General features: G+C 64.4%; 59 protein-coding genes (2 of these 59 cut by a window edge). 35 read left to right on the top strand and 24 right to left on the bottom strand.

What is annotated here, in order from left to right; genetic code table 11:
* On the bottom strand, window positions 1-24 hold the 5' portion of the coding sequence (locus CH293_RS02120) for a Gfo/Idh/MocA family protein (RefSeq protein WP_094719203.1). The gene continues 1,152 nt to the left of window position 1, outside the view; the window shows 24 of its 1,176 coding nt (coding positions 1-24); it begins with the start codon at window positions 22-24; its stop codon lies off the left edge, out of view.
* Between the two features lie 155 nt (window positions 25-179).
* Here CH293_RS02120 and CH293_RS02115 point away from each other — a divergent pair, with 155 nt between their 5' ends.
* The 5 genes from CH293_RS02115 (at window position 180) to CH293_RS02095 (ending at window position 6,582) form a co-directional block, all read left to right on the top strand.
* Window positions 180-1,181 carry a LacI family DNA-binding transcriptional regulator gene (locus CH293_RS02115; RefSeq protein ID WP_037113573.1) on the top strand — a complete coding sequence of 334 codons (1,002 nt, stop codon included), beginning with the start codon at window positions 180-182 and terminating at the stop codon, window positions 1,179-1,181.
* Window positions 1,182-1,185: 4 nt separating this feature from the next.
* A complete protein-coding gene (locus CH293_RS02110) occupies window positions 1,186-2,100 on the top strand; it encodes a LysR family transcriptional regulator (protein ID WP_094719202.1) in 915 nt (304 codons plus the stop codon).
* A 29-nt stretch (window positions 2,101-2,129) separates the two neighbouring features.
* The gene (locus CH293_RS02105; RefSeq protein WP_094719201.1) at window positions 2,130-4,454 is read left to right on the top strand and encodes an FdhF/YdeP family oxidoreductase; all 2,325 of its coding nucleotides are present in this window, start codon (window positions 2,130-2,132) and stop codon (window positions 4,452-4,454) included.
* Window positions 4,455-4,463: 9 nt separating this feature from the next.
* Window positions 4,464-5,096: a TetR/AcrR family transcriptional regulator gene (locus tag CH293_RS02100; protein WP_094719200.1), complete on the top strand. Its 633-nt coding sequence runs from the start codon at window positions 4,464-4,466 to the stop codon at window positions 5,094-5,096.
* A 124-nt stretch (window positions 5,097-5,220) separates the two neighbouring features.
* The gene (locus CH293_RS02095; RefSeq protein ID WP_176459874.1) at window positions 5,221-6,582 is read left to right on the top strand and encodes a lipase family protein; all 1,362 of its coding nucleotides are present in this window, start codon (window positions 5,221-5,223) and stop codon (window positions 6,580-6,582) included.
* A 26-nt stretch (window positions 6,583-6,608) separates the two neighbouring features.
* On the opposite strand, the gene CH293_RS02090 is transcribed toward CH293_RS02095, so the two are convergent.
* Together CH293_RS02090 and CH293_RS02085 are read right to left on the bottom strand one after the other, a co-directional pair.
* Entirely contained in the window at window positions 6,609-7,574 is a 966-nt protein-coding gene (locus tag CH293_RS02090) for a DICT sensory domain-containing protein (RefSeq protein WP_255122664.1), read from the bottom strand.
* Window positions 7,575-7,608: 34 nt separating this feature from the next.
* Window positions 7,609-7,938: an STAS domain-containing protein gene (locus CH293_RS02085; RefSeq protein ID WP_094719197.1), complete on the bottom strand. Its 330-nt coding sequence runs from the start codon at window positions 7,936-7,938 to the stop codon at window positions 7,609-7,611.
* 257 nt (window positions 7,939-8,195) lie between these two features.
* On the opposite strand from CH293_RS02085, the gene CH293_RS02080 reads away from it, so the two are divergent.
* Window positions 8,196-8,780, top strand: a complete 585-nt coding sequence (locus CH293_RS02080) for a DinB family protein (protein ID WP_094719327.1) — start codon at window positions 8,196-8,198, stop codon at window positions 8,778-8,780.
* 21 nt (window positions 8,781-8,801) lie between these two features.
* Window positions 8,802-9,554, top strand: a complete 753-nt coding sequence (locus CH293_RS02075) for an NAD-dependent deacylase (RefSeq protein ID WP_094719196.1) — start codon at window positions 8,802-8,804, stop codon at window positions 9,552-9,554.
* Window positions 9,555-9,564: 10 nt separating this feature from the next.
* Here the strand turns inward: CH293_RS02075 and CH293_RS02070 are convergent, their stop codons facing one another.
* Window positions 9,565-10,149: a giguanylate cyclase gene (locus tag CH293_RS02070; RefSeq protein WP_094719195.1), complete on the bottom strand. Its 585-nt coding sequence runs from the start codon at window positions 10,147-10,149 to the stop codon at window positions 9,565-9,567.
* Window positions 10,150-10,381: 232 nt separating this feature from the next.
* On the opposite strand from CH293_RS02070, the gene CH293_RS02065 reads away from it, so the two are divergent.
* From CH293_RS02065 to CH293_RS02055, 3 genes are all read left to right on the top strand, one after another.
* Entirely contained in the window at window positions 10,382-11,404 is a 1,023-nt protein-coding gene (locus CH293_RS02065; RefSeq protein WP_094719194.1) for a Gfo/Idh/MocA family protein, read from the top strand.
* Window positions 11,405-11,414: 10 nt separating this feature from the next.
* Window positions 11,415-12,437, top strand: coding sequence for an LLM class flavin-dependent oxidoreductase (locus CH293_RS02060; protein WP_094719193.1), 1,023 nt, complete (start codon window positions 11,415-11,417; stop codon window positions 12,435-12,437).
* A gap of 76 nt (window positions 12,438-12,513) precedes the next feature.
* A complete protein-coding gene (locus CH293_RS02055; protein WP_176459873.1) occupies window positions 12,514-12,948 on the top strand; it encodes an SRPBCC family protein in 435 nt (144 codons plus the stop codon).
* Window positions 12,949-13,012: 64 nt separating this feature from the next.
* Here CH293_RS02055 and CH293_RS28075 read toward each other — a convergent pair whose 3' ends face one another.
* The 6 genes from CH293_RS28075 to speB all read right to left on the bottom strand — a co-directional run bounded on the left by CH293_RS28075 (window position 13,013) and on the right by speB (window position 17,660).
* A complete protein-coding gene (locus CH293_RS28075; RefSeq protein WP_094653298.1) occupies window positions 13,013-13,168 on the bottom strand; it encodes a DUF6131 family protein in 156 nt (51 codons plus the stop codon).
* A 279-nt stretch (window positions 13,169-13,447) separates the two neighbouring features.
* Window positions 13,448-13,996 carry a Dps family protein gene (locus tag CH293_RS02045; RefSeq protein ID WP_037113559.1) on the bottom strand — a complete coding sequence of 183 codons (549 nt, stop codon included), beginning with the start codon at window positions 13,994-13,996 and terminating at the stop codon, window positions 13,448-13,450.
* A 60-nt stretch (window positions 13,997-14,056) separates the two neighbouring features.
* On the bottom strand, window positions 14,057-15,127 hold the full coding sequence (locus CH293_RS02040; RefSeq protein ID WP_094719191.1) for a TerC family protein: 1,071 nt from the start codon (window positions 15,125-15,127) through the stop codon (window positions 14,057-14,059).
* On the bottom strand, window positions 15,124-15,279 hold the full coding sequence (locus tag CH293_RS28070) for a hypothetical protein (protein ID WP_170945134.1): 156 nt from the start codon (window positions 15,277-15,279) through the stop codon (window positions 15,124-15,126). The genes CH293_RS02040 and CH293_RS28070 overlap by 4 nt, the downstream gene beginning before the upstream one ends.
* A 176-nt stretch (window positions 15,280-15,455) precedes the next feature.
* A complete protein-coding gene (locus CH293_RS02035; protein ID WP_037113556.1) occupies window positions 15,456-16,640 on the bottom strand; it encodes a CdaR family transcriptional regulator in 1,185 nt (394 codons plus the stop codon).
* Between the two features lie 60 nt (window positions 16,641-16,700).
* Window positions 16,701-17,660 carry an agmatinase gene (gene speB, locus CH293_RS02030; protein WP_037113554.1) on the bottom strand — a complete coding sequence of 320 codons (960 nt, stop codon included), beginning with the start codon at window positions 17,658-17,660 and terminating at the stop codon, window positions 16,701-16,703.
* 108 nt (window positions 17,661-17,768) lie between these two features.
* On the opposite strand from speB, the gene CH293_RS02025 reads away from it, so the two are divergent.
* Window positions 17,769-18,584, top strand: a complete 816-nt coding sequence (locus tag CH293_RS02025) for a carbon-nitrogen hydrolase family protein (protein ID WP_037113553.1) — start codon at window positions 17,769-17,771, stop codon at window positions 18,582-18,584.
* Window positions 18,581-20,266 (top strand): NAD(P)/FAD-dependent oxidoreductase, encoded by a 1,686-nt coding sequence (locus CH293_RS02020; protein ID WP_094719190.1) that lies wholly within the window; start codon window positions 18,581-18,583, stop codon window positions 20,264-20,266. Before CH293_RS02025 ends, CH293_RS02020 begins: the two co-directional genes overlap by 4 nt.
* 41 nt (window positions 20,267-20,307) lie before the next feature.
* Here CH293_RS02020 and CH293_RS02015 read toward each other — a convergent pair whose 3' ends face one another.
* Window positions 20,308-20,871, bottom strand: coding sequence for an Lrp/AsnC family transcriptional regulator (locus CH293_RS02015; protein WP_037113550.1), 564 nt, complete (start codon window positions 20,869-20,871; stop codon window positions 20,308-20,310).
* 89 nt (window positions 20,872-20,960) lie between these two features.
* On the opposite strand from CH293_RS02015, the gene CH293_RS02010 reads away from it, so the two are divergent.
* From CH293_RS02010 to CH293_RS02000, 3 genes are all read left to right on the top strand, one after another.
* Window positions 20,961-21,770 (top strand): tyrosine-protein phosphatase, encoded by an 810-nt coding sequence (locus CH293_RS02010; protein ID WP_094719189.1) that lies wholly within the window; start codon window positions 20,961-20,963, stop codon window positions 21,768-21,770.
* A gap of 23 nt (window positions 21,771-21,793) precedes the next feature.
* On the top strand, window positions 21,794-22,318 hold the full coding sequence (locus CH293_RS02005) for a peroxiredoxin (protein WP_037113547.1): 525 nt from the start codon (window positions 21,794-21,796) through the stop codon (window positions 22,316-22,318).
* Window positions 22,319-22,560: 242 nt separating this feature from the next.
* A complete protein-coding gene (locus CH293_RS02000; RefSeq protein WP_094719188.1) occupies window positions 22,561-23,682 on the top strand; it encodes a class I SAM-dependent methyltransferase in 1,122 nt (373 codons plus the stop codon).
* Between the two features lie 9 nt (window positions 23,683-23,691).
* Here CH293_RS02000 and CH293_RS01995 read toward each other — a convergent pair whose 3' ends face one another.
* Window positions 23,692-24,114, bottom strand: a complete 423-nt coding sequence (locus CH293_RS01995; RefSeq protein WP_037113845.1) for a hypothetical protein — start codon at window positions 24,112-24,114, stop codon at window positions 23,692-23,694.
* Between the two features lie 232 nt (window positions 24,115-24,346).
* Here CH293_RS01995 and CH293_RS01990 point away from each other — a divergent pair, with 232 nt between their 5' ends.
* On the top strand, window positions 24,347-25,192 hold the full coding sequence (locus CH293_RS01990; protein WP_094719187.1) for a Bax inhibitor-1/YccA family protein: 846 nt from the start codon (window positions 24,347-24,349) through the stop codon (window positions 25,190-25,192).
* A gap of 76 nt (window positions 25,193-25,268) precedes the next feature.
* Here the strand turns inward: CH293_RS01990 and CH293_RS01985 are convergent, their stop codons facing one another.
* On the bottom strand, window positions 25,269-26,489 hold the full coding sequence (locus CH293_RS01985) for an acetyl-CoA C-acetyltransferase (RefSeq protein ID WP_037113543.1): 1,221 nt from the start codon (window positions 26,487-26,489) through the stop codon (window positions 25,269-25,271).
* A 30-nt stretch (window positions 26,490-26,519) separates the two neighbouring features.
* Window positions 26,520-27,500 (bottom strand): SGNH/GDSL hydrolase family protein, encoded by a 981-nt coding sequence (locus CH293_RS01980; RefSeq protein ID WP_037113540.1) that lies wholly within the window; start codon window positions 27,498-27,500, stop codon window positions 26,520-26,522.
* A 140-nt stretch (window positions 27,501-27,640) separates the two neighbouring features.
* Between CH293_RS01980 and CH293_RS01975 the strand changes: the two genes are divergently transcribed.
* Window positions 27,641-29,026, top strand: a complete 1,386-nt coding sequence (locus tag CH293_RS01975) for a cystathionine beta-synthase (RefSeq protein ID WP_037113842.1) — start codon at window positions 27,641-27,643, stop codon at window positions 29,024-29,026.
* Window positions 29,027-29,077: 51 nt separating this feature from the next.
* On the opposite strand, the gene CH293_RS01970 is transcribed toward CH293_RS01975, so the two are convergent.
* Entirely contained in the window at window positions 29,078-30,250 is a 1,173-nt protein-coding gene (locus tag CH293_RS01970) for an acyl-CoA dehydrogenase family protein (protein WP_037113841.1), read from the bottom strand.
* 143 nt (window positions 30,251-30,393) lie between these two features.
* On the opposite strand from CH293_RS01970, the gene CH293_RS01965 reads away from it, so the two are divergent.
* Both CH293_RS01965 and CH293_RS01960 read left to right on the top strand, forming a co-directional pair.
* Window positions 30,394-31,566, top strand: coding sequence for a cystathionine gamma-synthase (locus CH293_RS01965; protein ID WP_037113539.1), 1,173 nt, complete (start codon window positions 30,394-30,396; stop codon window positions 31,564-31,566).
* 5 nt (window positions 31,567-31,571) lie between these two features.
* Complete coding sequence (locus CH293_RS01960) at window positions 31,572-32,342, top strand: glutamate racemase (protein ID WP_037113537.1); 771 nt, start codon at window positions 31,572-31,574, stop codon at window positions 32,340-32,342.
* Here CH293_RS01960 and CH293_RS01955 read toward each other — a convergent pair.
* Window positions 32,274-32,873: a TetR-like C-terminal domain-containing protein gene (locus tag CH293_RS01955; protein WP_094719186.1), complete on the bottom strand. Its 600-nt coding sequence runs from the start codon at window positions 32,871-32,873 to the stop codon at window positions 32,274-32,276. The two genes, CH293_RS01960 and CH293_RS01955, sit on opposite strands and share 69 nt — an antisense overlap.
* Before the next feature lie 99 nt (window positions 32,874-32,972).
* Here CH293_RS01955 and CH293_RS01950 point away from each other — a divergent pair, with 99 nt between their 5' ends.
* From CH293_RS01950 to CH293_RS01935, 4 genes are all read left to right on the top strand, one after another.
* Entirely contained in the window at window positions 32,973-34,223 is a 1,251-nt protein-coding gene (locus CH293_RS01950) for an MFS transporter (protein ID WP_037113533.1), read from the top strand.
* A 178-nt stretch (window positions 34,224-34,401) separates the two neighbouring features.
* Window positions 34,402-35,619, top strand: coding sequence for an iron-containing alcohol dehydrogenase (locus tag CH293_RS01945; protein WP_037113532.1), 1,218 nt, complete (start codon window positions 34,402-34,404; stop codon window positions 35,617-35,619).
* Window positions 35,616-36,962 carry a histidine kinase gene (locus CH293_RS01940; RefSeq protein WP_037113530.1) on the top strand — a complete coding sequence of 449 codons (1,347 nt, stop codon included), beginning with the start codon at window positions 35,616-35,618 and terminating at the stop codon, window positions 36,960-36,962. The genes CH293_RS01945 and CH293_RS01940 overlap by 4 nt, the downstream gene beginning before the upstream one ends.
* Window positions 36,959-37,609 carry a response regulator transcription factor gene (locus CH293_RS01935; RefSeq protein ID WP_026347503.1) on the top strand — a complete coding sequence of 217 codons (651 nt, stop codon included), beginning with the start codon at window positions 36,959-36,961 and terminating at the stop codon, window positions 37,607-37,609. Before CH293_RS01940 ends, CH293_RS01935 begins: the two co-directional genes overlap by 4 nt.
* Here the strand turns inward: CH293_RS01935 and mftM are convergent.
* Window positions 37,602-38,435, bottom strand: a complete 834-nt coding sequence (gene mftM, locus CH293_RS01930; RefSeq protein WP_094719185.1) for a mycofactocin oligosaccharide methyltransferase MftM — start codon at window positions 38,433-38,435, stop codon at window positions 37,602-37,604. The genes CH293_RS01935 and mftM overlap by 8 nt on opposite strands.
* A 12-nt stretch (window positions 38,436-38,447) precedes the next feature.
* Window positions 38,448-39,077 (bottom strand): mycofactocin system transcriptional regulator, encoded by a 630-nt coding sequence (mftR, locus tag CH293_RS01925; RefSeq protein WP_037113526.1) that lies wholly within the window; start codon window positions 39,075-39,077, stop codon window positions 38,448-38,450.
* 115 nt (window positions 39,078-39,192) lie between these two features.
* Here mftR and mftA point away from each other — a divergent pair, with 115 nt between their 5' ends.
* From mftA to mftD (CH293_RS01900), 5 genes are read left to right on the top strand one after another with little or no spacing between them, the layout of a single operon-like run.
* On the top strand, window positions 39,193-39,306 hold the full coding sequence (gene mftA, locus CH293_RS01920) for a mycofactocin precursor MftA (protein WP_080733121.1): 114 nt from the start codon (window positions 39,193-39,195) through the stop codon (window positions 39,304-39,306).
* 1 nt (window position 39,307) lies between these two features.
* The gene (gene mftB, locus CH293_RS01915; RefSeq protein ID WP_037113524.1) at window positions 39,308-39,598 is read left to right on the top strand and encodes a mycofactocin biosynthesis chaperone MftB; all 291 of its coding nucleotides are present in this window, start codon (window positions 39,308-39,310) and stop codon (window positions 39,596-39,598) included.
* A gap of 55 nt (window positions 39,599-39,653) precedes the next feature.
* Window positions 39,654-40,886, top strand: coding sequence for a mycofactocin radical SAM maturase (gene mftC / locus CH293_RS01910; RefSeq protein WP_094719184.1), 1,233 nt, complete (start codon window positions 39,654-39,656; stop codon window positions 40,884-40,886).
* 13 nt (window positions 40,887-40,899) lie between these two features.
* Complete coding sequence (mftD, locus tag CH293_RS01905; RefSeq protein WP_020111190.1) at window positions 40,900-42,078, top strand: pre-mycofactocin synthase MftD; 1,179 nt, start codon at window positions 40,900-40,902, stop codon at window positions 42,076-42,078.
* 12 nt (window positions 42,079-42,090) lie between these two features.
* Complete coding sequence (gene mftD / locus CH293_RS01900; RefSeq protein ID WP_176459889.1) at window positions 42,091-43,242, top strand: pre-mycofactocin synthase MftD; 1,152 nt, start codon at window positions 42,091-42,093, stop codon at window positions 43,240-43,242.
* Here mftD (CH293_RS01900) and CH293_RS01895 read toward each other — a convergent pair.
* Both CH293_RS01895 and CH293_RS01890 read right to left on the bottom strand, forming a co-directional pair.
* Window positions 43,232-43,972 (bottom strand): IclR family transcriptional regulator, encoded by a 741-nt coding sequence (locus CH293_RS01895; protein WP_037113521.1) that lies wholly within the window; start codon window positions 43,970-43,972, stop codon window positions 43,232-43,234. The two genes, mftD (CH293_RS01900) and CH293_RS01895, sit on opposite strands and share 11 nt — an antisense overlap.
* Window positions 43,972-45,495, bottom strand: coding sequence for an APC family permease (locus tag CH293_RS01890; RefSeq protein ID WP_094719182.1), 1,524 nt, complete (start codon window positions 45,493-45,495; stop codon window positions 43,972-43,974). The genes CH293_RS01895 and CH293_RS01890 overlap by 1 nt, the downstream gene beginning before the upstream one ends.
* A 259-nt stretch (window positions 45,496-45,754) precedes the next feature.
* On the opposite strand from CH293_RS01890, the gene CH293_RS01885 reads away from it, so the two are divergent.
* Together CH293_RS01885 and CH293_RS01880 are read left to right on the top strand one after the other, a co-directional pair.
* The gene (locus CH293_RS01885; RefSeq protein ID WP_037113519.1) at window positions 45,755-47,332 is read left to right on the top strand and encodes an FAD-dependent oxidoreductase; all 1,578 of its coding nucleotides are present in this window, start codon (window positions 45,755-45,757) and stop codon (window positions 47,330-47,332) included.
* A 27-nt stretch (window positions 47,333-47,359) separates the two neighbouring features.
* A complete protein-coding gene (locus CH293_RS01880; protein ID WP_094719181.1) occupies window positions 47,360-48,010 on the top strand; it encodes a Rid family hydrolase in 651 nt (216 codons plus the stop codon).
* Window positions 48,011-48,013: 3 nt separating this feature from the next.
* Here the strand turns inward: CH293_RS01880 and CH293_RS01875 are convergent, their stop codons facing one another.
* From CH293_RS01875 to CH293_RS01860, 4 genes are all read right to left on the bottom strand, one after another.
* On the bottom strand, window positions 48,014-48,625 hold the full coding sequence (locus CH293_RS01875; protein ID WP_094719326.1) for a nucleoside/nucleotide kinase family protein: 612 nt from the start codon (window positions 48,623-48,625) through the stop codon (window positions 48,014-48,016).
* Window positions 48,626-48,694: 69 nt separating this feature from the next.
* Window positions 48,695-49,426 carry an aspartate/glutamate racemase family protein gene (locus CH293_RS01870; RefSeq protein ID WP_094719180.1) on the bottom strand — a complete coding sequence of 244 codons (732 nt, stop codon included), beginning with the start codon at window positions 49,424-49,426 and terminating at the stop codon, window positions 48,695-48,697.
* Window positions 49,427-49,436: 10 nt separating this feature from the next.
* Window positions 49,437-50,954: an NCS1 family nucleobase:cation symporter-1 gene (locus tag CH293_RS01865; RefSeq protein WP_033189883.1), complete on the bottom strand. Its 1,518-nt coding sequence runs from the start codon at window positions 50,952-50,954 to the stop codon at window positions 49,437-49,439.
* Window positions 50,955-51,134: 180 nt separating this feature from the next.
* A complete protein-coding gene (locus CH293_RS01860) occupies window positions 51,135-51,851 on the bottom strand; it encodes a GntR family transcriptional regulator (protein ID WP_094719179.1) in 717 nt (238 codons plus the stop codon).
* A 142-nt stretch (window positions 51,852-51,993) separates the two neighbouring features.
* On the opposite strand from CH293_RS01860, the gene mftE reads away from it, so the two are divergent.
* The 5 genes from mftE to CH293_RS01840 all read left to right on the top strand — a co-directional run.
* Window positions 51,994-52,665, top strand: coding sequence for a mycofactocin biosynthesis peptidyl-dipeptidase MftE (mftE, locus tag CH293_RS01855; RefSeq protein WP_255122680.1), 672 nt, complete (start codon window positions 51,994-51,996; stop codon window positions 52,663-52,665).
* 103 nt (window positions 52,666-52,768) lie between these two features.
* The gene (gene mftF, locus CH293_RS01850; RefSeq protein ID WP_176459887.1) at window positions 52,769-54,166 is read left to right on the top strand and encodes a mycofactocin biosynthesis glycosyltransferase MftF; all 1,398 of its coding nucleotides are present in this window, start codon (window positions 52,769-52,771) and stop codon (window positions 54,164-54,166) included.
* Window positions 54,163-55,611 carry a mycofactocin system GMC family oxidoreductase MftG gene (gene mftG / locus CH293_RS01845; protein WP_094719176.1) on the top strand — a complete coding sequence of 483 codons (1,449 nt, stop codon included), beginning with the start codon at window positions 54,163-54,165 and terminating at the stop codon, window positions 55,609-55,611. The genes mftF and mftG overlap by 4 nt, the downstream gene beginning before the upstream one ends.
* 52 nt (window positions 55,612-55,663) lie before the next feature.
* On the top strand, window positions 55,664-55,798 hold the full coding sequence (locus CH293_RS28450) for a hypothetical protein (protein WP_019663518.1): 135 nt from the start codon (window positions 55,664-55,666) through the stop codon (window positions 55,796-55,798).
* A gap of 179 nt (window positions 55,799-55,977) precedes the next feature.
* Window positions 55,978-56,441, top strand: partial view of a transcriptional regulator gene (locus CH293_RS01840; protein WP_037113504.1) — the 5' end (the start) only. It continues 829 nt past the right edge of the window; the window shows 464 of its 1,293 coding nt (coding positions 1-464); it begins with the start codon at window positions 55,978-55,980; its stop codon lies off the right edge, out of view.

The raw sequence follows: 56,441 nt of genomic DNA, 5'->3' as shown, positions 1-56,441 counted from the left end.
TACACCGAGCGAGTTCTCTGTCATGAACGTGCTGCTTTCTTTCGGAGTGTCGCGGGATTAGTTCGGTCTATTTGACCGGTCTAGTAGAGATACTATGGGTCACCGATCGCGCGGATGTCAAGGACGGCGTTGCCGCAGTTTCGACACGCTCTCACGGGCAGGAACGGAGACGAGAAGACATGAACGCCGGAAGATCGGTGACCATGCAGGACATCGCCGACAAGGTAGGGGTGTCCAAGGCCTTGGTGTCCATGATCTTTCGTGGAGTTCCGGGGCCCAGTGCGGAGACGAAGGCCAGGGTCCTCGCCGTCGCAGAGGAGATGGACTACCGACCGAACCGAACTGCAGCTCTGCTGTCCCTCCGGCGCACTCACCTCATCGGCGTCATGACCGACATCAGGAATGCGTTCCACGCGGAGATGGTCGAGCACATGGTGGCCGAGGCGGACAAGGTCGGTTACGAGGTGGTACTCGGTGCCGTCACCCCGACACACGCCGAAGCTGCCGTCATGGAGACACTGCTCGACTTCCGCTGTGAGGCAGTGGTTCTGCTCGGGCCCGCCGCGTCGGATGTCGACCTCAGAGCGTGGGCAGGGCGGGTGCCGATCGTCGCGGTGGGTCGACGAATCGGCGGAGTCGACGCCGTGCGGGCGGGCGACTCGCGGGGGATGAGCGACGTCGTCGATCACCTGGTGTCACTGGGGCATCGCAGAATCGCGCATTTCACGGGGTACGGGTCGATCGGCAAGGACCGCCAAGCCGGCTACCGCCGCGCGATGCATCGCCACGGGCTGGACGAGCACATGGCCGTCGTCGAGGGCGACTTCACCGAGAACTTCGCGCCCGCGGCCGTCGATGCGTTCCTCGACGGAGACATCGAGCCCCCCACCGCGATCGTCGCTGCCAACGACCGCAGTGCAGTCGGCCTGCTCGACGCGCTGCAGAGGCGAGGAGTCTCCGTTCCCGGCGACATCTCGGTGACCGGGTACGACGACAGCACGTTGGCGAGAATGGCCCACATCGACCTGACCACCGTCAGTCAGGAACCCAAGGAGCAGGCGCGCCGCGCGATCACTGCAGCAACCTCACGTCTCGACGACGAACGCACCGAGGTGTCGTCGAGCGTTCTCCGGCCGCGCCTGGTGGTCCGAGGGACGACCGGTCCCACCGATCGGAGGTGACGGTGTGCTCTTCCGGCAACTGGAATACCTCGTGGCGCTGTCGCGTGAACGTCACTTCACACGCGCGGCTCAGGCATGCCACGTTTCGCAACCGGCGCTGTCCGAAGCGATCCGGAAGCTCGAAGTCGAGCTCGACCTTCCCCTGATCGTCCGGGGCCACAAGTTCGAAGGACTCACCCCCGAAGGCGAACAGATCGTCCGGTGGGCGCGCCGTATCGTCGCCGATCAGAAGTCGCTGCAGGAGGAAGCGGCAACTCTGCGGTCCGGCGTCACCGGCGCGGTACGTCTGGGCGTGGTGCCCACGGCGTCGGCGACAGTGGCCGACCTGACCGGACCACTGTGTCTGCACCACCCCTTGGTGACGGTCTCCCTGTCGGAGGACCTGCCGTCCGACGAGATCACCGGCCGCATCGACCGTTTCGAGCTCGACGGGGGAATCACCTACTTGGACGACGGAGTCGACGAGCGATACCGGACGTTTCCGCTCTACCGCGAGTACTACGACCTGTTGACCGCGACCGACTTCGGTCCGTTTCGGGAGGACAGTGTCACCTGGCGCGACGCCGCAGAGTTTCCGATGTGCACGCTGCCGTCGATGATGCGTGGACGCAGAATCCTCGACGAGTTCTTCGCCTACGACGGTGCCGCCAGTACGCCGCAGATCGAGACCGACTCCATCGCCTCGTTGTACGCGCACGTGAAGACCGGGCAGTGGGCGTCCGTCGTTCCGCGCGTGTGGCGGCAGGTGTTCGGAGAACCGCCGGGGCTTCGGTGCACCCCGTTGACGAGTGAACTGGACGCTCCGATCATCGGACTGGTGACGGCCAGGGAGAGTCAGGGATCCAGTCTGATCCGGGCGTTGGAGAACACTGCTCGCGGGCTCGACCGGACTTCATCGGCGTCGCCTATCGGTCGGTAGGAGCCACGTCTTGGACGTGTGCGGTCACGATGGTGCACCGTCGTAGCGTGTCAGCCGACGAGTACGCGTACGACGAGAAGTCCATCGTCGTCACCGAAGCCAAGTCCTACGCAGCAGGCGTCCCGGCCGTGCTCGTGTCCCTGCAGCGAGGCGTCGAGCAGATGGGGCCCGGCCGCACCGCGTACTCGCTGGCAAAACTCAATCAGCGCAAGGGTTTCGATTGCCCGGGGTGCGCATGGCCGGAGACGCCCGGGCACCGCAAGCACGCTGAGTTCTGCGAGAACGGTGCGAAAGCGGTCGCCGAAGAAGCGACCAGGAGAACGGTCGGACCGGACTTTTTCGCGACGCACTCGATCGACGACCTGCTCGGGCGGACCGAGTACTGGCTCGGCCAGCAAGGCCGCATCACGCACCCGATGGTGCTGCGGCCGGGTGCGACCCACTACGAGCAGATCGACTGGGACAGCGCCGAGCGCATGATCGCCGACGAGCTCAGGCAACTCTCCGGCCCGGAGCAGGCGATCTTCTACACCTCCGGACGCACGTCGAACGAGGCTGCATTCCTGTACCAACTACTGATCAGGTCCTACGGCACCAACAACATGCCGGACTGCTCCAACATGTGCCACGAATCCTCGGGGAGTGCGCTCAGCGCGTCGATCGGAATCGGCAAAGGCTCGGTATCGGTTCCGGACATCGAGAACGCAGACCTCATCCTCATCGCAGGCCAGAATCCTGGAACGAACCATCCCCGCATGCTGTCCACCCTGGAGAAAGCAAAAGGCAACGGAGCCAGGGTCATCGCGATCAATCCGTTGGTCGAGGCCGGGCTGCGACGGTTCAAGGATCCGCAGAAGGTCGGCGGAGTCGTCGGGGACGGCGTCGCCATCGCCGACGAGTACCTGCAGATCCGGCTGGGCGGGGACATGGCGCTGTTCCAGGGCCTGGGAAAGATGCTCGTCGACGCGGACGACAAGGCGCCGGGTACCGTGATCGACCGGGCCTTCGTCGAGGCCTACACCGCGGGCTTCGAAGAGTGGATCGACCACATCCGCGGTGTGGACATGGACGTCGTGCTGGAGGCGACAGGCCTGTCGATGCGCGAGATTCGAGAGACCGCCGAGGCACTCATCCGGTCGGAGAAGACGATCGTCTGCTGGGCGATGGGGCTGACACAGCAGACCCACGGCGTCGCGACCATCGAGGAAGCAGTGAACCTGCTGCTACTGCGCGGGATGATCGGAAAGCCGGGCGCCGGTGTCTGCCCCGTGCGGGGACATTCGAACGTCCAGGGTGATCGCACGATGGGAATCTGGGAGAAGATGCCCGAGTCGTTTCTCGCGGCACTCGATGTCGAGTTCGGCATCCACTCTCCCCGCGACCACGGACTCGACGCCGTCGACTCGATACGAGCCATGCGCGACGGCCGCGGCGCGTTCTTCATGGGCATGGGCGGCAACTTCGTCTCGGCGACACCGGACACCGCCGTCACCGAGGCGGCGCTACGCAACTGCACCATGACCGTTCAGGTCTCGACCAAGCTGAACCGCAGCCACCTGGTCCACGGCCGCAGCGCTCTGATCCTGCCGTCGCTCGGACGAACCGATCGCGACGTGCAGGCGTCGGGCAAGCAGTTCGTGACCGTCGAGGACTCGATGTCGATGGTGCATGCCTCGCGCGGTGGCCTTCGGCCGTCGAGCGCGTTCATGCGATCCGAGGTGGCCATCGTGTGCGGGATCGCCGAAAAGCTGTTCGGCAGGGAACATTCGGTGCCGTGGGCGAGCTTCCGCGACGACTACGACACGATTCGGGACTCCATCTCCCGCGTCGTCCCTGGCTTCGAGGACTTCAACCGCAAGGTCCGGCAGAAGGAAGGGTTCGGGCTTCCGCATCCTCCCCGCGACAGTCGTACCTTCCACACCTCCACCGGCAAGGCCAACTTCGCGGTCAACGAGTTGACGTGGTTGCCGGTCCCCGAGGGGCGGCTGATGCTGCAGACGATGCGCAGCCATGACCAGTACAACACCACCATCTACGGCCTCGACGATCGCTATCGCGGCGTGAAAGGTGGCAGAAGGGTGGTGTTCGTCCATCCCGACGACATCGTGTCGATGGGATTTGCCGACGGGGACGTGGTGGACCTCGTCTCCGAGTGGCCACTTCCCGACGGTACCGTCGCCGAACGCCGTGCCGACCAGTTCAGAATCGTCGCTTATTCCACGCCTCGTGGAAACGCGGCAGCCTACTACCCGGAGACAAACCCGTTGATTCCGCTCGACCACGTCGCGCGGAAATCCAACACTCCGGTGTCCAAGGCCGTCGTCGTCCGGTTGGAACGCCGCCGTCACGGCTAAACTCGTCCGGTGAGCATCGCGGACGGCGACAATCGAACCTATGGCGGCATCGCCGTCGAGGATCGTCGTTCCCGGAGGCGGTCGCAGTTTCTCGCCGCCGCGCTCGACGTGTTCTCCGAGAAGGGATACACATCCAGTTCCGTTGCAGACCTGTGTCGTTCGGCCGGGTTGGCGCGCAGGCAGTTCTACGACGAGTTCGCGAGCCGCGAAGACGCGCTCATCGCGCTGTACGACTCGATCCAGGCAGACGCCAAGACAGCAACGACCGAAGCGGTCGCGCGGTGTGCGGCCTCCGATACGCACGAGCTGGCGACGGCGGCGATGGGGGCGTACGTCGAGTCGATCGGCAAAGATCCACGGAGGGCACGTATCTCGTTCGTGGACAGTGTCGGTGTCAGTCGACGCATGGACGAGCATCGGTTGGCCGAGCGGGCGGTGTGGCGCGAGTTCTTCGCGCTGACCGTCCGGTCGGCGGTGGGTGAGGATTACGTGCCGCCGGGCGGTTACGAGATGGCGTCGACGGCGTTCATCGGGGCTCTCATCGCGCTCGTGCAGCAATGGAGCACGGCGGATCCGCGACCCGATGTCGAGGACCTCACGAACATCATGGTCGGGTTCCTCGACTCGCTGCTCCTGCACTGACGGCACGAGCGGGCCATGCGGAGCGGCCACGGGATCAGGTGGTTGTAATCCACGTCACTTCTGATCTACTCTCCACGGAGTCGAAGTTAGACAAATACATCTAACTTGTTTTCGGGGAGGCTGAATGTCCGTTCGAAGAGTGGTTCTCGGTGTGGTTGCGGCTGCGAGCGTCGCCGTCGCGGTGGCCGCGACCGCGCCGCCAGTGGTAGCGCAGCCGGCGTTCCCGGCGATTCCGGAGTTCGACACGGGGTTCTACTCGCCGGAGCAGTCGATCGTCTCCGCTGCCGAGCCCGGCCAGATCATCGCGTCTCGGCCGGTGAACGTGGCGAACCTCGGTGTCCTCCCGGTCAACGTCGACGCCTGGCAGCTGTCGTACCGGTCCAACGACAGTCGCGACGACGCGATCCCGGCGGTGGCCACCGTGCTCAAGCCTCGCGGATACGTTCCGGGCAGGCCACTGCTGTCCTTTCAGATCGCCGAGGACTCACTGGGCGCCTACTGTGCATCGTCGTACGTGCTGCAGCAGGGCTCCATTCCCTGGCCGCTGACCGGAGCGATCACCGGGGGAGCGCAGTTCCTGGAAATCCAGGCCGCCCTGGCTCAGGGCTGGGCTGTCGTGGTGCCCGACCACCAAGGGCCGAACTCGGCCTTCGCGGCAGGCCCTCTCGCCGGGCGGATCACGCTCGATGGAATCCGTGCCGCCGAGAACTTCGACCCGCTCGGGTTGGACGGTCGTGAGACGAAGGTCGGAATGATGGGGTACTCCGGCGGATCCATCGCGACAGGTCACGCCGCCGAGCTGCACGAAAGCTACGCCCCCGACCTGAACATCGTCGGGGCCGCCGAAGGCGGAATCGCAGCCGACGTGGGTGCGCTCGTCGACAACTCCAACAGTGCGCTCGGTGCAGGAATCGTGGCATCCGGCATCATCGGAGTCTCCCGTGAAGATCCCGAGCTCGCGCAGTTCATCGACCAGAAGCTCAACCCGCTGGGCAAGGCGATGTTCGGCGCGAAACAGAACCTGTGCATCGGATGGAACTCGGCCATCGCACCGTTCGTCAACCTCAAGGGGCTCTTCGACACTCCCGGCGATCCGCTTCGCGAGCCGGTAGCGCAGAGCGCACTCGACAAGTTGCGGATGGGCAAATCCGTACCCCGATTCCCCATGTACATGTACCAATCCAACCCGGACTGGCTGGTACCCGTCGGGCCGGTGAACACGCTCGTCGACACGTACTGCGCCGACCCGAACGCGAGCGTCACCTACACGCGTGACCATTTCAGCGAACACCTCACCCTCGAAGTGGTTGCTGCGCCGAGTGCGCTGCTGTGGCTTCGCGACCGGTTCGCCGGAGTGCCGGCCGAGCCGGGCTGCCGCACCACCGACGTCGGCTCGATGGCTCTGGACTCGCGGACCTGGCCGGTGTGGCAGGACGTCGTCGGCGATCTGGTTGCCGGCCTCTTCGGTCAGCCGATCGGATCCTGACCGGCCGGCCGGCCGAACCACGTGAATCAGCGGGGCTCGGACCGTGACAACACGGTCCGAGCGCACCGCACGACCGTCGCCCGGTCGTGCGTGATGGCGTACTCGAACTCGCGGTCGGGATCGTCCTCGCCTCGGTGCAGGTCCCGGGCCGACAGTACGCAGCAGAAGAACTGCCCGAGCACCACGACGTTCCATTCGTCGACCAGGTCGTCCGAGGCGTCGAGAGACGACCCGACGATGCCGGGCACTGCCAGCTCTCCGAGCCCGATGCCGTAGACGCCGGTGTACGCGGTCCGGCCCGCGAGGGTGCGCCATCTGCGCCTCGTGCGCGCAGTGAAGTGCCGCGAATGCTGAAATGTCCCCAGCACCAGGGTGTCCGGACCTGCGTCGGAGGCCTGTGCCTCGATGTGCATGCTCATCTGCACGAGCAGTTTCTTCGTGCTGACCGTCGTCGTCTGGTCGGTCGACGCGATGACGAACGCGGACGTGTGATCGCTGGACGGGGTGTTCCACGTCGGTGGTGTCACCGCGTCCGGGCGCGCGTCGCCACCGTCGGTACGGAAGAGATCGCCCAGGCCGAACGTGGCTCCGAGCGCCAGTGCTCTGTCCCGGTCTCGATCGGAATCCACGCCCCGTGCCACGACGACAGCTCCGGTGCGCTCGGCCTGCGCAGCAAGGACGTGCAGTGCTCTGGCCGCGGCGACGTCGGTCGCGCTACCGGTCATCTCGGGCGCGAGGATGATGACATCCGGCTCGATCAGCGGAAGCAGGGCAAGTGACTCCGGTCCCGTGCCGACACCGTCGAGCGCGACCGGCCGCGCTTGCGCACGCGCCGATTCGACCGTGCTCAGTACCGATGCCGGATTGCGCGAGAACGCGACGTGGTCGATCACGACTGCGTCGGCGAGAACCCCCGTCGAGCGAGAGGTGGTGTGCCCCGGGTCGAGCTCGACCGGAATCACGTCACCAGGAGCGAACCGAGGGGAACTCACCGGGTACCTGTTGTTCTCGTGTGGGGCGAAAGGATCACGTGTGTGATGCGCTCGCGAGGAGACGAAGATGAGACGGCCATCCGAGCACGTCCAGCGTTCGCCCGACCGCGAGGGGGCAGGAGGTGATCGTCAGCGTCCGGCCCCCAGCGGTGTCGACCGACGCGAGCACGTCGACGCCTGCGCTGCTGAAGAACGTGACACCGGACATGTCCAGCATGACGTGTGGGTTCTGCTCGAGGGCCTCGTTCAGACGACGAGCGAAGGACGGTGCAGTGATCAGATCGATGTCACCGGACACGACCAGCGTCGATGCCGACGCCGAGCTCTGTACCTCGGTCTCCTGGTCGAGCAGAACGTGCGTCATCTGTTCCTCCCGAGTCGATACTTGTTCTCCGCAATCATCGTGACGGACCAAGGTATCCGTAGGGATGCACGAACAATAACGAATTTATAACAAACATCACGATAATGTAACGTCCGTTCTCGAAAATCGTTGTGATCCATTGTGGTGCAAGAGGATTCGATCGAGTCCGTAGTGTCCGTTTCGGGTCACCGGGTCTCGAAACGGTAATGAAACGCGACGATCTGTACGTGTCGGACGAGTCTGCAAGGCTGGGGTACATGACGGAATCGGCCAAGGAAGATCTGCAGAGGTACCTGCAGACAGGACGCGACGCACTGCTCTGGAAACTGGACGGCTTGTCCGAGTACGACATGCGTCGTCCGATGACACCCACCGGCACCAACCTGCTCGGTCTGGTCAAGCATCTCACCGCCGTCGAACTCGGATACTTCGGCTGGACGTTCGACCGGCCCTTCCGTGAAGCGGTGCCGTGGGCAGAGGAGGGCGAGGACCCGCACGCGGACCTGTGGGCCACGGCCGACGAATCCACGGAGTACATCGTCGGGCTGTACCGACAGATCTGGGAACACTCGGACCGCACCATCGCCGAGCTTCCGCTCGACGCCACCGGTGTGGTCCCGCATTGGCCTCGTGAACGGGCCACCGTCACCTTGCACCGCATCGTCGTACACGTCATCGCGGACATGGACCGACATGCAGGGCATGCCGACATCCTTCGAGAGTTGATCGACGGATCGGTCGGCCTCACGCTCGGCAACGAGAACATGCCGTCGGAGGAAGCTGCGTTCTGGGCCGATCACCGCGCACGCGTCGAGGAGCACGCACGTCGGTTCCAATCCTGATCTCGTGCGAGACTGGCTCGCGTGAACGCGGAGCTTCCCGGTGCAGTGATCGACCTCGCGCGCACGGCAACCCGTGTCGCTGTTCTGACGGGCGCAGGAATGTCGGCGGAGTCGGGAATCGCGACGTTCCGTGACGCCCACACCGGACTGTGGTCGCAGTTCGATCCCGCCGATCTCGCCAGCCCCGAGGGCTGGGCGCGCGACAGCGACCTCGTGTGGGGGTGGTACCGCTGGCGGGCCGAACTGGTCCGGCGGTCGGCGCCCAATGCGGGGCACCTGGCCCTGACGGAGTGGCAACGACGCACACATCTCGACATTGCCACGCAGAACGTGGACGACCTGCACGAGCGAGCCGGCTCGCACGTGATCGCTCACGTACACGGAAGTCTGTTCGATCCCCGGTGCTCGGAGTGCGGAGTGCACTCGCAGCCGGAGGCGGACGTGGTCGACGAGGAGATCGAACGCGTCGTACCTCCCGAGTGCCCGTTCTGCGGTGGGCCGATGAGGCCGGGGGCGGTCTGGTTCGGAGAACCGCTCCCTCAGGATCAGTGGACGGCAGCGGTCTCCGCGGTCGAGCACGCGGACCTCGTGCTCGTCGTCGGCACGTCCGGTGTCGTGTTTCCGTTCGCCGGCCTGCCTGCGATGGCTCGCAGCACGGGTGCCGTCGTCGTCGAGATCAATCCGGTGGAAACCGAGATTTCCGACATGGCCGACCACCGCCTACGCACGACGGCGGCACTCGGCCTGCCTGCGTTGGTCGCGGCGCTCTACTGAGCTGCTGGGCTCACTCGAATTCGAGCCGCATCGATCGTGCTGCGAAGTGCAGTAGAAGTACGAAGCCGCCGATGGAGACCACCACGGGAGACCAGACGACAAAGGACATCAAGACCGCCACATCCTTGTAGGCGACGACGTACACGGCGATGAAGGTGGTGGCGGCAACGCACAACAGAATGTGCGCGGCGAGCATCCACTTCTCGAAGAAGAATCCGACGAACATCCCGATCTCGATGAAGAATGCTGTCTTTCCGAGGGTGATCTCCGGCGGAAAGTCGGCAACGATCGTCGCGGAGAAGATGGCGATGTTGGCGATCGTGACGAACGCGAATGCCTGGTTCAGGGTTGGCCACGGGCCGAACAGCCAGAACAGTCCCATCGCATACGCCGTCATCATCGATATCCACTGGACTGCAGAGGGAATGGGTGTCGTGGCGCCGTAGCCGAACACCATTTCCAGCGTGACGACGATTGCCATGGCAAGTGTCGCGAACGCGATCACGACCTTGACGATGCCTTTGACGGCGAGTGATTCCATCGCGTCGACGGCCCACTCGTAGTGCACCTCGGACGACCTCAGCGCACTGGTCATCGTGTTCAACCCCTCCAATCGAAACCGCGAGTCGATTGAAACACATACTTTGCGACCGCAGAGTGGATATTGCCCGCAACAACCAGCGCGATGCCCAGGCTGCGCACGGCTTGTTCATCACCGCCGCGACTCGTGTGACGGGTTCACCGCTCGGGCGGTCGGAAGCAGACTCTGTGGTTACGCAGTTCGCTAGCGAGTAATGTGTGCGGTTGTCCTAACAAAAGGAGATCTCATGCGTTTGGGAGTCGTCGGATACGGCGTCGGAGGACGGTACTTTCATGTGCCGTTCGTGCAGGCAGCGGAGGGGGTCGAACTCGTCGGCATCGTCACGCGTTCTCCCGAACGTGCGGCTCAGGTCGAACTCGATGCGCCGGGCACCCCGGTGTACGGAAGCCTGACCGAGTTGATCGACGCGGGCGTCGACGCCGTGACCATCACGACCCCACCCGAGACGCGTCGGGAGCTGGTTCTCGAGGCCGTCGCGCGTGGTGTGCACGTCGTCGCCGACAAGCCTTTCGCGCCCGACCCCCAGGGCGGTCAGGTCCTCGTGGATGCCGCGGCCGACGCCGGGGTACTGCTCAGTGTCTTCCAGAACAGGCGGTGGGATGCAGACATCCTCACCCTGCGCGGGGTGATCGACAGCGGCAAGCTCGGCCGGATCTGGCGAGTGGAGTCGAGGTTCGATCTCGACGAACCCGCCACGCTCGAACTCGGACCGACCGGTGGATTGCTCCGCGACCTGGGATCGCATCTGGTGGATCAGGCGCTGTGGCTGTTCGGTCCCGCCACCAGCGTGTATGCACGCATGGATTGGGCAGGCGAGGGCGACGACCGAACCGACAGCGCGTTCGTCGTCGATCTCGATCACGTGGGCGGTGTGCATTCGACCTTGTCGGCCACCAAGGTGAACCACTTCCAGGCACGTCAGCTGCGGGTGTACGGCACGGACGGCAGTTACTACTCCGACGGCACCGACGTTCAGGCGCAGGCCGTCTTCGCGGGTCGTCGCCCGATGGATGAGCCGGATACATTCGGGTATGAGCTGGAAAATCGCTGGGGCACACTGCATACGGACGCGGGTGCAGAGAAGGTTCCGTCCGCGCAGGGGAGCTACAAGAACTACTACCGCGACTTCGCCGCTGCTGTACGCGGCGACGGCCCGCAACCGGTCCCTGCGTCCGAGGTCATCCACACCCTCGAGGTGCTCGACGCAGCACGCCGCGCCGCGGAAACAGGTGAGGTCGTCCGGTTGTAGGCTTTTTCTCATGCCTGCACGCTCGGTCGAACTGCGAAAACTCGGATTTCTGACGATCGGATTGTTCGACGAGCACAATCCCGCGCTCGGCCACGAATCGACACTGCAGATCATCGAACTCGGTGAGCAACTGGGATTCGACAGTGCCTGGCTGCGTCACCGCCACCTGCAGTACGGGATCTCGTCCCCGATCGCGATCATGGCTGCGGCGTCGCAGCGCACCAGCAGAATCGAGCTGGGGACGGCGGTGACTCCTCTCGGGTGGGAAAACCCGCTTCGACTGGCCGAGGACCTCGCGACGGTCGACGTGCTCTCCGGCGGTCGTATCAACCCGGGCGTCAGTGTCGGGCCACCCATGCAGTTCGACCGGGTCAAGGACGCGTTGTATCCGGACACCGCCGACGTCGAGGATTTCAGCTACGCGAGAGTGAACCGACTTCTGTCGCTGGTGTCCGGTGAGCCTGCGTCGAATTGGAGTGGCACGGTCGGGATCGAGCAGTACTCCGACCGTGTTCAACCCCATTCACCTGGCCTGCGAGACCGAATGTGGTACGGCGGCGCCAGTCTTCGGTCCGCTCGGTGGGCAGGCGAGACAGGAATGAATCTGCTCGTCAGCAGTGTGGTGAAGGCCGAGGAGTCGGAGAACTTCGACGAGATCCAGCTCTCCCACATCAAGGCGTTCCGCGAGCACCATCCGCAGAAGCACGCGGCGCGTGTGTCTCAAGGACTCGTGGTCATCCCGACCGATTCCGCGTCCGCCGACCAAGCGGAGAAATACCGTGCGTACGCGGAGTCCAGACGGGCACGTACGGCAACTCCGCAGGGGCCTGCCAGGATGATGTTCGCAGCCGACCTGGTCGGAACCTCACGCGAGATCGCCGATCGGTTGTACGACAACGAAGCCTTCCGCGAGGTGGACGAAGTCGCGTTCGCACTGCCGTTCAGCTTCGATCACGCGGATTACGTCCAGATTCTGACCGACATGGCGACCGTCCTCGGTCCCGAACTGGGATGGCGACCGTCACACGAGTGAACCTGACGAGACAGCGTGTGGGATGTCGTGAGCATGGGTAGCCGAATCTCACGCTCTCGGCATTGGAGGAAACACCATGGTTCACGTGGAACGCACATTCACCGTCCGGCGCCCACGCGAGGTCGTCGTCGAGTATCTCCGCGATTTTGCACACGCCGAAGCATGGGACCCGGGCACCCAACGGTGCGTCCGATCGACACCTGGACCGATCGGCGTCGGTACCGAATGGCACAACGAGTCCAAGCTCGCCGGCATCAGTACCGAATTGACGTACCGGCTGGTCGAGGACAGTCACGACGTTGTCGAATTCGAAGGTAAGAACAAGACGGCGACGACAGTGGACCACATCGCGTTCGAGGATGCAGACGATGGCTCCACTCGAATCACCTACGCCGCGACGATCACGTTCAACGGAGTGGCGAAACTGTCGGACCCGGTGTTCAAGTTGATTTTCGAACGTATCGGGGACAAAACCGTCGATGCCATGACACGCACCCTCGAAGGGTTGTGATGACAGACGAGCGAGGCCCGAACCGATCCGGTTCGGGCCTCGCTCGTTCGAGTGGGGGTGAGAATCAATAGAAGGTCTTGCGCCCACCGACTGCGCGGCCGGTGGCACCGAGAATGGTCAGGACTGCACCGACGACGACAAGGATGATGCCGATCGTGGTCAGAATGCTGATCTTGGCGAAAATGCCGATCAGCGCGAGGATGATTCCCAGGACGATCACTGTCTTACCTTCTTTCAAGTTCGGTGCCGCTCGTGCGACAACCGCCGACCTTCGTTCGTTGATCGTCGAACAGACACGGAGTACCCGAATTCTTACCGAATATGCAGGCGTGCGGATGTTTCGAACATGTCACAGGCGACCGTCTCCTGACTCCGCGTTTCACGTGCTGCATCGATCCGAACGCGCGGTCCGTTTTTGTGATCGGTGCCGGTTCGGGGCCGGGAGACGGCAAACGCCCCGACCGAAGTCGAGGCGTGTGCCGTGTGCAGTGCGTTGTCGTCAGCCTGCGTTCGAGGCCGCTTCGGTCTCGCTGGAAGCGCCTGCAGTCGACAGCTGACCACCGGAGTTCTCCAGGTGTGCACGAACGAACCAGTGGAAGAGTTCGAGTTGACCGCTCTGCCCGATCAGCAGATCCTCGGTGACCGGATCGATGTCACCGATCTCCGCGATGGCTTTCCGAGTGTCACCGATGACGCCGACGTAGACCAGATCGAGGGCGCCGAGGTGCTCGATGGCCGTTGCGCGGCCGATCGAGTAGTCGTCCCACGAACGCTCCTTGACGATGGTGCCGGGCGTTCCGAGTGCAGCCGAACCCAGCGTCGCAATACGCTCCGCCACGTCGTCGGCGAATCCGCGTACGGCTTCGACCTGAGGGTCGAGCATCTCGTGCACGGAGATGAAGTTCGGTCCCACGACATTCCAGTGAATGTGCTTGAGAGTGAGATGGAGGTCGTTGTAGGCGTTGAGGCGGTCCTGCAGCAGTGCAGCGACGCGCGCGCCCTGGTCGGTGCTCAATCCGGGAACTGTGTAGGAATTCGAATTGCTCATGAAACGCACGTACCCGGGGTGCTTCGCGTCGAAACACCCCGGGTGCGTATGTGCGGAAGACTACTTCGGTTCCGACCCTCCACCGAGCTCGGAATCGGACTTCAGGTCCGCCGACCGATCCTTGGTCAGGCTCGCCGACGTGCTGTCCGCGGTGCCGGCCGGGTCGTCCGACCCGATGGAATCGGCTGAATCTGCCGACTCCTTCGGCGGGTTCTTCAGGCTCAGGACGATCGAACCTGCGAGGACCACGATGATGACCACCAGGCTCACCATGGACGGGATCTCCGGGATCGACGTGCTGATCACCTTGTGGCTTGCCTGCAGAACCAGCTTGATGCCGATGAATCCGAGGATGATCGCGAGACCCTTGGACAGGTAGTGGAACTTCTCCAGCAGACCCGAGAGCAGGAAGTACAGGGCGCGCAGGCCGAGGATCGCAAATGCGTTGGACGAGTACACGATGAACGGGTCGTCACTGACCGCGAGGACAGCGGGCACACTGTCGACGGCGAACACGAGGTCGGCCGCCTCGATGGCGACGACGACGGCCAGCAACGGAGTGGCAACGCGCTTGCCGGCTTCCTTGACGAAGAACTTCGTACCGTCGTACTCGTCGCGAACCGGGATGACCTTACGCAGCAACCTCACTGCGATGGACTGGCTCGGATCGTACGAGTCCTCCTCGTCCTTCATCAGCTTCCATGCGCTGTAGAGCAGGATGGCGGCGAAGACGAACAGAACGACGGTGAACTTGCTGACGATCGCGACACCTGCGGCAAGGAAGATACCGCGGAACACCAGGGCGCCGATGACGCCGAAGAAGAGAACGCGGTGCTGGTACTCACGGGGGACCTTGAAGTATCCGAAGATCAGCGCGAAGACGAAGAGGTTGTCCACCGACAAACTCTTCTCCAACAACCAGGCCGTTGTGTACTCGACGCCTGCCGTTGTACCGAGAGTGGCGAACACGACGCCACCGAAAACGAGAGCAACACCGACCCAGAGCGCACTCCACCAGGCTGCTTCACGGAAGCCGATGATGTGTGCGCCGCGATGGGCAAGTAGGTCGATGGCCAAGAGAATGACGACAACGGCTGCGAAAGCCGCCCACGCCCATACGGGGACGTTCATCGGCGAGTGTCCTTACTGGTGAATCGAGATCCGAGGCGCTTCAGCTTGGCCTGGTTCTCGGGTTTGGTGGCGAAAGCGCGCCCTTGCGCAATCAGCTTCTTACCCTGAGGGCTACGGGCGAACACCTGCAGTTTCTGAATCAGTGATGCCATGAAACGGTGCTCCTTTTCGATAGAAGGTTCTCGGCGGCCGCCAGCGACCGCGACTCTTCAAGTGTGCCTGTATCGATTGCGGCAGTCATCGTCGGAAGACGGACATGTTTGACCGATTTCTATTGCCGTATCCCGGCAACAAGAAGGGGTGACTCAGAAGAAACGTGACCCTGAGCTCAGCTGCCGGTCGGCCACCCGAGCAATCTGGCGCCGTAGACGGCCGTCTGCAGGGTGAATCGTTCGGCCGGATCGCCCACGTCGTGGCCGGTCAGTTCGGCCACTCGGGCCAGACGATAGGTGACGGCGCGAACGGACAAATGCATCGCTCGGGCCGTCGAGGCAGAATTTCCACCTGTTCCGAAGAACGCGAACAACGTATCGAGCAAGGGGCCTGCACCACCGCGTGCACTCAGCAACGGAGTCAGAACCGTGTGCACCAGATCGGTGATCGCGGCTTTGTCGTCGAGCAGAACCCGGTACACCAGCAGGTCCCGCGCATCCACCACCACAGTGCCCAGGCCCAGCTTCGCGCCGAGGTCGAGCGAATCGACGGCCTCACGATACGACGACACGACACCGGCCACGCTGGGTCCCGTCCGCCCCACCCCGATCCGCCGGGTCCACGTCCCCGACACATCGACCCTCTCGGTGGCCTCGCGAACACGGTCGACGACGTATTCCACCGCCGCGTGATCCGGGGCTGCGAACACCACGACGAGGCGCCCTTCCTTGCTCGCGACGAGAACCTCCGAGTCTGCTTTGCTACCTTCCACCGCGCGTTCCACTTCGGTGATGACCCGGCCTCCGTCGGTGAACGGTGTACTGGCCGCGACGACCACGACCGCATGAGGCCCGGTCAGATCCAACCCGAAGGTCTCCGCCCGGCCCATTACTCCCGCGATGTCCGCGCTACCGGACAGCAGATCGTCGACGAATTCACGCCGCGCCGACTCCTCCGCACGCATCAGCACTCGCCTGGCGAGTTGGAACCCTTCGGCGAGCTCGGCCACCGCGTCGTCGACGGCGTGCAGCATCACCTCACCAGCCGTCACGACGGCCTGCGGGTCTCGGTCGGCGTCGACGATCGCAGGGAGTTCCCGCCACAATCGCCAGGCGGAGGACAGGTACAAATCGAGTAGGGCCCGAAGGGCGACGCCCTGCCGCGCCGCCGTGTCCCCGTGTGTTCGCAGTGTCCGCAGTTGTCGACGGGACAACGTGCGGCCCTCGGACACGGCAGAGGTCAGGACCTCCAGAAAATCTCCGAGCAACTCCGTGGACAGCCCGCCGGCGTCCTCGGCCGCGAGGTCGGCGACGCTGCGTCGTCGGTCTTCGCTCGTCGGGATCGCGCGATCGTGTGCCACCCTGTCATCGTATTGGTCGAGGTGGCACCGCAGCCCGCACCGACTGTCCGGGTGATCCGATCACGCGTTCGACGCGAGGACCGACAACAGCTCGTACGCGACGTGGGCTGCGGCGATTCCGGTGATCTCGGCGTGGTCGTATGCGGGTGCCACCTCGACGATGTCCGCACCGACCACGTCTATCCCGACCAGTCCACGCAGGGTGTTCAGCAACTCGCGCGACGTGAGCCCGCCCGCCTCCGGGGTACCGGTCCCCGGCGCGTGGGCGGGATCGAGCACGTCGATGTCCACGGACACGTAGACCGGGCCGGTGTCCAGCCGAGCGCGCATCCGTTCGACGATGCTCGCGACGCCGTCGGTTTCGTAGTCGTCGGATCGGATGACCTGAAATCCGAGGACTCGGTCGTTCTCCAGATCCTGTTCGCTGTAGAGCGGCCCACGGATCCCGATGTGTTGTGAGCGTTCGAGATCGATCAGGCCCTCCTCGCTCGCTCTACGGAACGGGGTCCCGTGCGTGAACGGCGCTCCGAAGTACGTGTCCCACGTGTCGAGATGTGCGTCGAAATGCAGCACGGCGACCGGGCCGTGATCGCGCGCGAGCGAACGCAGGATCGGTAGCGCAATCGTGTGGTCCCCGCCGATCGTCAGCACCGACGAACCGTCCTGACGCAGCCCGGTCACTGCGGACTCGACGGTGGCCAGCGCCTCGGCGATGTCGAACGGATTGACCCCGATGTCACCGAAATCGGCGACCTGACGATCTGCGAACGGGGAGACATTCAAGGCAGGGTTGTAGGGACGAAGCAACTTCGACGACGCTCGAATGTGACCGGGACCGAACCGAGCGCCCGGCCGATAACTGACCCCGGAATCGAACGGCACACCGAGAATCGTGACGTCGGCGCGCGACACCTCGTCGAGCCGCGGTAACCGGGCGAACGTCGTCGGCTCGGCATACCGGGGTACCGCGGTTGCATCGACCGGACCGATGGGACCGACAGGTGGTCGTTCGGGGCTCATGATGCTGACGATGCCAGACTTCGGATCGTCCCACCGGATGTTTCCCGGGGGGCGCCGGACTTCCGTACGCTCTCGGACAAGAAGACAGCAGCTCGGGGAGGAGAATTCATGAGCAAGCCCGCCCTGCGCGCCTCGCTCTACCAGGGCCCCGAGTTCTCGGGTGACGTCGAAGCGAACCTCGCTGCCCTCGGCCGGGCAGCGGCCGACGCGTCGCGTGCGGGGGCCGACATCCTCGTCACGCCCGAGATGTCGGTCAGCGGTTACGACATCGGCGAGCTCGTCGCGGCCCGCGCCGAACCTGCCGACGGCCCGATCTTCGACGTCGTCGCCCGCATCGCGTCCGAGACAGGCGTGGCCGTCGTCTACGGATATCCCGAACGAGACGGATCTGTCGTGTACAACTCCGTTCAAGTGGTCGGCGCCGACGGTTTTCCCGTGGCGCGCTACCGCAAGACCCATCTCTTCGGGGACCTGGACCGCGGCCACTTCGTCCCCGGCGATCGACTCGTCGCGCAGTTCGACCTGGGCGGGGTGAGGTGCGGCCTACTGATCTGCTACGACGTCGAGTTCCCGGAAGCCGTTCGAGCACATGCCGATTCCGGCACCGAATTCCTGATCGTGCCGACTGGGCTCATGACGCCGTTCGACGTCGTCGCCACCCACGTCGTCCCCGCGCGGGCGTACGAGAGTCAGATGTTCCTGGCCTACGTGAACCGGTGCGGCCGTGAAAGCGAGCTGCAGTACTGCGGTCTGACGTGTGCCATCGCTCCCGATGGCACCGAACTCGCCCGCGCGGGCCGCGGCGAGGAATCCCTCGCCGTCGACATCGACACGGTGATGCTCGCCCGGTCCCGGTCGATCAACACTCATCTCGCGGACCGTCGACCGGACCTGTATCTACATGCCAGAAAGGGAATTTCATGACTACGCCGGTGACGCCGGACAGTACGTCCGCCGACTCGGCCGAGCGTCCGCTGACGATGTTCGGACCCGACTTTCCCTTCGCCTACGACGACTACGTCGCGCATGCGGACGGGCTGGGAGAGGTGCCCGCGTCGGCGCTCGGCAGCGAGGTCGCCGTCATCGGCGGGGGACTGGCCGGAATGGTGGCGGCGTACGAGCTCACGAAGCTGGGTTTGAAACCGGTTGTCTACGAATCGGATCGAATCGGCGGACGGATGCGGTCCATCCCGTTCGACGGCCATCCCGGGGTGGTGGCCGAGATGGGCGCCATGAGATTCCCGCCGTCGTCGACGACGCTGTTCCACTACCTCGACGTACTCGGACTGCAAACCGAGCCGTTTCCCAACCCGCTCGCCGAGGCGACGCCGAGTACGGTCATCGACCTCAAGGGCACCAGTCACTACGCGCAGAGCCTCGACGATCTACCCGATGTCTTCGGCGAGGTGGCCCGGGCATGGCAACGCACGCTCGAGGACCACGCGGATCTCGTTCCGTTGCAACGGGCGATCCGAGCTCGCGACACCGGTGAGATAAAGACGTTGTGGAACGAGTTGGTGCAGCGTTTCGACGACCGGACGTTCTATGGATTCCTCGCCTCGTCCGAACATTTCAAGTCCTTCGAATTGCGAGAAGTGTTCGGGCAAGTCGGCTTCGGGACGGGTGGGTGGGACACCGACTACCCCAATTCGATTCTCGAGATACTGAGAGTCGTGGTCACCGCGGCCGACGATCACCACCGAGGCATCGTCGGTGGATCGCAACAACTCCCGGAGGGTCTGTGGCGCGCGTCGACGACGTCCGATCACTGGCCGGAGGGAACGTCGGTGGAGTCGCTCAACGACGGCAGCACCGCACCTCGCGTGGTGCGGTTACGTCGCGCGGAATCCGGAATAGTCGTCGGAGACGCGGACGGCGGCGAGCGCACCTACCCTGCGGCCATCGTGACCGCACAGAGCTGGATGTTGCTCTCCACCATCGAATGCGACGACGACCTGCTACCGATCGACCACTGGACCGCGATCGAACGCACCCATTACATGGGGTCGACCAAGGTGTTCGTGCTCGTCGACCGACCCTTCTGGAAAGACAAGGACCCGAACACCGGGCGCGACGTCGTCAGCATGACGCTGACCGACCGGATGAGCCGAGGTACGTACCTGCTCGATCAAGGAGAGGGAAAACCCGGTCTGATCTGCCTGTCCTACACCTGGTCCGACGATTCCCTCAAGCTACTGGCGCTCGGCCCGACCGAGCGGATGAACCTCGTGCTCCGATCGCTGGAAGGGATCTATCCGGGCGTCGACTTCCGCTCCCACATCGTCGGCGAACCGGTAACCGTGTCGTGGGAAACCGAACGCGACTTCCTGGGTGCGTTCAAAGCGAACCTCCCCGGTCACTACCGATACCAGGAGCGACTGTTCAGCCATTTCGTGCAGGATTCCTTCGACGATCGCCATCGCGGACTGTTCCTCGCCGGCGACGACATCTCGTGGACGGCGGGCTGGGCGGAAGGCGCGATCCAGACGGCCCTCAACGCAGTGTGGGGCGTCGTGCACCATCTCGGCGGATCTTCCCGGGCCACCAACCCCGGTCCGGGCGACGTCTTCGAGCAGCTTGCCCCTCTACGGCTCGGTGACCACTGAGGTTGCGGGGTTCGTCGCTACCTGACGGTGCCCGCGATGAGCTACGGTCGAGGTCGGTCGGCGTCGCGTCGGGGGCGGCGCCGGTTCCGACTGTCCGGGGCCTCGGCGTCCCGGCTGCGAGCGCCTGCAGCGGGTTCGAGCCCGGATGCCCGCTCGAGCAGCGGCTTGGTCCGGTAGGGGATGAGCTCGCTCATCGCGATCGACATGTTGGTTCGTTCCACGCCCGGGATCTTCAGGATCAAGCCCGCCACCCGGTACAGGTCGTCGGCGTCGATTGCCGCGATTCGGATGTGCATGTCGGAGGCACCGGAGAGCCCGAACACCTCGAGCACCTCCGGAATGGTTCCCAGATGGTCGGTGACCTCTGCGAGTCGATGCTGATCCACCCTCGTGGTGACGAAGGCCTGCAGGGCGTAGCCGAGACTGCGCGGACGAACTCGATGGTCGATGGGCGTCAAGGCCTCCTTGTCCTCCCACCGCGTGAGTCGAGCTTGAACAGTGTTGCGGGAAAGACCGAGATCTCCGGCGAGTTCGACGCCGGTGGCACGCGGTTTCGCGCACAGGGCGAGCAGAAGGCGGGCGTCGGTGCGGTCGAAATCGGTCATGTGTTTCACGGTAGTGGCGACGACCGTTCCGTGCGTGCGACGGCGCCCCGGCAGGCCGCGGATTCTCGCCTCATGGTTAGTGTGCGTTCATGGCCAGTATCGAGTCGACCGATCAGTTCCGACTGTCGGGAGCGTGGAACTTTCGCGATGTCGGGGGCGCTCGGACAGCCGACGGTCGTGAGGTCATGCGAGGCCGGTTGTTTCGGTCCTCGGAGCTGAGTCGGCTCGATGCCGAGGGTGCGGAAACGCTCGTCCGTACCGGAGTGCGCCACGTGGTCGATCTTCGTGGGCAGTCCGAGATCGATCGCGCCGGTCGTGATCGCGTGCCGTCCTCGGTCCAGGTGCACAGCACTCCGTACGAGAACCACAAGGGCGAACGAGCGCCGCACGAACTCGGCACAGTCGTCGACGCCGAAGCACAGTTGCAGTACATGATGCGCGCATACACCTCGTTTCCCTCGCTCGCCGGGGCAAAGGTAGCCATTCGTCGCGTCGTCGACGCTGTCTCGGACGGCACCGGTGAGGGCGTTCTCGTGCATTGCGCTGCGGGCAAGGATCGCGCGGGATGGACGATAGCGACGGTCCTGCGCGCAGCCGGGGTGCTCGAGCAGGACATCCTGGCCGATTACATGGCCAGCAATGCGGCAATCGCTCCGCTGCGTGCGCACCTGTCCGACATCTGGTCGGATGGTGACGGGAAGGGGGGCGAGAGCACGAGCGGTGATAGACCGGTGTATCTGTCCGACGCCGTTCTCGGTGTCACCGAGGAGTACTACCGACACGGGCTGAGCGTCGTCGACGAGCTCTACGGGTCGTTCGACGGATACTTGAACGAGCTCGGCATAGGTCTCGACCAGGTCGAACGATTGAAATCTGCGCTGCTCGTCCCGACGGACTGAACCGAGCACGTACCCTGTCCAGCATGCGTACCGGACAAACGGCGCCGGATTTTCGGCTACCGGATCACGAGGGGAATGTGCGGTCCCTCGGTGAGTTGCTGGCCAGGGGCCCTGTAGTGCTGTTCTTCTATCCCGCGGCGTCCAGTCCGGTCTGCACGGCCGAAGCGTGCCACTTCCGGGATCTGGGCCGGTCGTTCGAGGCGCTGGGGGCGCAACGGGTCGGGATCAGCACCGACACCACCGACAAACAGTCGCACTTCGCGTTGCAGCGCTCCTTCGACTATCCGCTCCTTGCCGACTCGGACGCCTCGGTAGCAGGCCAGTTCGGCGTCAGGCGTGGCGGGTGGCTGACGCGCCGCAGACGCCGACAAGAAATTTCCAACCGATCATCCCATGCGGTGAAGCGTGGGTTTCTCCGTCAGCTCCTGTCGGTGAAACGAACGACCTTCGTCATCGATCGCGACAGGGTGGTGCGGTTGGTGGTGACGAGCGAGCGTGCGCACGTGCACGCCGACAAGGCGCTGGATTACCTACGCTATCTGGCCTGACCCGGCTTCTCCGCTGAACAGCGGCGTGTACACGGCGGGCTTGCTGTTCTCGGACGTGGATTCGGCGGCAGTCTTGTCAGCGTGGCTGAAAAGAGCCTCGATCTTGGTATTCGGTTCCATCTTATGAAGCATGCCCCCGTTCGAGGGAAAACGCCACCTGGACGCGCTGAGCAGCACACGAGAAAAATATTGACCGACAACGTTTTTGGAAAGCGACGTTGCGGGGTGGGAGACTGGGCGTCGTGCCCGATCTCGAAACTGTCCTCTCCGGACTCCGTCGTCGCCCCGACGCAGAGGCCGTCAACCTCTTCGCCGTCGACGCCGCAGACCGTCTTCTGCTCGACACGGCAGGCGAATCGGTTCCGAACGTGTCCGCCCGCCGGGTCACCGTGATCGGTGATCGCTACGGCGCGCTCACGCTCGGACTTCAAGTGCAGTACGGCGCGACCGGCATTCGCGTCCACCAGGATTCGTACACGGGTGAACTCGCACTCGATCGCAATGCGAGCTCGGTAGGCATGTCCGGCGCGCACACTCACCACGCGTTGGACCGATCGCTGCTGAGTGGCGCGGACCTGGTGCTGCTGCAGTTGCCGCGCAGCCTCGCCGAGCTCACCGAGATCGCCGAGGCAATCGCCGCTCACGCCGATCCCGGGGTTGTCGTGCTCGCGGGCGGACGGGACAAGCACATGGCGCCGGCGATGAACACCGTTCTCCGATCGTCGTTCGAGACGGTCACCGCAGGCCGGGGTAGACAGAAGGCTCGCGTCTTGACAGCGTCGAAACCTGTTCCTTCCGAGACTCGAAGCTATCCCGTGACCGCGGTGCTCGAAGACCTGGATCTCACCGTCGTCGCGCACGGCGCGGTGTTCGCCGGGGCGAAGCTCGACGTCGGAACACGATTCCTGACCGAATTCACGGACCGCATGTTGCCCGGTGCACGCCAGATCGTCGACCTCGGCTGCGGAACCGGGATACTCGCCTGCCTGCTGGCCCGTGCGCGCGACGACGCTCGGGTCCACGCAACCGACAGATCCGCCGCGGCGGTGGCGTCGGCGACAGCGACCGCGCGGGCGAACGGTCTGGACATCGACGTCGTGCGGGACGACGCGCTTTCCACGTTCCCCGACTCCTCCGTCGACCTGGTCGTGTGCAACCCACCGTTCCACGAAGGGGCGTCCTTGCACACCGGCAGTGCCCAGAAGTTGTTCGAGGCGGCCGGGCGGGTGTTGCGTCCGAACGGCGAGATGTGGACCGTCTACAACACCCACCTCAACTACCGGCGTGCGCTGGCCGCCGCGGTGGGACCGACCGCGGTGGCGGGAAAGAATGCCAAGTTCACCGTCACCCGGTCGATCGCCTGACCAGCTCGTCTACTCGACCGGGCCGCCGTCTTCCGGGGTGCCGTCGATCTGGCCGCGATCGCGGCCCCGGTCCTCGACGAGTGTCCCCTCGACGATCTCGGCCTGACGCTGCCCGTCCGCGTAATCGATGTCCGGGTCCTCGTCCGAACCGACGATCTCGTGGTCGACGATCTCCTCGGTCAGCTCGTCGTCCGGAGTCTCCGTCACCGATCGTTCCTCTTCCTCGAGGGCGGTGTCCGGTTCTTCCTCGCTCAATTTCTCGTCCAGGCTCTCGCCTTCGAGCGCTTCGTTCGGTGTCGTTCCGAACCGGTCGGCCTCGCTGTAATGGTCCGGTGCATCGACGATGTCGTCGCCGTCGTCGTTGCGCACCTCGTCCGAGTCGAGGCTTTCGCTCTGGTCCAAAGTGTCGCCTGGTCCGTCTTCGATACTCATGTTGTCCATAGTGCCCGCCGAGGCGCCGCGGGAAACTGCCGGTGTCTGCGCGGTTCGTCACGAAGGCAGGTAGAGTCCGAATTGTCGGAAGTCGTGTGGTCCGACTGGGAACTTTTGTCCGTATGTGGGAGTTTTACATACAGCTGCCGGTTCACTACCGGTTGTCGGGCTCGACGCGACGCGACGGGCTCGAACTCGAAGAAGGATCGACCTTCAGAAAGGACGCGACACGGTGCGCACCTCCAGCAACCCGGTGTTCCGCAACCTGCCCAAGCAAGAGGGCGGCGGATACGCCACGTTCGGCTCTGCGACGGCAGGTGCCTCGCAGGCTGCTCAGCAGTTCGGTCAGCCGCAGGCCTACGGCGATCCCTACCAGACAGGCCCCACGTCGCGGGCGATGACGATCGACGACGTCGTGACCAAGACGGGCATCACACTCGGCGTGCTCGCGCTGACCGCGATCGTCTCGTTCATCCTCGTCGACGGTAACCCCGGCCTTGCAGCTCCCTTCGTCATCGGCGGTGGTCTGGTCGGTCTCGGCCTGGTCCTGTTCGCGACGTTCGGCCGCAAGATGGACAGCAAGGCAGTCGTCCTTGCCTACGCGGTCGCCGAGGGCATCTTCCTGGGTGCGCTGTCGTTCTTGTTCACGTTCCCCATTCAGGGTGCGTCGGCTGGAACTCTGATCTCACAGGCCGTGCTCGGTACGTTCGGTGTGTTCTTCGGAATGCTCGTCGTCTACAAGACCGGTGCCATCCGCGTCACTCCGCGCCTGACCCGCATGATCGTCGGTGCACTCATCGGTGTCGTCGTGCTGGCGCTCGGCAACCTCGTCGCAAGCTTCTTCATGGACGGCGGCCTGGGCCTCCGTGACGGCGGACCCATTGCCATCATCTTCAGCCTCGTCTGCATCGGCATCGCTGCATTCAGCTTCCTGCTGGACTTCGATCAGGCAGACCAGCTCATCCGCGCGCAGGCGCCGGAGAAGGCTGCGTGGGGTGTGGCCTTCGGCCTGACCATCACGCTGGTGTGGCTGTACGTCGAGATCCTGCGACTGCTCAGCTACTTCAACAACGACTAGTCGCTGCACGGAAAGGCCCCGCACTCCTCGTGAGTGCGGGGCCTTTCTCGTGTTGACAGGTGGCTCGAAGTACGCGTCAGCTGAGGCGCTCGAGCACCATGGCCATTCCCATGCCGCCGCCGACGCACATGGTCTCGACACCGAAGGTCTTGTCCTGCGTCTTCAGGTTGTTCAGCAAGGTCGTGGTGATACGCGCACCGGTCATGCCGAACGGGTGACCGACGGCGATCGCGCCACCGGAGACGTTGAGCTTGTCGTGATCGATGCCGAGGTCACGTGCCGAACCGAGAACCTGCACCGCGAATGCCTCGTTGATCTCGAACAGGTCGATGTCGGAGATGGAGAGATTCGCGATCTTCAGCGCCCGCTTGGTGGCCTCGATCGGTCCGAGTCCCATGATCTCGGGGGAGGTTCCGGTGACACCGGTGGACACGATACGGGCCAGCGGGGTCAGACCGAGTGCCTTGGCTTTGGTGTCGCTCATGATGACGAGCGCGGCCGCACCGTCGTTCAGGGGGCACGCGTTGCCTGCGGTTACCGTTCCGTTGGGCCGGAAGACCGGCTTGAGCTCGCTGATCTTCTCGTAGGTCGTTCCTGCACGGGGGCCGTCGTCCTTGGACACGACAGTGCCGTCCGGCAGGGTGACGGGGGTGATCTCGCGTTCGAAGAAACCGGAGTTGATCGCTTCCTCGGCTCGGTTCTGGCTGCGGACGGCCCAGTGGTCCTGCTCCTCGCGGCTAATGCCGGTCAGCAACGAGACGTTCTCGGCAGTCTGACCCATGGCGATGTACGCATCGGGCAGCTCGCCGCTCTCACGGGGATCGGTCCAGCTGTCCGCGCCTTCCTCCTGAGCCTTCTTGGTGCGTGCCTCGGCGTCGGCGAACAGCGGGTTGTGGCTCTGCGGTAGCGAATCGGAGCTGCCGTGGATGAAGTTGGACACGCTCTCGACGCCTGCGGAGATGAAGACGTCGCCCTCGCCCGCTTTGATGGCGTGCAACGCCATACGCGTGGTCTGGAGCGAGGACGAACAGTAGCGGGTGATGGTCGTGCCGGGCAGCGAGTCGTACCCCAGCAGAACCGCGACGATACGGGCGAGGTTGTTTCCCTGCATGCCGCCTGGAAGGCCGCATCCGAGGAGGAGGTCGTCGATGTCGGTCGGGTCGAGCTCGGGGACCTTGGCGAGCGCCGCAGCGACCATCTGGACGGTGAGGTCGTCGGGACGGATGTCCTTGAGCGAGCCTTTCATCGCGCGGCCGATGGGTGAACGAGCGGTACTGACGATCACTGCTTCTGGCATGAACTCTCCTTGGGTTGACTACTTCGGATACTAAGTTACCCGTGGGTAAGGCTGGTTGTGCGCCTCCGTCTCGCTTCGCCGGCGACGCAGAAAACTCTCCACCGACGCCGCCGCGCGCGGCACGAAACGGCGGGATTCGGCCGCGGCGGACACATCGGGGAGCTCGGGGAGCGGGCCACCGTGCCACTCACCCAACGCCGCTGCCAGGACGGGCAGCAGTTGGCGAGCAGCAAGTTCGTAGCCCGCGGCCGACGGATGGAATCGGTCCGCGGAGAACATCGTGTCCGGGGCAGCAAGGAACTCCGGTGACAGCAAGTCCGCCAGCGCAACGGGATGACCGCCTGCCTTCAAGGTTGCGTCGGACTGCGCACGTGCAAGCCGTAGACCCCAGTTTCGGACGACGGTCCGCAGAGGCTGAGGTATGGCGGTCACGACGCCGAGATCGGGGCACGTCCCGACGACGACGACGGTGCCCTTCGCAGTGAGTCGTTCCACCGCATTTCCCAATCGCGTTGCCGACGCGGCGATGGAGAACTTCTTGGTGACATCGTTCGCGCCGATCAGGATGACGGCCGCGTCCGGTGGCGGTCCGGCGACGAACATCGCGTCGACCTGGCCCTCGAGGCCCTTCGACGTCGCGCCGCCGATAGCTTTGGTGCTCAGCCGCACTCGTTTCTCGGTTTCGTCGGCTAACCCGCGGGCCACCAGAACTCCGGGTACCTCGTCGGCGACAGTGCAGCCGACTCCGGCTGCCGTCGAGTCTCCGAAGATCATCAGATGAATATCGGCGGAACTTCCGATGCGCCAGCGTTCCGGTGTTCGATCACCGGGCCCGTAGACGCCGTCGGCCTCCGGCGGTTTCGCAGTCGAGCGTCCGATGACACCTCGTGCGGAGGTCGCTTGCGCCATCAGGTGCTTGTACGCCGCCCACGACGCGGTCCCAGCTGACGAGCCTGCGATCACCGTCGCGGCACCCGCTTTGGCTGCACCTTTCCACCGACTCACCGACACGTTCTCATTCCCACGGTCCGCACCACACCGTCCATCGTAAGCATCCGTCCGGGTGTCTCGTTCGGTACCGAGAAGCGCGTAGGGTGCGATCGGGTCATTCCGGGGACTCCACTCCGAGCGCGATCTGGGAAGATGAAGTCATGCGCATCGCTCAGCACGTCACCGAACTCATCGGCAACACCCCGTTGGTCAAGCTCTCCTCTGTTGTCGGCGACAACGCGGGGTCGGTTGTGGCCAAGGTCGAATACCTCAACCCGGGCGGGTCCTCCAAGGACCGCATCGCCATCAAGATGATCGACGCTGCCGAGGCGTCGGGCGAGTTGAAGCCAGGCGGCACCATCGTCGAACCGACCTCGGGCAACACCGGCGTCGGTCTGGCGCTCGTCGCACAGCAGCGTGGCTACAAGTGCGTTTTCGTCTGCCCGGACAAGGTGGGCGAGGACAAACGCAACGTGCTGCGCGCTTACGGAGCCGAGGTGGTCGTCTGCCCGACGGCTGTCGCTCCCGAGGACCCCAACAGCTACTACAGCGTGTCCGACCGCCTGGTGCGTGAGATCGACGGTGCATGGAAGCCCAATCAGTACGCCAACCCGGCAGGCCCGCAGAGCCACTACGAAACCACCGGACCCGAGATCTGGGCCGACACCGACGGGAAGATCACTCACTTCGTCGCGGGCGTCGGAACCGGCGGAACCATCTCCGGAACGGGCAAGTACCTCAAGGAGATCTCCGGCGGCAAGGTCAAGGTCATCGGTGTCGACCCGGAAGGCTCGGTCTACTCGGGTGGCACCGGCCGTCCGTACCTCGTCGAGGGCGTCGGTGAGGACTTCTGGCCGTCGGCCTACGACCCGTCCATTCCCGACGAGATCATCGCCGTGTCCGACGCCGATTCCTTCGACATGACCCGGCGTCTCGCCCGCGAGGAAGGACTCCTGGTGGGCGGATCGTGCGGTATGGCTGCCGTCGGTGCCCTCCGCATCGCCGAGCGTGAAGGTCCCGACGCTCTCGTCGTGGTGCTGCTCCCGGACGGTGGTCGCGGCTACCTCGCGAAGATCTTCAACGACGACTGGATGTCCTCCTACGGCTTCCTCCGTTCGCGCCTGGACGGCAAGACCGACGAGCCGTCGGTGGGCGACGTGCTCCGCGGCAAGTCCGGCGCACTTCCCGACCTGGTGCACACGCACCCGTCGGAAACGGTGCGTGACGCCATCGAGATCCTGCGCGAGTACGGCGTCTCCCAGATGCCCGTCGTCGGAGCAGAGCCTCCCGTGATGGCGGGCGAGGTCGCGGGCAGTGTCACCGAGCGCGAACTGCTCAGTGCGGTCTTCGAGGGCCGCGCAGCGTTGGCAGATCCGGTCGCCAAGCACATGAGCGAGCCGTTCCCTCTCATCGGTGCAGGCGAGAACGTCTCCGACGCCACAAAGGCGCTCGGGGAGACCGATGCCCTGATGGTCGTCGAGGAAGGCAAGCCCGTCGGCGTCATCACCCGGCACGACCTGCTCGGCTTCTTGTCCAAGGGCGCATAGCCCTCGTGAGTGGTTATGTATGGCCGACCATACACAACCACTCACAACGGGTCAGCGAACCGCGCTGGTGCCGGTGAGTGCTTGCCCGACCACCAACTGATGAACCTCGGACGTTCCCTCGTAGGTGAGAACGGACTCCAGGTTGTTGGCGTGGCGGAGCACCGGGTACTCCAGGGTGATGCCATTGGCACCGAGAATTGTCCGGCACTCGCGGGCGATCGCGATTGCTTCGCGAACGTTGTTGAGTTTGCCCACGGACACTTGCTCGCCGCGGAGTTCGCCTTTGTCCTTCAGCCGGCCGAGGTGCAGCGCCAGCAGCTGACCCTTGCCCAGTTCGAGTGCCATGTTCGCGAGCTTGGCCTGCGTCAGCTGGTAACCGCCGAGGGGTTTGTCGAACACCTCGCGTGTCTTCGAGTACTCGATGGCCGACTCGATGCAGTCACGTGCTGCGCCCATCGCGCCGAAGATGATGCCGAAGCGTGCTTCGTTGAGGCAGCTGAGCGGGCCACGCAGTCCATGGGCTTCGGGGAGCACGGCATCCTCGGGCAGCCGGACATCCTCCAGCACCAGTTCACCGGTGATCGACGCGCGTAGCGAGAGTTTCTTCTTGACGGTGTTCGCGGTGAATCCCGGGGTGTCCGTCGGAACGACGAAACCTCTTATCTTCTCGTCGGTCTGAGCCCATACGACGGCGACATCGGCGACCGGGCCGTTGGTGATCCACATCTTGGAGCCGTTCAGGACCCAGTCGCTGCCGTCCTTCTTCGCCCGCGTCCGCATGCCGCCCGGGTTGGATCCGAAGTCGGCCTCGGTGAGTCCGAAGCAGCCGATGAGATTGCCTTCGGCCATACCGGGCAGCCACTGCTGCTTCTGCTCCTCGGAGCCGTATTTCCAGATCGCGAACATCGCGAGCGAGCCTTGCACCGAGACCAGCGAACGAATGCCCGAATCCATTGCTTCGAGCTCGAGGCATGCAAGGCCGTAGGCGGTTGCCGAGGTGCCCGCGCAGCCGTACCCCTCGAGGTGCATTCCCAGGAGTCCGAGCGCACCCAGCTCCTTGGCCAGCTCGCGAGCGGGGACGGTGCCGTCCTCGAACCACTCGGCCAGGTGGGGGCGGATACGTTCGTTGCCCAGCTTTCGGACGGTGTCGCGGATCTCTTTCTCCTCGGTATCGAGAAGGGAATCGATGGAGAACAGCTCGTCGACGGATTGTGAATCGGCCACGTTCAAACGCCTCATTTCGCTTTTGCGGTGTCTCCCGAAGGCTACCCAGAACTCTCGCCTGTCAGGCGGGAGTGGAGCCTGCAGTAATGACCCAACCAGGCGGGAGTGGAGCCTGCAGTAATGACCCTATTAGGCTGAAAGTCATGAGTGAGCAGCGCAGCAAGGCAGACAGCAGTTCGTGGCAGGGGTTTTCGACCAAGGCGGTTCATGCCGGCTACGAGCCGGACTCGCTGACCGGCGCGGTCAATGTCCCGATCTACGCGAGCTCGACGTTCGCTCAGGACGGCGTCGGCGGGATGCGCAGTGGCTTCGAATACGCCCGCACCGGTAATCCGACGCGTCGGCCGCTCGAAGCGAATCTCGCCGCCATCGAGTCGGGTACGTACGGCCGTGCGTTCTCGTCGGGAATGGCAGCCACGGATGCGCTGCTGCGCGCTACGTTGCGTCCCGGCGACCACCTGGTCATCCCCAACGACGCCTACGGCGGTACGTTCAGGCTGATCGACAAAGTGTTCACGCAGTGGGGTATCGAGTACTCGGTAGCCGCGGTGTCCGACGTCGATGCGGTCCGTGACGCCATCCGTCCCAACACCAAGCTCGTCTGGGTCGAGACCCCGACGAACCCACTTCTGAACGTCGGTGACATCGAGGCTCTCGCCGGTGTTGCCCACGAGAAGAACGCCAAGCTCGTCGTCGACAACACGTTCGCGTCGCCGTACCTGCAGCAGCCGCTGCAGCTCGGTGCCGACGTCGTGTTGCACTCGACGACCAAGTACATCGGCGGCCACTCCGACGTCGTGGGTGGTGCGCTCGTCACCGACGACGAGGAACTCGACGCGGCGTTCGCGTTCCTGCAGAACGGTGCAGGCGGCGTGCCAGGCCCGTTCGACGCATTCCTGACGCTCCGCGGCATCAAGACACTCGCCTTGCGCATGGAACGGCACAGCGACAACGCAGAGAAGCTCGTGGAGCTGCTGAGTGGCCATTCCGCAATCTCTCAGGTCATCTACCCGGGCTTGGCGTCGCACCCGTCGCACCAGGTCGCGGCGAAGCAGATGCGACGGTTCGGCGGGATGATCTCGGTGCGCTTGAACGGCGGGAAGCAGGCCGCTCTGGATTTCTGCGCGCGGACCGAGATTTTCACTCTGGCCGAATCGCTCGGAGGTGTGGAGTCGCTGATCGAGCACCCGGGCGCCATGACGCACGCGTCGACAGCCGGTTCGTTGTTGGAGGTACCCGACGACCTGGTTCGCTTGTCTGTCGGCATCGAGGACGCAGCCGATCTCGTCGGTGACGTCGAGCAAGCACTGGGCTGAATCGAATGCTCGTCGGATTGATCGACTCGGGGCTCGGCCTGTTGCCGACGTCGGCGTGGCTGAAGCAGCTGCGCCCCGAGCTCGATCTGATCCTGTTGATGGATCCCGACAATGCGCCGTGGGGTCCGAAACAGGACGACGTGGTGATCGAGCGTGTTCTCGCCGCCGCGGATCGTGGGATCGAGGCCGGAGCGGAGGCGCTCGTGCTGCCGTGCAACACGGCGAGTGTGACGGCGTTGGCGCACCTGCGTGCGCACGTGGGGTCCGTGCCGGTGATCGGTACAGTTCCGGCCATCAAACCTGCAGCGCAACATAGTGATCGGTTCGCGGTGTGGGCGACGGCGGCCACTACGGCCAGTGCGTATCAGGCGCGCCTGATCGAGGAGTTTGCGGCCGGTCGTGCGGTTACCCCCGTTGCGTGTCACGCGCTCGCGGAGTCGATCGACCGCGGAGATTCCTCCGCTGTGTCCGCAGCGATTCGCGATGCCGCCGACCGCACTCCAGACGACGTGGATGCCGTCGTGCTCGGGTGTACGCATTATCCGTTGGTCGCAACCGAGATCGCCGCTGCCCTGCCGCCGGGAACTCGATTGTTCGACAGTGCGGAAGCTGTTGCGCGGCAGGCGCTTCGGAGGATCGATCAGCTGGGGGAGTCGACCGGCGGCAGTGGGACGGTCACGGTGTCGATGAGTGGGCGAGCTGGGTCTCTACCGGCCAGTGCTCTCGCCCATCGAGAGGGCCGATTGCTGGCGGGCGAGCACATCGTCCACCAGTGACCGCGCGAAGGCTGCGTCGGCTCCGCCGAGTCCGAAGACGACTTTGAAGTAGAGGGGGGCCACGACGTGGTCCATGACGGTACGGTGCGACGGCGCGTCGTCTCCGCGCTCCGTGGCACGCCGCAGGATCGTGTCGATCTGGTCTTCGCGTTTGTCGAGGCAACGGCTCCTGTCGGTGTCGCGCATGGCTCCGATCAGGGAGCGAAGCAGCGCGGTTTTCTCCGGGCGTGTGATGTCCGTGACGAGAAACTCGCACCACACGTGTAGATCGCGACGCAGGTCGCCGGTATCCGGCACGTCGGCATCCGCGGCGAGAACTTCCAGTGCCACCTCGGTTCTGAGCGTGTCGATGTCTCCCCACCGTCGGTAGACGGTGGTCGCGGCGACGCCTGCACGCTCGGCGACGAGCGGAACGGTCAGCTGTTCGGCGTTGTCGTCGATCAAATCGGTCACGGCCCGATGGACGAGGGTGCGTATCCGGGCGCTTCTGCCGCCGGGGCGGCGGGCGGTGGACGGCTCGACTTCGGACATTCCGCCATTATTGCAAACCGATTGGCTTTAAGTGATGGCTCGGTATATCGTGAGTTAAAGCAATGATCTTGGCTTTAGCGACCCGCCCGGAGGCTTCGAATGGTCAACACCGATCTCGGCTCGACGATTCCCGTCGCATCCTCGAGGCGAATGCCCGCGTCCCTTGCCTTCTGGACCATCGGCGTCACCTACCTCGTGGTCATGGCGTCGTCCGCGGCGCCGTCACCGCTCTACCCCGTGTACCAGGTGTCGTGGGGGTTCTCGTCGACGATGCTGACCGTCGTGTTCGCCGTGTACGCCCTGGCATTGCTTCTGGCACTGCTCACGGTGGGCGGTCTGTCCGATCATGTCGGACGCAAGCCGATCCTGATCGGTGCCCTCGTGATGCTGGCGATCAGTCTCGTCCTGTTCATCTCCGCGGATGGGGTCGGTGGCCTGATTGCCGCCAGGGTGGTGCAAGGTCTTGCCGCGGGTACGGCTACCGGTGCGCTGAGTGCGGCTGTGATCGATCTGCAGCCGAACAGCACGGCAGGGCCACTGGTCAACAGCGTCGCACCGTCGGTGGGGCTGGCGACGGGCGCGCTGGGTTCCGGGCTGCTCGTACAGTTGGCGCCCGCACCGACCGTACTGGTCTACGCGCTCTTGATCGCCGCGGTGGTTCTGCTCGCAACAGCGGTTGTGTTCGTCCCGGAGACGTCGTCGCTTCGCACCATCGACTCCAAGCGTCACCTTGCTCGCCTGCTCCTGCCGAAGGTCGCGTTCCCGACCGGGGCACGAATTCCTTTCCTCATGATCGTGCCTGCTCTGATCGCGACGTGGTCGCTCGGTGGGTTCCACCTGTCCCTCGGCCCGTCGATCATCGGCACGATCTTCGGAATCGACAATCACATCATCGGTGGGGTCGAGATTTTCGCGCTGTTCTTCTCCGGTGCGATCGCTGCTGCCGTAGTGCGGCGTTTGCCGCCGCGTGCTGTGATGATCGTGGGAACGCTCGTGCTGGCACTCGGTGTGGCGGTGTCGCTGGTCTCCGTTGCGACAGAAACGATTCCGCTGTACTTCGTCGGATCGGTCGTCGCCGGCGCAGGATGGGGCGCGACGTTCCTCGGTGCCATGCGCACACTCGGTGGCCTGGTTCCCGCCGACGAGCGTGGAAGTGTCTTCGCGACCACCTTCGTGATCAGCTACTTGGCTTTCAGTGTCCCGGCCGTCGTCGGCGGGATCGCGGTGCACACGTTCGGCTTGGAACCGACCACGCTGCTGTACGGCGCCTTCGTGATCGTTCTCGCGGTCATCTCGTCCACCGGGTTCGTTCTCGCGTCCCGCAGCGGCAGCGCGAGCTCGGTCGGGTGACACCGAGCACGATCAGCAAGTGCCACGGTGGCGACGGCGGCCGCGTTCGCGGCACCGTACCTACCCGATCGGGCAGGTACCTACCTGGCCGTCGGCTGGTGGGGAGCCTTCGCGTGGCGCTGTAACCTTGATCACAGGGTAGAGGGCCACTCCGCTACCGCAACGTTCAGGGGCGCCGATGATCGAGACTGCCGAGACCGGGCAGGCGCTGCACGATCTGCACTCGCACCGCAGTTCCGTCGAGGCGCCGCGCGTGCTGAAGTTCCATGCGCCGGAAATCGTGTTCGGGCAGGATTCGCTCGGCGAAGTAGCGCACGCAGCCCTTCGCCTCGGGGCGCGACGCCCGCTGGTCGTAACCGACGCAGGCCTCCTCGACACCGGATGGGTCGCGCAGCTCGTGCATCACCTCGAAGCTCAGGGGCTGTCGCCGACGTCGTGGAGCGGGCTCACGCCCAACCCCAAAGACATCGAGATAGAGGCGGGTCACGAGATCTATCAGGAGTCGGGATGCGACGTCCTCGTCGCGATCGGTGGCGGATCGGTGATGGACGCCGCGAAGGGAATCGCGGTACTGGCGGGAAACGGTGGTTCGATACTGGACTACGAGGGGGTCGATCGCGCGACGCGGCCGATTCCGCCGCTCGTGATGGTGCCGACGACGTCGGGGACCGGAGCCGACGTGTCGCAGTTCTGCATCGTCACCGACACGACCCGTTCGACCAAGATCACCATTCTCGGTCGCGCGCTCGTTCCCGACATCACCGTCATCGACCCTCGGTTGCTCACCACCATGCCGGAATGGCTCAATGCTGCAACCGGTCTCGACGCCCTCACTCATGGGATCGAAGCATTCGTCTCGCTCGGCCACAACCAGCTCACCGACCACCACGCGCTTCGCGCCGTGACGATGGTGACCTCGCACCTCGCACAGACCATGGACGTCCCGACCGACATGACGGCACGAACGTCCATGGCGCAGGCAAGCCTCGAGGCCGGACTGGCGTTCACCAACGCCATCCTCGGGGCCACCCACGCGATGAGCCATCAAGTCGGGGGACTGCTCGACCTGCCCCACGGGGTCATCAACGGTGTGCTGCTGCCGCACGTGATCCGCTTCAACGCAGCAACCGATCCGATGCCGTACGTAGCAATCGCAACCAGTCTCGGTCTGCCCGAGGGCCGAGGACCGGCAGAGGAAGCGGCGTTCGCTGTCGCCGCCCGCGTCGAAGAACTCGCGCGCCAGGTCGGAGTCCCGAAGGGCCTCGCCGAGATCGGAGTGAGCGACGACGACATCGACGTACTCGCCACCAACGCGTTGCGCGACGCGTGCATGTCCACCAATCCGCGTCACGCGTCCCACGAGGAGATGGCGGCTTTGTTCAGGACCGCGCTGTGACGGCCCAGCAGCCGGACCTGTCGCTGCTGACAGGGCTGCGGTCGGGAAAGAGCACCTTCTATCCGCAGTACCGTGGCGCCGCCGAGAGGCTCGAACGCGTCGTACATGCACTCGAACTGATCTCTCGTGCCCTGGTACGTACGGTCGACGGACCGGAGACGCTGATCTGTGCTGTCGCCGAAGCCGCACGGGCTCACCTGAGCGCGGAGTGGGTGGTCTTCGCTCTCGCCGACGGTGCACTGCCGGACGCCGGGCCCCGGCGCCTCGTACTCGGGCCGGATGCCACGCCGTTCCTGGTCGACAACGTCGTCGGCCCTCCGTTGCCGGACGACGTCGTGGACTGCCTGGAGTCGATCAGACTGGCGAGGATCGGCGACGGTCGGGACCCGCAGATCGAAACCCACCACGCCTTCGTTCCGATCGCACTGGACGGCGGCGTGGTCGGCGCTTTCGCCGCGTGGACATCGACCCATCGCGTGCTCGACGCGACCGATTCCGCAGTCCTCAGCATTCTGGCCAGTCAAACCGCTGTGGCACTGCAGAATTCGGCCCTGTATCAGAGCCGGCGAGTTCTTCTCGAACGCGCAGAGAACGCCTACTCCGAAGCGCACCGTACCGCTGCCGATCTCGCTGTCCGCAATGCCGAACTCGAAGCCACTCAACGCCAGCTGGGCGCCGCACATCGTCATCAGGTCCTGGACGAGGAACGCCACCGAATCGCACGAGAGCTGCACGACAGCGTCACTCAAGCAGTGCTGTCCGCCGGCATGCAGATCGAGGTCTGCCTCGGTGACATCCCGGCCGACGAACGTGCCGAAAGACTGGATCTGGCCAAGGATCTCACCCGCCGTGCCGTCGAGCAGCTACGTTCGGCGATCTATGCCCTCAATCACGCCCAGGACGCGGACCGCACGTCGCTCCCCGAGATGCTGGAACAACTGTCCGTGGTGCACATGCCCGACGAACTACAGGTCTCGCTTCGGGTGGAGGGCACTCCGGTGGAATTGGGCAGCGACTGCGAACACGATCTGTTGCGTATCGCCGGTGAAGCGTTGTTCAACACCGCTGTTCACGCGAGCGCGCACCGAGCGGTCATCCGACTCGCGTATCGCGACGCAGGAGTATCGCTCTCGATTGCCGACGACGGCAACGGCGACCCGGGGCATCTGCGCCTGATGCAGCGGTTGGCGGAGAACAACGATGTGGACGGACGGCATCGTGGGCTCGCGAACATGGCAGCACGAGCACGTGAGCACGGAGGTGTTCTCGAAATCCGGCGGGCCCGAATCGGAGGAGTGCGCATTTCGGTACGCATCCCTTCTCGAGAGAGTGAGCAATCATGACCGTATCGACGACTGTGGTCAGAATCGTGCTCGTGGACGATCACGCCATTCTGCGAGACGGACTCAGATCCGTTCTCGAACGTGAAGCGGATCTGTCCGTCGTGGGCGAAGCATCCTCGCGGGCCGAGGGCCTCGCCGTCGTCGAACGCGTGAAGCCGGACATCGTGCTGATGGACCTCAAATTGTCCGCCAGTACCGACTACGAGGGCCTCGCCCTGTGCGCACAGTTGTCCGGAGCGCATCCGACCATCGGGCTGCTGGTCCTGACGACATTTCTCGACGACCGGCTCGTGGTGGAGGCCGTGCATGCGGGCGCACGGGGATACGTCGTGAAGGACGTCGACACCACCGAGCTCGTCCGAGCGATTCGGGCCGTGTCTCGTGGTGAGAGCGCCTTCGACTCTCGCAGCGCATCAGCGGTCATCAGGTCGCTCAACGGACAGGGGTCCGCCGTCGAGCGGCTTACCGACCGTGAGCTGGAAGTGCTGCGACTTCTGGCAACGGGGTTGTCCAACAACAGCATCGGAACCCGATTGTTCATCTCGGCGACCACGGTCAAGTTCCACGTCAGCAATATCATGCGCAAGCTCGGGGTGAGTCGGCGAGCGGAAGCCGTCTACGCGGCCAGCAAGCAGGGCCTCATCTGATCGACACCGCCCGCGCGTCGGCGGGCGTGGTGTCGAGAACCAACCAGCCTCCGTGGAATTCGTCGACCTGGTAGGGCAGGGAGGAACCCAGCCCTATCCTGTCCAGCGCAGCGCCGTCGAAGGTCCTGACGTGTCCGTGGCATGCCGTTGCTTCGCTTTCGTACGGCACGGCGATCACGACTCGACGACGAGCGATCCGAATGGCCTCGTCGATGATTCCGGCGCCGAGTTCTTCGTCGACATGTTCGAGCAGATGAAGAGCGGTGACCGTGTCCGCGCTGTTCGGCGGCACCGGAATCCCCGATGCGTCGCAGGTGAGTACGTCGAGGGTCGCGCCCAGATGCGGAGCGACGGTCCGCAGCAGATTCATGGTCCCGGCGGACAGGTCCGTGGCGGTGACGTCGACACCGTCGAGGGCGAGCCTGAGCGGGAAGAACCCGAAGCAGGATCCGAGATCCAGGACGGACCCCGTGACGAGAGCCTCGGCACGTGCGTGCACCGGCGCGAAATCGGCGGCACCCGAGAGGAGGTCGTCGAGTGAATTTCGGTAGTAGGTCGTCCACGCTTGCACCGGATCGGACACGGTGGTCAACACGAGCCCGACCATGACGAGTTCGAACTCGCGCTGCGACAGATTCAGATCCGTGACTCTCTGCACCACGCTTTCACCGATGTGAGCGGACGACAGAGCGTGCTCGACGAGTAGTGGTGCGGTGCAGCGCACGTCGACCGTGCCCGCTGCGAGGGACGCGGAGAATTCGACGGTCACGCCGTCGTGAGTCCATCGCCCCTGGTGTGCCGGGGCGAGCGCGTCGAGTTCGGTCATATCGAGTCTTTCCTAGAGTGCACCCGGGCCCTGTGTGCCGGCACCGGTGTCGAGACCGGCGTACAGGGTGCGAGTGCCATCGGACAGCAATGAAGCGAGATCGAGCTCGTCGTCCGTCAACCACTGCTCGTACGCCGAGATTGCCACACCGAGGACCATCCAGCCAACTGTTCGCGGAAAATGGTCGGTCGGCGCGGAATCGGTTCGGGCTGCCACGTATTGGGCGATCACCTCACGCCACCCCTCGTACATCAGCATCGAGTAACCCTGCAGCGCGGGATTGCGGAGGATGAGCTCCATGCGTTGGCGATGAACCGGCGTCTCGTCGTCGGGGAAGGTGTTGAACTGGAGGAGCGCCGACCGTATGCCGTCGGCGAGGGAAACATCGTGGGGGAGCGAACAGAGCAGGGTGCGCAGCGCGGTCAACTGCTCGTCGAAATCGCCCCATGGCACCGCGTTCTTGGACGCGAAGTATCGGAAGAAAGTGCGACGGGCGATCCCCGCAGCGTCGGCGATGTCGTCGACGCTCGTGGAGTCGAAACCGTTCTTGGCGAACAGTTCGATCGCGATGTCGCTGATTTGCCCCCGCGTCGTGGACGGGCGTCGACCTACCCGGCTGGACGGTTTCCTGCGACTGACCACTTTTTTCTCTCCGATAGGTGTCTTTATGCACTCGATGCCATTATGGTGGTGAACCAAGTCACTGTCACCGATGACTGTGATCCGTTCGATAATTCTCGCCGATGGAGGTACACCGATGTCTCAGAACCCGAAGACCGATGTGACGAACGCAGCCGTAGTCGAATCCGACCTGGTCGAGGAGTCGCTGGTGGAAGAAGTGTCCATCGACGGCATGTGCGGCGTCTACTGACATGTCGGCACCCGTGAAGGCACTCCCAGCTGTGGACCTCGACGCTCGGTGGGCTCTTCACCCGCAGGTGGCGCTGCGTCCCGAATCCTTCGGGGCGCTGCTCTACCACTTCGGGACACGGAAGCTCTCCTTTCTGAAGAATCGCACGATCGTAGCGATCATCGAATCCTTCCCCCAGCATCCGGATATGCGGTCCGCGATCTCCGCAGCCGGAATCGATCAGTCGGCCCGCGCGCCGTACGTGAAAGCGCTCGCCACTCTGGCCGATTCGAAGATGATCACCAAGCTCTGACACCGGAACAGCCCTTCCGTTGTTCGACACCCCCTGTCTTCGAGAGGACAGCGAAATGACCTCCATGCTCGAAAGGCCGGCGCCACCACCCGCGGTGGGCAAGCTGGTCGACCAGTTCGAACTCGGCCTCGACGCGCCGATCTGTCTGACCTGGGAACTGACTTATGCCTGCAATCTCTCCTGCGTGCACTGTCTGTCGTCCTCGGGCCGGCGAGATCCACGCGAACTGAGTACCGAGCAGTGCAAATCGATCATCGACGAGTTGCAGAAGATGCAGGTCTTCTACGTCAACATCGGCGGGGGCGAGCCGACCGTGCGCTCGGATTTCTGGGAACTCGTCGACTATGCGACCGCCCATCAGGTCGGAGTGAAATTCTCCACCAACGGCGTCAAGATCAACAAGGAAGTGGCTGCTCGTCTGGCCGCCTCGGACTACGTCGACGTGCAGATCTCCATCGACGGAGCAACTGCAGAGGTCAACGACGCAGTACGTGGGCCCGGTTCGTTCGACATGGCGTGCCGCGCACTCGAGAATCTGCGTGAGGCAGGTTTCAAGGACGCGAAGATCTCAGTTGTCGTCACTCGCCACAACGTCAGTCAGCTCGACGACTTCAAAGCGCTCGCCGACAAGTACGGTGCGACGCTGCGCATCACGCGACTTCGGCCCTCGGGTCGCGGTGCCGACGTGTGGGACGATCTGCACCCGACGGCGGGTCAGCAGCGCGAGCTGTACAACTGGCTCGTCGCCAACGGCGAAGGCGTACTCACCGGAGACTCCTTCTTCCACCTGTCCGCGTTCGGTGACGCGCTGCCCGGGTTGAATCTGTGCGGCGCCGGCCGTGTCGTGTGCTTGATCGATCCGATCGGGGACGTGTACGCGTGCCCCTTCGCAATCCACGAGCAGTTCCTCGCCGGGAACATCGTCCGTGACGCAAAAGACGGTATGGGCGGATTTCAATCCGTCTGGCAGACATCGGAGTTGTTCCAGGAACTGCGATCGCCGCAGACGTCGGGTGCATGCACCAAGTGCTCGTTCTTCGATTCGTGCCGAGGCGGCTGCATGGCAGCGAAATTCTTCACCGGTCTCCCGATGGACGGCCCGGACCCCGAATGCGTGATCGGCAACGGCGAACTCGCGCTGGCGGCGGCAGGCGAGATCCCCAAGTCCAGCGTCGATCACTCTCGCTCCGGTGAGCGTAAGACACCCCGTAAATCGGTTCCGCTCACGTTGATGATGCGGCCCCCGGCAAAGATCTGCGACGAGAACCCGCTCGCAGGAATGGAATAGGAAGAAATACATCATGGCCAAGAGTGCGTGGTTCGAAACCGTTGCCGAGGCGCAACGGCGCGCCAAGAAGCGTCTGCCCAAGTCCGTGTACGCCGCGCTGGTGGCGGGCTCGGAACGGGGAATCACCGTCGACGACAACACCGCGGCGTTCGGCGAGCTCGGTTTCGCGCCCCATGTGGCAGGTCTGTCGGACAAGCGTGACCTTGCGACGACGGTCATGGGGCAACCACTGTCATTCCCGGTCATGATCTCGCCGACGGGTGTGCAGGCCGTACACCCGGACGGTGAGGTCGCCGTGGCCAGGGCGGCCGCGGCGCGTGGAATTCCGATCGGACTGTCCTCGTTCGCGAGCAAGTCCGTCGAGGAGGTCACGGCGGCGAACCCGCAGACGTTCTTCCAGATGTACTGGGTCGGTTCTCGAGAAGTGTTGCTGCAACGTATGGAGCGTGCGCGTGCAGCGGGCGCGGTGGGTCTGATCATGACGCTCGACTGGTCTTTCTCCAACGGTCGCGACTGGGGTAGCCCGTCGATTCCGGAAAAGATGGATCTGAAAGCGATGTGGCAGTTCGCGCCCGAGGGCATCACCCGCCCGAAGTGGTTGTGGGAGTTCGCGAAGACCGGGAAGATTCCTGACCTGACCACCCCGAACCTCACGCCGCCCGACGGTGGTGCCGCGCCGACGTTCTTCGGTGCGTACGGCGAATGGATGGGCACCCCGCTTCCGACGTGGGAGGACGTCGCCTGGCTGCGCGAGCAGTGGGGTGGACCATTCATGTTGAAGGGGGTCATGCGCGTCGACGACGCCAAGAAGGCCGTGGACGCGGGAGTCAGTGCGATCTCCGTCTCGAACCACGGCGGAAACAACCTCGATGGGACCCCGGCACCGATCCGCGCGTTGCCTGCGATCGCCGATGCCGTCGGCGATCAGATCGAGATCACTCTCGACGGTGGAATCAGAAGGGGAAGCGACGTCGTCAAGGCCCTCGCCCTCGGCGCCAAGGCGGTATTGATCGGGCGCGGTTACCTGTGGGGTCTGGCCGCCAACGGGCAGGCAGGTGTGGAGAATGTTCTCGACATCCTGCGAGGCGGTGTGGATTCGGCGGTTCTCGGCCTCGGACATTCGTCGGTGCACGACCTGTCGCCGTCGGATGTAGTCATGCCGCTCGGATTCGACCGGAAGCTCGGCGTCTGACCCAGGGTGTCCATCGACAACGAGTGGTTCGAGACCGTGGCGGAGGCACAGCGCCGTGCGAAGAGGAGACTTCCTCGGTCCGTCTACTCCGCGTTGCTGGCGGGTTCGGAACAGGGCGTCACGGTTGCGGACAACTCAGCGGCATTCGCCGAACTGGGATTTGCGCCCCACGTAGCGGGGTTGTCCGATATACGCGATCTGTCGACGACGCTGATGGGTCAGCCGATGTCGTTCCCCGCCATGATCTCGCCGACGGGTGTGCAAGCGGTGCATCCGGACGGTGAGGTCGCGGTGGCCAGAGCTGCTGCAGCGCGCGGGATTCCGATGGGTTTGTCGCTGTTCGCGAGCAAGCCGATCGAGGACGTCGTCGCCGCGAACCCGCAGACGTTCTTTCAACTGCACTGGGTGGGGTCGAGGGACTTCCTGCTCCACATGGTCGAGCGAGCGCGCGCAGCGGGCGCAGCCGGGCTGATTCTGACCATGGATTGGTCGTTCTCGGAGGGCCGAGACTGGGGGAGTCCGGCCATTCCGGAGCGGGTCGATCTACGCACCATGGTTCGATTCGCGCCGGAGGCCGTGATGCATCCTCGGTGGCTCGGACGGTGGGCGCGTTCGGGTTCGATCCCTGACCTGACGGCACCGAACCTGACACCCCCAGGCGGCGCTCCGCCGACGTTCTTCGGCGCCTACCGCGAGTGGATGTCGACTCCGCTACCGACGTGGGAGGACATTGCCTGGCTGCGTGAGCAGTGGGGCGGGCCGTTCATGCTCAAGGGCATCACACGCGTCGACGATGCGGAGCGGGCCGTCGACATCGGATGCACTGCACTGTCGGTGTCCAATCACGGTGGCAACAATCTGGACGGAACACCTGCCTCGATTCGTCTGCTGCCCAGCATCGTCGGGGCGGTGGGGGACCGCGTCGAGATCACACTCGACGGTGGTGTCCGCCGGGGAAGCGACATCGCGAAAGCCGTAGCTCTCGGGGCACGCGCAGTACTGATCGGTCGTGCGTACCTGTGGGGACTCGCGGCGGCCGGGCAGTCCGGCGTCGAGAACGTGCTCGACATTCTTCGAGGAGGCCTCGACTCGACGGTGCTCGGGTTGGGCCACTCGACCGTGCACGGGCTGTCCCCGTCGGACATCGTCGTTCTTACAAATTGATCCGGCTCGCGCTGGATCTCAGCAGGCCCACCAGCGTGGGATCCTCGGGGTCCAGCCGACCGGTGCGACCGATCACCGCGATGCAGCCCGAGACGCGGCCGTCGGCGTCGCGGACCGGCACCGCCGCGGCCGACCTTCCCATCTTCATCTCGTCGCGTTCCGTGGCGAGGTCGGTGGCACGGATTCGACTGAGCTCGATCGCGAGGTCGGCTAGATCGACGATGGTGTGGGACGTGAACCTGCGCAGATCCGTCAACGCGTCGCCGTCGGGATGGTTGGCCAACAACAACTTTCCGATGGCCGACGCGTGCACGTGTGTCGCCAGAGCCGTCTCGCCGGTCAGCTCGTGGTCGGGGTCCCGGTCGAGAAGCCTGACTCGGCCGCCCGTGTACGCCGCCAGATAGACCCCGAAGCGGGTCCCGCTGCGTAGATCGTCGATCACCTCCGAATAGTCCACGTCCGCGGCAGGTGCGGCGCCGGCGAGCTCCCGAGTTCGACGACCGAGGGCGAATCCCGACAGGTCGTCGATCCGCACCAGAAATCCGTCGGCGACCAGAAGGTTGAGCAATCGGTACGCGGTGGCTGGCGGCGTCGACGTCGCATGAGCGATCTCCTTTGCCGTCGCGCCCGAACCGAGACGCGCGACGGCTTCGAGCAACGCAAGTGCTTTCTGGACCGCGCGGGGTTCGTGCCCTCCGAGCTCGTGGGGTCGTGCGGTTCTCAGTGCCATCAGCGCGATTCGGGCGCGGGGGATTTCACCAGGGCAACCGCGCCGCGCACGTTCTCGCCGTACGTCACCGCGCCGGGCAGCACGTCGTGACTCTCTGCACTGTCGAACACTCCGACGGCGTCGAGCGACCGAGGCCGCCTGCGATGGAGAATGGCACGCCAAGCAAGTCCTGAAGCACCCAGGACGCCGAGCATCGCGAGCAACGTGATGTTCTGTTGCACACCCACCGTGAACATGAGGTTGGCGAGGATCGCCGTGCCGGAGACGCACGCCAGGACCCCGGCGCACACGACGGGTTTCGTCAGCTCACTGATGCGTCGCAGGAAGACCACCGCAGCTACCGAGGCGACAGCGTATCCGACGATGACAGCGGCCCGGGCCAACAGGCGAACGTCCTCGGGCAGCCGAAGGTTGTCGACGATCGGGAAGCCGGCGGCGAGCGCCAGCAGCGAACCGAGCCCGACGACGACTCCGACGACGATCAGGAGTGCAACGTGCGGGGTTCGGAACACTCGGTGCACGCGGGCGACTCGGCGCGTGATCACGTTCTCGACACCCATCGTGTACAGCAGCCGCGATGCCGCATTCGACGATGCCATGGCGGAGGCCAACCACGAGAAACTCAGGCCGAGGTTCAACGCGACGACGAGCCACGCGTCGATACCCGTCGACGTCCCGTGCTGGTAGGCGCCGAGAAGTACGCCGCCGCGGCCGGACCAGACAGCCCACGCGGCGAACGTGAACAACGCGCCGCAGATGATCGGGGTGAGAAGGACCGTTCTGGTGACGTTGACGAGAGGCCGCTTCGCTTCGGGGGCGAAGAAGGTGGCGCTCTCGAATCCGGCCAGGGCGAACATGGCTCCGAGCGCGACGATCATGAGCCCGTTCGGCGCCCCGGACGGTTCGATCTCGACCGGTCCGCTACTGGGAAACACGAGAAGGGCGGTGATGAACAGCAGCGAGCAGACTTCCACTACGAGAATGGCCGTCGCGGCGAATCTGACTCCGCGGAGCAGACATGCGAGCATTGCCGCCGCGATCGCACCGTGCACCAGGACAATGCTCACGATTCCGCTTGTGGGCGCGCCCAATTCGCGGAGAACCGTGCGGACGGCCTGCCCTCCGAAGAACAGGGTCATCGCGCCACTTGCGCAGTACTTGCACAGCATGGCTGCGCCCACGGTCAGCGCACCCCTCGGTCCCGATCCCTTGACCGCGAAGCTGTACAGGCCGCCGGACGAGGAGAACCTCCGGGTGAACTGCGAGACGCAGAATGCGATCAGCGACACCACTATCGTCGCCGCCAGGATCGTCAGAACCCCGGCGAGCATGGTTTCGTGGGTAAGCATCGTGATCGGCAGAATCACCATCGATGCGGCAGGTGCCGTCGTGGCCACGGACTGGGCGAACACTTCGATTCCCGACAGCTGTCTCCGGCCGAGGGCGCGCAGCGGTGACAGTGCGGGGCGCTCGGGCTCCCGCGCTCCGAAGGACGCGGTGATGGCGTGTTCCAGTGCAGACATGATGGCCGAAAAATAGCGGTGGAATGTTGCGCCCGGATTGCGTGAATGCTTCACCTGTTCGCACGCGAGTGATAACACTCCGCGAAACCGTTACTGCTTCTCACTGCACCAGTCGCAAGACGTTTCTTGTGCTACCCATTTCGGAATTGTGTGCGTTCCACGATTGCCCTGACTCGAAACCAGTGATTTCGACGGCCAGGGCTACCTGGGGTGGGCAGAAGGAGTGGAAGAGCACATGGGAGTTACACGGAGATCGTTCATGCGGGGACTCGGGGTCACCGGAGGCGCTGGTCTCGCCTACGGCGCGATGTCGACGTTGGGATTGGCGCCGTCGGCGACAGCGGTCCCCAGACGATTCCAGGCGCCGGCGATGGCCGATCTGATCGGGCGAGTCGACGGCAGCCCCACCGTGGTCGTGCTGGGCGGTGGACCGGCAGGGCTGTGCGCCACGTACGAGTTGCAGAAGGCGGGCTACTCGGTGACGATCCTCGAGGCCCGGCAGCGTCCGGGCGGGCGCGTGTGGTCGATCCGCGGCGGAGCGGAGGAAACGGATCTCAACGGGGAGACGCAGAAATGTACCTTCTCCGACGGGCACTTCTACAACGTCGGCGCGACTCGAATCCCGCAGAGCCACATCACGATGGACTACTGCAGAGAACTCGGCGTCGAGCTTCAGACCTTCGGCAATCAGAATGCCAACACCGTCGTCAACTACAAGAGTGACACGTCCCTGAACCAGAAGTCCGTGTCCTATCGCGCAGCGAAGGCCGACACCTACGGCTACATGTCCGAGTTGTTGCAGAAGGCCGCGAGTCGCGGTGCACTCGACGATGTACTCACCCCGGACGACAAGGACGCTCTGTCGGAATTTCTCTCCGATTTCGGAGACCTGTCCGACGACGGCAGATACATAGGATCGTCGCGGCGCGGGTACTCGTCGGAACCGAATGCGGGCCTCGACTTCGGGACCGAGATCGAGCCGTACGGCATGTCGGAGGTCATCCGCAGTGGTATCGGACGGAACTTCAGTTTCGAGTTCGGGTACGACCAGGCCATGCTGATGTTCACCCCCGTCGGGGGTATGGACCGCATCTACTACGCGTTCGCCGAGTCCATCGGCGAGGACAACATCGTCTACGGTGCCGAAGTCACCGCCATGAAGAACACCTCCGGCGGTGCGACCGTCGAGTACGTCAAGGACGGATCCGCACAGTCGATCTCGGCGGACTACGTGATCTGCACTATTCCGCCGAACCTCATCGGGCGGATGGACACCAACCTGCCTGCCGACGTACTCGCCGCCAACCGCGCGGCGAAGGCGTCGTCGTCGGGCAAGCTCGGCATCGAGTACTCACGGCGGTGGTGGGAGACCGACGAGCGCATCTACGGTGGTGCGAGCAACACCGATCTCGACATCTCGCAGATCATGTTCCCCTACGACCACTACAACTCCGACCGAGGCGTGGTCGTCGGCTACTACAACTCCGGCAAACGGCACGTGGCATTCGAATCGCTCACGCACAAGCAGCGTTTGGCGAAAGCTCTCGCCGAAGGGTCTCTCGTCCACGGCGAGAAGTACACCAAGGACATCTCGAGTTCGTTCTCGGGAAGTTGGCGCCGAACCAAGTATTCCGAGAGCGCGTGGGCGAACTGGGCCGGGTCGGGGGGATCGCACGGCGGCACGGCCACGGCCGAGTACGAGTTGCTGCTGAAGCCGGTCGATCGCATCTACTTCGCCGGGGACCACCTGTCCAATGCCATCGCGTGGCAGCACGGCGCCTTCACCTCCGCACGCGACGTCGTCACTGCGCTCCACGAGCGCGTCGTCGCGTCCTGACATCTCACTTCCACGAAAGGAAATCTCTTGTCCAAGGTCACACGTTCCTTCTTCGCTGCGCTCGCTGCCGGTGCCGTCGTGTTCACGGCGGCGTGCTCGTCGGACTCCTCGGCCGCTGAGACCTCGACCGACATGGCGCCGGGCGCCAGGTCGGTCCTCGAAGTGGGGGAGTCGAATCCGATGATCGCCCAGGGAGTCGAGATCGCCGGGGACGCAACGGTGTACAAGACGAGCGGTATCGGCCCGACCGCGATGAACGAGGACGCTGCCACCGGCACTCCCGAGTCCTTCGTCGACACCGACGAGTTCTCCGGCGGCACGCTCCCCGTCGGCGTCACCGTCACCGAAGCGCAAGGCATCAACGTCCTGAAGAAGATCAGGGACAACCTCGAAGCCGAAGGCTATTCGCTCGATGACGTGGTGACCATGCGTGTGTTCCTCGACAACGCACCCGGCGCCGCGGTCGCGGACTTCGCCGGCTGGAACCGGGCGTACCGGCAGTTCTTCGCCAACACCAACCTGGACTCGGACGAGACGGAACTGGTGCCGATGGGTACCGCGGAGCCTGCGGCACCGATGGAGCGCAACTCGGCACGGCCGACCCGCTTCGCCCTCGAAGTCGCCACCCTGCCCGTTCCCGGCTGGCTCGTGGAGGTGGAGGTCGACGCGGTCAAGTAACCCTCACAGACGAACGCGGCGGTCCGCACGAGATGCGGTGGATGCGACGAGGACAGCGTTGTCCTCGTCGCTCCCGTGCGTCCAGGCCCGTGCTTCGAAGTCCGTCTTGCCGAACATGCTGTGCCGCTCCACGAGTCGGTTGCGGCGCAGTTCGTCGTCGATGTCGATGAACCAGACTTCGTCGATCTCGGCACGTGCCAGTGGCCAGTCTCCCTCGTCGAGCAGAAGGTAATTTCCCTCGGTGATCACCAACCCCACGTCCGGGGCGACCGCAATGCTCCCGGCGATGGGCTCTTCGAGGGTTCTGTCGAAGCTCGGCGCGTAGACGATCCCGGCGTCGTACTCCTGTCGGAGGCGACGCAGCAGATGCGCGTAGCCCGCGGCATCGAACGTGTCGGGCGCGCCCTTCCTGGCCCGACGCCCGAGAGCGTCGAGCGTGGCGTCGGCGAGATGGAACCCGTCCATGGGTACCAGTACAGCGCGGTCGGATCCGAGCTCGTCGACCAGACGCCCACCGAGGGTCGACTTGCCCGCGCCGGGCGCCCCGGCTATCCCGAGGATTCGTCGGCCAGGTCCCGCCGCGAGGTCATTCGCCCACGCGATCAACTCGTTCATGTTTCGACGATAGGCCGACAGGCGGCACTTGTCGTTCACGCCGCCTCGGTCACCGCCGAGCAGTGAAACTCACGGACGGCCGAAGCCGGACAGCAAACCCGCGTATGCCTTGGGTGGAGGTGGTGCGAATTCGCTCCGCTTTCCAGTGCGCAGACCCATGGTGACGAGAGACTGAACGGCGAGCACTGCCGCGGCGACACCGTCGACGACCGGCACCCCGATCTCCGACGAGATGTGCTCGCACAGGTCGGCCATGCCGGCGCAGCCGAGCACGATGGCGTCGCTTCCGTCGGATTCCAGAGCGTCACGACATGCCTCGGTGACGATCTTGCGGGCGTCCGGGTCGGTCTCGAGGTCGAGGACAGGAATGTCGCATGCGTGGACCGCGAGGCATGTGCGAGTGAAACCGTAGTGGTCGGCGAGGTCCTGCGCTCTGCCCGTGGTGCGTTCCAGGGTGGTGACCACGGAGAACCCTCGGCCGAGGAAGCTCGCAGCGTGCATCGCGGCTTCGGCGATGCCGACGACGGGGCCTACGGCAGCTTCACGGGCGGCCTCGATGCCCGGATCGCCGAAGCAGGCGATGACGTAACCGTCGGCGCCCTGCTGTTCGCCGATCGCGATTTGTTCGAGAATGCCGGGCACGCTGAGTGCTTCGTCGACGTGCGATTCGATCGAGGCGGGCCCCATCGTCGGATTGACCGCGTCGACGAGCGTGCCCGGACCGGCTACGGCCCGGGCACACCTCCCGATCGTGTCGGTCATCGACGATGTGGTGTTGGGATTGATGACCTTGATGAGCACCTGCAGAATCCTATGCGCTCACGGAATCGTCGAGATGGTTCGTCACGGCGAGCTTGGTCCTGGTGGCGAGAACGTAGTACAGCCCGAACCCGATTCCGCATCCGATGAACCAGCTGTACTTGGACGCGGTCGCCATCCCTGCGATCTCCATTCCCTCGATGGCGCCGTTGAACAGCACCGGGAACATGGCGATCAGTGCGCCGACGATCGTGGCGTACACGGCGGCGGGGTTGTAACCCTTGGAGTACCAGTACTTTCCGGCAGGAGACATGGTGAACAGTTCGTCCACGACGACCTTCTGCTTGCGCACCAGGTAGTAGTCCGCGATCAGGACGCCGAACAGTGGGCCGATGAATGCGCCGAGCGTCTCGAGCGTGAGGTGGATGACCTCGGGGTTGTTGTAGAGGTTCCACGGGGTGATCAGGACCGAGCCGACGGCGGCGATCATGCCGCCTGCCCGCCAGCTGATCTTCTGCGGGCTGACGTTGGAGAAGTCGAAGGCGGGGGAGATGAAGTTCGCGACGATGTTGATGCCGATCGTCGCGATGGTGAACGTCAAGGCACCGAGGACGATGGCGAAGGTGCTGTCGATCCGGGCGACCGTCTCCACCGGGTCGGTGATGAGTTCGCCGAACACGGGCAGCGTCAGGGACGCGGTGACGACGACAAGGATGGAGAAGACCAGGAAGTTGACCGGCAGTCCGAGGAAGTTTCCCTTCTTCACTGCGGCGTAGGACTTTCCGTAACGGGAGAAGTCGCCGAAGTTGAGCATGGGGCCGGAGAAGTAGGAGACGACGAGCGCAATGGCGCCGAGCATGACCGGAACGGAACTGAATCCCGTGTACTCGACCTCGCCCAGGTTCAGATCGATTGCACCCCAGCCGGCCTTCCAGATGAGGTAGCCGCACAGCGCGAACATGACCACGTAGACGGCAGGCCCACAGAAGTCGATGAACTTCCGAATCGATTCCATGCCACGCCAGAAGACAGCAGCCTGCAGTACCCACAGGAACAGGAAGCTCGCCCATCCGAGTGCGGAGAGGCCGGCGAAACCGTAGTCGGCGGTGACGGCGTACGGAGCAAGCGACGGGAACAGTTTGATCAGGACGATGTCGAGCGCCGCCGACGCCAGAAATGTCTGAATTCCGTACCAGGCCACCGCGATCAAACCGCGGATGATGGCCGGGATGTTTGCACCCAGGACACCGAACGACGCCCGGCACATCACCGGGTACGGAACGCCTGCCACCTGGCTGGGCTTGGCGACCAGATTGCAGAAGAAGTAGACGATGGTGATGCCGACGAGCAGGGACACCAGGACCTGCCAACTGGCCAACCCGAGCGCGAAAAGACTACCTGCGGTGACATATCCACCGACGGAATGCACGTCGGACATCCAGAACGCGAACAGGTTGTACGACGTCCATGATTGCTTCTTCAACGGCGCGAGGTCTTCGTTGGTGAGTCTCGGGTCGTAGCTGTCCTTGATCAGTCCACCACCGACGGGATGGCCTGCCGCCTCGATCATGTCGCCGACAGGCGATATCGAGCTGTTCGCTGTGTCTGTCATCGATGCTCCTGGTACGTCGTGCGAAAGAGCGCTTCGGGTGTGATCGGGTCTCTGCCTTCGGTGGCCGAGTCCGGTGAAGAAAAAGTAGCGACGAAGTGTTGCCCCTGCGTGACGGCAGGGATATATCTTTTCGCGACGTCAGTCCCCGGGTGAATCCGCCAGCAACCCGGTATCGCTCGTGATGGAGGAGATGACGGTGTTGAGGCGGGCGGAGTGCGACTGCGAGATGGCCAGCAGGGTTGCTGCGTCGCGGTCGAGGAACGCGTCGAGCATCGACCGGTGATCCGCATGCAGGGACGCGCGGTCCGACCCCGCGACCTGCACCATCGGCTGTACCGGCTCGGTGATGTTCCATGCCGATTCCAGCATGTGCAGCAATCGCTTCATTCGAGACGGCCTGGTCAATGCCATGTGGAACTCGCGACTGCGACGGTGGTATTCGCGGGGATCATCGTCGGAAATAGCTTCTTCGAGAAGCCGATCGGCCTCGATCGCTCGCTCCCGATCCTGCTCGTCGGCCAACGCGACGGCGGTGGCGAGTGCCGCCGACTCCAGTACTTCTCGGACGATGTACATCTCCCGGAGCTCGGCCGAGGTCAATTGTGCGACGGTGTATCCGAGATTGGGGCGGTGGTCCACCAGACCTTCGCCGATCAGTGTCTTCAGCGATTCACGTACGGGGATTCGGCTCACACCGAACAGTTCGGCAACGTCACCCAGAGGAATGGCAGTGTTGGGCGGCGCGTCCCCGGACAGGATCACCCGTCGGAGCTCGTCGAGAATAGCGGGTTGTGCACCGCCCGGTTCGGCAATGCTCAACTGCGCCAGCAGTACCGATCGCCGACGTGGGGGCATGATGCTCCTTTCGTGCCGCTGGTGCGCACGCTAGTGGCGGAATGTTTCCTGTGTGTGACGTTCGGTGTGTCGACGGAACTTTCGAAGCGGATACCATCGAGCGGTGGCAGAGACCGAGATTCCGTCGCCCGAGCACCGACGATTGGGCGACGACCGGTGGCCGATGGTCGACGGACGTCGCACTGTGGCGGTGCCGGTCGGTGCAGTCGAGCAGCACGGCCCTCATCTGCCTCTCGACACCGACACCCGGGTCGCCCAGGCAGTGGCGGAGCGATTGCCCGGCGTTGCCGTTGCGCCGTCGATCCCGTACGGCGCGAGCGGCGAGCACGAGGGCTTCCCCGGCACCATCTCGATCGGTGCGGACGCACTGGAGGCGATTCTCGTCGAGTACGGCAGGTCGGCGTGCCGGTGGGCGGACCGTGTGGTGTTCGTCAACGGACATGGCGGCAATGTCGGTGCGCTGGTCGCAGCGGTTCGGCTGCTGCGGTACGAGGGGCGTGACGTGGCCTGGTTGCCCTGCGTCGTTCCGGGCGCCGACGCACACGCCGGCCGTACCGAAACTTCACTGCTGCTGCATCTTTCTCCGGAGGTGGTGGACGAGTCGCGTATCGAGGTCGGGAACACGAATTCGCTCGCGGACCTTCTACCCGTGCTGCGTTCCGGTGGTGTCCGAGCGGTCGCGCCGAACGGAGTGCTGGGTGACCCGCGCGGGTCGTCGGCGGCCGAAGGCGAGGCCGTTCTGGGGCAGATGTGCGTGTTCGCGGTGAATGCGCTGAAGCGGTGGGAACCCTCGGAGCGGGGTATGTTGACGTGAACCTGCGGTCCGAAAAACCGGTCTCGAACAGGCTCTGGGTATGTTTCCGAATTTCTGCGTCCACGGATACCACTTCGCGGCGATGTCCGCTTACGATCACCTGATGGGTCAAGGACGATTGCCTGATGGATTCGGGGTGCGCGTCGATCCTCGTGTACGCACATACTCGGAGGGGCGCGTTCTGATCGGGGGTTCCCCGACTCGGATGCTGAAATTGGCACCCACCGCTGCGGCGATGATCGGCGACGGATTTCTCGAGGTGACCGATTCGCAGTCCGCGCTCGTGGCGCGGAAACTGCTGGATTCCGGTGTCGCGAATCCGCGACCGATGTCCATCCCGTCTCCGCAGGACGTCACCGTGGTAATCCCGCTGAGGAACAACGCGGCAGGGCTGTCCCGGCTCCTTCCTGCGTTGCACGGACTGAAGGTCATCGTCGTCGACGACGGATCCGACGAGCCGGTCACGGTACCGCCGGTTGCGTGGAGCATCGGTGGGGTGACGACGCTGCGGCACGAGAGTTCTCGAGGCCCCGCTGCAGCACGTAACACCGGACTTCGTTCCGCGACAACTGATTTCGTGGCGTTCCTGGATTCGGACGTGGTGCCGCGCAAGGGCTGGCTCGAGGTCATGCTCGGGCATTTCTCCGACCCTGCGGTCGCACTGGTCGCGCCGAGGATCGTGGCCCTCGAACCCGAAGGCAACGCTCTGGCCCGGTACGAGCACGCCCGGTCGTCGCTGGATCTCGGACGCAAGGAGGCCGCGGTTCGAGCGGGCAGCTCGGTCTCCTACGTCCCGAGCGCCGCAATGCTCATCCGTCGCCACGTCGCCGAGGAGTGCAACGGGTTCGACGAATCAATGCATGTCGCCGAGGACGTCGATCTTTGCTGGCGGTTGCAGGAGGCAGGGTGGCGGCTGCGCTACGAGCCCGTGGCCAACGTCGCGCACGATCATCGCGTCACGTTCGGTCGGTGGTTCGGCCGCAAGCTGTTCTACGGCACCGGAGCGAGTCCACTCGCGGACCGGCATCCGGGCATGGTGCCTCCGCTCTCGATGTCACCGTGGACTCTGATCTCCTGCCTGTTCGCGATCAGTTTCACCAAGTTCGGTCTTCTGGGCGCGTTGCTGACACTCGGGGTGACGATAGGCAGGCTCCGCAGGATGTTCCTCGGACTCGACCAACCGACTCGCATCGCGGCGATCCTTGCGACGGAAGGGTTCGTCGGCGGGCTCTGGCAACTTGCGTCGGCGATGTGTCGACATTATTGGCCCATCACACTTCTGGCGGTCGTGCTGTCGAGTCGAATACGAAGGATCGCGCTTGGAATCGCTGTCGCAGACGCGATGACGGACTGGTACAAGCATCGCGAGCTCGGTGGGCTCGACCCCGTTCGGTATGCGTTCTTCAAGCGCGTCGACGACGTCGCGTACGGAGCCGGATTGTGGACCGGGGCGGTCCGGTCTCGCAGCCTGAAAGCCCTGACACCCCGAATGGACACATGAGCCCTAGCCGCACGGTCGACGTGATCGTCGTCGGCGGCGGATCGTGCGGCGCCGTCGTCGCGTCGAGGCTCAGCGAGGATCCTTCGTGCTCGGTCCTGCTCCTCGAAGCAGGGCCCGGATTCCGGACCGTCGACGAGGTTCCGCCGGATGTGCTCGACGCACGTGTACTTCCCCTGGGGGCCGACAGTCCGTGGCTCGACACGTACTTCGCCGATCTGGCCGACGGTATCGCGGCTCGGGTCTCGCGGGGGAGAGTGCTCGGTGGGTCGGGCGCGGTCAACGGTGGGTATTTCGTGCGCGCCCGGCCGGACGACTTCGACGCGTGGCCCGCATCGTGGTCCTTCGCAGACGTACTTCCGTACTTCTCTGCGCTGGAACGAGACCTCGATTTCAGTGCGCCCTATCACGGCAGCAAGGGGCCGATGCCCGTGTCGCGGGTGCTGCCCGGTGCGGGAAGTCCCATGTCGGAGACGTTCGTTGCTGCAGCCCAACGCGCCGGTTTCGCGTTCGACGAGGACAAGAACTCGCCGTACTCGGAGGACGGCGTAGGACCGGTGCCGCGCAACATCTTCGGAGGAGTGCGAACGAATGCTGCTCTGGCGTATCTGTTTCCGGCATTGGATCGTCCCAACCTTCAGGTGCGCAGCGATGCGACCGTTCTCGAGATCATGGTCGATCGGTTGCACGCGGTCGGGGTTGCCGTCGACCACGGCGGTGCGAGGCAGATGCTCCGGGCGGAGCGAATTGTGCTGTGCGCAGGGGCTGTTCGTACCCCGCAGTTGCTGATGCTCTCCGGTATCGGGCCGGCAGACCGTCTTGGTGCGCTGGAAATCAGGACGATCGTGGATCAACCCAACGTGGGACGCGGTTTCAGCGATCATCCGGAAGTTACTCTGCCGTACGGTGTTTCGTCGACCGACAGTGCGTCGTCGCCCATGGAGGCTGTGCTGCACGTCGGGGACCTCGAGATCCGTCCCTACTCGGTTCCGTTCGACCGCATGATCGCAGGCCTCCCGGCCGGGGATCCGTTGATCGGCGTCGGCCTGATGCGACCCGAATCGAGAGGGGACATCGAACTGGTGTCCTCCGATCCGGCGATCGCGCCTCGGGTTCGTTACCGGTACCTGGAGTCCGTCTCCGACCGGCGGGCGTTGGCGTCCGGACTCGAACTCGTCGCCGAGCTCGTCGAGAACACCGAACCGGTCGAGGGCGACCTCGACCGGTTCGTGCGCGCCAGGCTGGGGACATCGCTTCACCTCTCGGGGAGCTGCGCGATGGGCGGGCCGGACGCCGTCCTGGACGACACGTGCGCGGTGCGCGGGGTCGACGGGTTGTACGTGGTCGACACGTCTGCCTTCCCCGTCGTTCCTTCGCGAGGGCCCCACGCGACGGCGATCATGCTCGCCGAACGCGCCTGCGACCTCATTCGTGGTTCGGTGGCGTAAGTTCGTGGTCTGTGGACCATTCTCGGTTCCGCAGAGAATGGGGCACTCCGCCATGTCTGACAAATCTCCTCGCAGTTCGATGTCCAAGAAGCAAGGAAAGTCGTTGAAGGAGAAGCGCGCGGACAAGAAAATGAAGGCCTCGGGCGACACCGGCATCGACATCTCGGCGACCGTCAAGAAGCGCTGACCGCGCCGGGCACCCAGCTCGGTCCGGGAACACCGCTCTGTTCTGGAACACCGCGACGCAGGTCGAGAATGCACGGGCCCTCCGGCCTCGGCGATCCCCGCCGGGCTCGGTGGGCCTGTATTCTGCGTGTGTGAGCTGCGTTACAGTAGTGTGACCGCGCCAGAAGAGGTACTTGTGTGATGACTGGAAGAACGCCAGGACAGGGGAACCCCTGGGTTGCCCTTCGCCCTGGTGAGGACATCGACGTGCTCGCACGTCGGGTGACCACAGCGCACCGCTCCTTCGTCGAGGACTCGTCGTCCACCGCGAGTGTTCGTTCCGTGGTGCTCGATTCCTGGATGCGCAGCCGCACCAAAGGTGTCGACCCTGACGGTGGAAACGACTCGGTCGTGTTGTCCGGCGAGGAACTGGAGCGCTATCGCTCCGAGCACCCCATGTCCATCATCAGGCCGGTCATCCGCAAGTTGCTGGTCGAGGATGCCGCGGATACCGGCTTGCTCGTCGCGATCTCCGACGCCGAGGGTCGGTTGCTGTGGGTCGAAGGAGATTCGGCTGCGAAAGATCGCGCGATGTCGATGAACTTCGCCGAGGGCGTCGACTGGAGCGAGGAGAGCAAGGGGACCAACGCTCCCGGCACCGCGCT

The sequence above is a fragment of the Rhodococcus sp. 14-2470-1b genome, assembly GCF_002259415.1.
Taxonomy (GTDB): Bacteria; Actinomycetota; Actinomycetes; order Mycobacteriales; family Mycobacteriaceae; genus Rhodococcoides.
The sequence above is the reverse complement of the archived record's forward strand: the minus strand, read 5'-3'. Positions and strand labels throughout refer to the sequence as shown.

Bases quoted from the DNA above. Each gene is read 5' to 3' on its own strand.
- CH293_RS02080 (WP_094719327.1), top strand. From the start codon at position 8,196: ATGACGGAATCGGCCAAGGAAGATCTGCAGAGGTACCTGCAGACAGGA.
- CH293_RS02025 (WP_037113553.1), top strand. From the start codon at position 17,769: ATGAGCAAGCCCGCCCTGCGCGCCTCGCTCTACCAGGGCCCCGAGTTC.
- CH293_RS01995 (WP_037113845.1), bottom strand. From the start codon at position 24,114: ATGAGTATCGAAGACGGACCAGGCGACACTTTGGACCAGAGCGAAAGC.
- mftC (WP_094719184.1), top strand. From the start codon at position 39,654: ATGACCTCCATGCTCGAAAGGCCGGCGCCACCACCCGCGGTGGGCAAG.
- CH293_RS01960 (WP_037113537.1), top strand. From the start codon at position 31,572: ATGCTCGTCGGATTGATCGACTCGGGGCTCGGCCTGTTGCCGACGTCG.
- CH293_RS01955 (WP_094719186.1), bottom strand. From the start codon at position 32,873: ATGTCCGAAGTCGAGCCGTCCACCGCCCGCCGCCCCGGCGGCAGAAGC.
- CH293_RS01890 (WP_094719182.1), bottom strand. From the start codon at position 45,495: ATGTCTGCACTGGAACACGCCATCACCGCGTCCTTCGGAGCGCGGGAG.
- CH293_RS02045 (WP_037113559.1), bottom strand. From the start codon at position 13,996: ATGAGCAATTCGAATTCCTACACAGTTCCCGGATTGAGCACCGACCAG.
- CH293_RS02065 (WP_094719194.1), top strand. From the start codon at position 10,382: ATGCGTTTGGGAGTCGTCGGATACGGCGTCGGAGGACGGTACTTTCAT.
- speB (WP_037113554.1), bottom strand. From the start codon at position 17,660: ATGAGCCCCGAACGACCACCTGTCGGTCCCATCGGTCCGGTCGATGCA.
- CH293_RS01950 (WP_037113533.1), top strand. From the start codon at position 32,973: ATGGTCAACACCGATCTCGGCTCGACGATTCCCGTCGCATCCTCGAGG.
- CH293_RS01895 (WP_037113521.1), bottom strand. From the start codon at position 43,972: ATGGCACTGAGAACCGCACGACCCCACGAGCTCGGAGGGCACGAACCC.
- mftA (WP_080733121.1), top strand. From the start codon at position 39,193: ATGTCTCAGAACCCGAAGACCGATGTGACGAACGCAGCCGTAGTCGAA.
- CH293_RS02105 (WP_094719201.1), top strand. From the start codon at position 2,130: ATGGTGCACCGTCGTAGCGTGTCAGCCGACGAGTACGCGTACGACGAG.
- mftM (WP_094719185.1), bottom strand. From the start codon at position 38,435: ATGACCGAACTCGACGCGCTCGCCCCGGCACACCAGGGGCGATGGACT.
- CH293_RS02040 (WP_094719191.1), bottom strand. From the start codon at position 15,127: ATGAACGTCCCCGTATGGGCGTGGGCGGCTTTCGCAGCCGTTGTCGTC.
- mftG (WP_094719176.1), top strand. From the start codon at position 54,163: ATGAGCCCTAGCCGCACGGTCGACGTGATCGTCGTCGGCGGCGGATCG.
- CH293_RS28450 (WP_019663518.1), top strand. From the start codon at position 55,664: ATGTCTGACAAATCTCCTCGCAGTTCGATGTCCAAGAAGCAAGGAAAG.
- mftF (WP_176459887.1), top strand. From the start codon at position 52,769: ATGGGTCAAGGACGATTGCCTGATGGATTCGGGGTGCGCGTCGATCCT.
- CH293_RS01965 (WP_037113539.1), top strand. From the start codon at position 30,394: ATGAGTGAGCAGCGCAGCAAGGCAGACAGCAGTTCGTGGCAGGGGTTT.
- mftB (WP_037113524.1), top strand. From the start codon at position 39,308: ATGTCGGCACCCGTGAAGGCACTCCCAGCTGTGGACCTCGACGCTCGG.
- CH293_RS01865 (WP_033189883.1), bottom strand. From the start codon at position 50,954: ATGATCGAGGCGGCAGGCCATCCCGTCGGTGGTGGACTGATCAAGGAC.
- CH293_RS02060 (WP_094719193.1), top strand. From the start codon at position 11,415: ATGCCTGCACGCTCGGTCGAACTGCGAAAACTCGGATTTCTGACGATC.
- CH293_RS02115 (WP_037113573.1), top strand. From the start codon at position 180: ATGAACGCCGGAAGATCGGTGACCATGCAGGACATCGCCGACAAGGTA.
- CH293_RS02005 (WP_037113547.1), top strand. From the start codon at position 21,794: ATGCGTACCGGACAAACGGCGCCGGATTTTCGGCTACCGGATCACGAG.
- CH293_RS01945 (WP_037113532.1), top strand. From the start codon at position 34,402: ATGATCGAGACTGCCGAGACCGGGCAGGCGCTGCACGATCTGCACTCG.
- CH293_RS02055 (WP_176459873.1), top strand. From the start codon at position 12,514: ATGGTTCACGTGGAACGCACATTCACCGTCCGGCGCCCACGCGAGGTC.
- CH293_RS01885 (WP_037113519.1), top strand. From the start codon at position 45,755: ATGCGGGGACTCGGGGTCACCGGAGGCGCTGGTCTCGCCTACGGCGCG.
- CH293_RS28070 (WP_170945134.1), bottom strand. From the start codon at position 15,279: ATGGCATCACTGATTCAGAAACTGCAGGTGTTCGCCCGTAGCCCTCAG.
- CH293_RS01860 (WP_094719179.1), bottom strand. From the start codon at position 51,851: ATGCCCCCACGTCGGCGATCGGTACTGCTGGCGCAGTTGAGCATTGCC.
- CH293_RS02020 (WP_094719190.1), top strand. From the start codon at position 18,581: ATGACTACGCCGGTGACGCCGGACAGTACGTCCGCCGACTCGGCCGAG.
- CH293_RS01875 (WP_094719326.1), bottom strand. From the start codon at position 48,625: ATGAACGAGTTGATCGCGTGGGCGAATGACCTCGCGGCGGGACCTGGC.
- CH293_RS02085 (WP_094719197.1), bottom strand. From the start codon at position 7,938: ATGACGCACGTTCTGCTCGACCAGGAGACCGAGGTACAGAGCTCGGCG.
- CH293_RS01985 (WP_037113543.1), bottom strand. From the start codon at position 26,489: ATGCCAGAAGCAGTGATCGTCAGTACCGCTCGTTCACCCATCGGCCGC.
- CH293_RS02010 (WP_094719189.1), top strand. From the start codon at position 20,961: ATGGCCAGTATCGAGTCGACCGATCAGTTCCGACTGTCGGGAGCGTGG.
- CH293_RS01935 (WP_026347503.1), top strand. From the start codon at position 36,959: ATGACCGTATCGACGACTGTGGTCAGAATCGTGCTCGTGGACGATCAC.
- mftD (WP_020111190.1), top strand. From the start codon at position 40,900: ATGGCCAAGAGTGCGTGGTTCGAAACCGTTGCCGAGGCGCAACGGCGC.
- CH293_RS01975 (WP_037113842.1), top strand. From the start codon at position 27,641: ATGCGCATCGCTCAGCACGTCACCGAACTCATCGGCAACACCCCGTTG.
- CH293_RS02095 (WP_176459874.1), top strand. From the start codon at position 5,221: ATGTCCGTTCGAAGAGTGGTTCTCGGTGTGGTTGCGGCTGCGAGCGTC.
- CH293_RS02015 (WP_037113550.1), bottom strand. From the start codon at position 20,871: ATGACCGATTTCGACCGCACCGACGCCCGCCTTCTGCTCGCCCTGTGC.
- CH293_RS02070 (WP_094719195.1), bottom strand. From the start codon at position 10,149: ATGACCAGTGCGCTGAGGTCGTCCGAGGTGCACTACGAGTGGGCCGTC.